We start from the raw sequence: 57,671 nt of genomic DNA, 5'->3' as shown, positions 1-57,671 counted from the left end.
GCCGCAGGACGAGCAGCGCCGTTCGTCTGTCAAAGAGGTCAGGCAATCTCGGCAAAGACCGGGCATCTGCGTTCTCACACGTTCCGCGGATAGTTCTGGCAGTTCCTTATACCACTGATTTCCAGTGATCAAAGGTCCTGCAAATCTGCCAAACTGCTCAGAAAGAAAACCCCCCGCAAGTAGGCGGGGGGAAAGTAACGAACCTCAGGAAGAAACGGTTCGTTGGGGAGTGTCTCGCTCCTAGAATCCCGTAATTCTCTATATTTAGATAGGTTCAAGCGGCGCGACCTTAAAACTTGGGATTCTCATGTGTATTTTGGGGCACAGGGGAAATCCCGCATGAATTGCTTGAAATTGACGTAACGTCAAGATTTCGTGGATGTTTCCCGGTCTTTTGGCCCGGTGATTCCCAGACGCGTTCAGTGCCGTGTCAAAGAATTTAGCTCATTAAGAACCGCCTGTGCCGCCGCTCTGGGGTCGTCCGCCTGATAGATCGGGCGCCCGACAACGATGTGATCTGCCCCGTCTCCGATGGCACTGGCAGGGGTTGCCACGCGTTTCTGGTCACCCAAAGCCGCGCCTGTCGGCCGCACGCCAGGGGTGACAATCAGGCGACCCTCGGCCTGCGGAAGGGCGCGGATCAAAGCGGCCTCTTGCGGGCTGGCAATCACGCCATCTGCCCCGGCCTTGAGCGCTTTGGCCGCACGTTCGACAACAAGATCCTGAACGTCGCCCGGTTTCAACAGGCTGGCATCCAGATCATCGCGGTTCAGCGACGTCAGGATGGTGACTGCCAGTATTTTCAGGTCCTTGCCCGAGGCGCCCTCTTTTGCTGCGCGCACCACGTGCGGGTCGCCATGTACGGTCAGGAAATCCAGATCAAACTGCGCCAACCCGCGCACGGCGTTTTCGACGGTGTTGCCAATGTCGAACAGTTTCATGTCCAGAAAGATGCGCTTGCCGTGATCCTGTTTCAGTTCATTGGCCAACGCCAAGCCCCCGCCGGTCAGCATGCCCAGCCCGATCTTGTAGAACGATACGGTGTCACCCAACCGTTCGGCCATGGCCAGCCCTTGCAGGGCGTTGGGAACATCAAGGGCAACGATCAGACGGTCATCGGACATGGGGCACGCTCCTTTTTGGCAAACGTCTGCGTCCTAGCGGGTTCAGGCGCTTGTGTCCATGCGGGTTGGTTGCCGCCACGGATTTGAAACTGTGCTATGGTGGTGCCAATTCAAAGCAAAAAGCTTAAAAGGGACAGGATATGAAGATACTGGTTTTGCTGGGTGCAGTGCTGGCATTGGCTGCTTGTGACGAAACGCCAACCGGCACGTCGGACACAGGCGCTGCCCCCGCACCTACAAACGACGACCTGCGCCTTGTAGGTGGTTATCGGTCCGAGGATGATTGGTGCCAGCTGACGGGCGAGACAGCAATTACAGGCAATTTCCTTGATCACACCGCAGATCTTGTCTCGTGCCCAACAGGCAGCGCTGCGGCGCAATCGTTGGTGGATGCACAGGGTGCGGTGCAGGTGGCTGAAACCGGTGGCTACACGGTCTATACGATACAGCGCGAATAGGGCCGGATTCTGTGTCCTAGCCTCTTGAACCGGCCAAGATATTTCCCAGATTGAATGTGAGGCCCAGACAGAAGCGCGCTGCCAAGCGGGCGCTTCGCACATAGGGCGCTTTGAAAAGGAGAATAGCTATGGACTTAAACAAGTTCACCGAGCGGGCACGGGGATTCGTGCAGGCGGCGCAAACGATTGCGCTGCGCGAAGGGCACCAGAGACTGGCACCCGAGCATATTTTGAAAGCATTGATGGATGATGATCAGGGGCTGGCCAGCAACCTGATCACCCGCGCTGGTGGCGCGCCCAGCCGGGTGGTCGAGGCGCTGGATGCGGCGATGAGCAAAATCCCAAAGGTCAGCGGCGATGCCAGCCAGATCTACATGGACGGCCAGACCGCCAAAGTTCTGGACGAGGCCACGAAAATCGCCACCAAGGCGGGTGACAGCTTTGTGCCGGTCGAACGGGTGTTGATGGCGCTGTGCATGGTGAAATCCAAAGCCAAAGAGGCGCTGGATGCTGGTGCGGTCTCTGCCCAGAAACTCAATGAGGCGATCAATGACATCCGCAAGGGTCGCACTGCGGATACCGCGTCGGCGGAAGAAGGCTATGACGCGCTCAAGAAATACGCGCGCGATCTGACCGAGGCTGCGGCTGAGGGTAAAATCGATCCGATCATCGGGCGGGATGAAGAAATTCGCCGCTCGATGCAGGTCCTGTCGCGCCGCACCAAGAACAATCCGGTTCTGATCGGCGAGCCCGGCGTCGGTAAAACCGCGATTGCCGAGGGCATGGCCCTGCGCATCATAAACGGTGACGTGCCGGAATCGCTGAAGGACAAGAAGCTGCTCGCGCTGGACATGGGTGCGCTGATTGCCGGTGCGAAGTATCGCGGTGAGTTCGAGGAACGCCTCAAGGCGGTTCTGACCGAAGTCACCGAGGCCGCCGGTGAGATCATCCTGTTCATTGATGAAATGCACACGCTGGTCGGCGCCGGTAAATCCGATGGTGCGATGGACGCCGCCAACCTGATCAAGCCCGCGCTTGCCCGGGGTGAGCTGCATTGTATCGGCGCGACCACGCTGGATGAGTACCGTAAATACGTCGAAAAAGACGCGGCCCTTGCACGCCGGTTCCAACCCGTTGTGGTGCAGGAACCGACAGTTGAGGACACGATCAGCATCCTGCGCGGCATCAAGGAAAAGTACGAGCTACACCATGGTGTGCGCATCTCGGACTCGGCTTTGGTGTCGGCGGCGACCTTGTCGCATCGCTACATCACCGACCGCTTCCTTCCCGACAAAGCCATCGACCTTGTCGATGAGGCATCGGCCCGCCTGCGGATGGAAGTGGACAGTAAGCCCGAAGAGCTCGATCAACTGGATCGCCAGATTCTACAGATGCAGATCGAGGAAGAAGCGTTAAAGCTGGAAGATGACGCGGCCTCGAAGGATCGACTGGAAACCTTGCAAAAGGATCTGGCCGATCTGCAGGAGAAATCTGCTGAGATGACTGCGCAATGGCAGGCCGAACGCGACAAACTTGCCGGCGCCCGCGATCTGAAGGAACAACTCGACAAGGCGCGCGCTGATCTTGAGATCGCCAAGCGTGAAGGCAACCTCGCCAAAGCAGGGGAGCTGTCATATGGCGTCATCCCCGAGCTTGAGAAAAAGCTGACCGAGGCCGAAAACGCCGAAAGCAGCCAGATGATGGCCGAGGAAACGGTGCGTCCGGAACAGATCGCCAGCGTTGTGGAACGCTGGACGGGTATTCCGACCTCGAAAATGCTGGAAGGCGAACGCGAGAAACTGCTGCGGATGGAAGACGATCTGCATGGGCGCGTCATCGGTCAGGATGCGGCGGTCACTGCCGTTTCCAACGCCGTACGCCGTGCGCGCGCCGGTCTGAACGACGAAGGCCGTCCGCTGGGGTCGTTCCTGTTCCTCGGGCCCACTGGCGTGGGTAAGACCGAGCTGACCAAGGCCGTGGCGAATTTCCTGTTTGATGACGACAACGCGATGGTGCGCATCGATATGTCCGAGTTCATGGAGAAACACGCAGTCGCCCGTCTGATCGGTGCTCCTCCGGGTTATGTCGGATATGACGAAGGCGGTGTTTTGACCGAAGCCGTGCGGCGCAGGCCCTATCAGGTGGTGCTGTTCGATGAGGTCGAAAAAGCGCACCCGGATGTGTTCAACGTACTTTTGCAGGTCTTGGATGATGGCGTTCTGACCGATGGTCAGGGCCGCACTGTAGACTTCAAACAGACGCTGATCATCTTGACGTCGAACCTTGGCTCACAGGCGCTCAGCCAGTTGCCCGAGGGCGCCGACAGCGCGCAGGCGCGGCGGGATGTGATGGACGCAGTCCGAGCGCATTTCCGGCCCGAGTTCCTGAACCGTCTGGATGAGACGATCATCTTCGACCGGCTCAAGCGGGGCGATATGGATGGCATTGTCGATATCCAGATGGCGCGTTTGCAGAAACGCCTGGCCGCTCGCAAGATCGAGCTGGTCCTGGATGGCGCTGCCAAAGAATGGCTGGCCGACGAAGGCTATGACCCGGTCTTCGGTGCGCGACCGCTGAAACGCGTGATCCAGCGCGCCTTGCAAAACCCGCTGGCCGAGGCGCTGCTGGCTGGTGAGATCAAGGATGGCGAGACGGTGCCAGTCACAGCCGGACCCGAAGGTCTGATCATCGGCGATCGATTGGGCACATCCGAGCGACCGCGTCCGGACGATGCTGTCGTGCATTGATCACAGCCTGAATTCTAAAAGACCCGTCCACCAGGCGGGTCTTTTATGTGGGCGACTATCAAGGGTGACGGCTAACTGAGGTGCCCCTAGATTTGTAGACGCTTTGCCTGGTAACTTTGGAAGCAAAGGAAGACACGGATGTCGGGCCAAATTCGCTAGTCAGATGAGTTCAAGACCGACGCGGGCGCGCAGGTCACGGAGCGGGGTTATTCGGTCAAAGATGTGGCCGAACGGCTCGGGATGAGCACCAAATCTCTGTACACTTGGATGGCCCAGTTTGCGACGCCACGGAGGTATACGGACCAAGATGCCGAGGTCAGAAGGCTTAAGAGAGAACTGGCCCGCGTCACCGAGCAGCGTGACACCTTAAGAAAGGCCACCGCGTACTTCGCCAGAGGTGCAAAGTGAGGTACGTGTTCATCCTAGCGGCTTCTATCCATGGGTTAACACCAAAACCAGAATTGAGGTTCGCTCGGATGCCGCGGACGCTCTAAACTAGGCTTTGATCGACAGGGCGTACAGCCGCGCCGGGGACATCATTTTGGATCATACAAGTACCCGATCCCACGCACTGTTCGGATGATTTCCGGCTTTTCTGGATTGGGCTCAAGTTTCCGGCGCAATCGAGAAATTCTGATATCAATGCTGCGATCGAACGGATCCCAGGTTCGATCATGCGCCTGTTCCAAAAGCTGATCTCTGTTCAGAACACGCCCCCTATTTTCCGCAAAGACCTTGAGCAAGCTATACTCCATAGCAGTTAACTGGACTTCTGAGCCATCGGGCGCAAGAAGCTTTGCTGCCTCTTTATCCAAGATAAAGTCCCCAAAAGGAGCCCCATTCCCGTCAGTGTTCCCTGTGGTCGACTTTAGGTTTATCGATTCACGCCGATGTATCGCCTTTATCCGGGCCTCGAGTTCTCGCAGATCTACAGGTTTGCCAAGATAGTCATCTGCCCCCATTTCCAAACCGATTACGCGATCAATCACGTCGCCGGCTGCGGTCAGCATTATGACAGGTGTTGTATCATCCGGTCGAAGAGATCTCAGAATTGAAAGACCATCTTCCTTGGGCATATTGATATCCATAACGATGACATCCACGGTGTTTACAGAAAGTATGCCCCTGAGCTCTTCGCCGCCCGAGGCTGCTGTAACCTTGTACCCACGCTTACTAAGATACTCCTGAAGCATTTCACGTACGTCAATTTCATCATCGCAAACCAGGATGTGGGTTTTCTGATTATCCATCTGATGCTTCCTTCTGGTCGGCAAGCAGCTTTCCGACGAGGATTCTAAGTTCTGAAGGGGAAACGGGTTTCTCAAGATATGGCAAACCGGATTCTCCTAATAACTCCTGTGAGCTCTGCCCCATCGTGTCACCTGTGACATAGGCTGTTCGTTTCAACATATTTGGGGAATGGGTCACCAAGGCATCGTAGATTTTGCGCCCATCGACACCCGGCATATTCAAATCGCTCAGGAATATATCGTATTTTTCCGTGCGAAGCCGGTTGATAGCCTCTTCACCTGACGAAACGACATCAACTTCGAACCCTTCTTTTCTGAGTATTTCAGCATTCAACTCGCCCACCTCAACCTCATCATCCACCACCAACGCTTTGAGGTTTTCTGTGGTCAGAATCGGTTCAACTGGCTCGTCCACCTCTGATCTCGGGCCATGAGCGATGGGCAATGTGATGCGGAAACAGGCGCCGGAATTCTCGGTCTGTTCGAACCTGATCTGGCCGCCATGAGAAAGAATGACCCTGTGGCAGAATGCCAGGCCGATCCCCGTTCCCTCACCGACTTCCTTGGTTGTGAAGAACGGCTCAAAAATTCGTGCGCGAATGGATTTGGGAATACCGGGGCCATTGTCTTTGACCGTCACTTCTACCACGCCTGCCTCAGGCTTTGCATCGGCCGATAATTCAATAAGGTCACCACGACCAGATGACGTCATGGCCTGTTCAGCGTTGATGATGAGATTTATGATGACCTGCGTAATCTGGTCAGCATCTGCGGCAATTGGTTGTAAATCTGACGGGAGATTTTGCCTGATACTGATGTTACCTGATTTGCTGCCATAACCAACGACATCAGCGGCCGTTTCAATGACACCAACAACATCTACTGGCTCAATCTTGCTTGGTTGCTGACGCGCCATCGCAAGGAATGTCTTGATGATCTTGGCACAGCGTTCTGCAGACTTGCTGATCTTCTCAATCCGGACGGTCAAATCCGGGTCCGTGATTTCCTCTTTCAGCATTAGCGAGTGGCCCACAACCACAGAAAGAGGGTTGTTGAGTTCGTGTGCGACGCCGGCGAGCAACTCTCCAAGTGCGGACATCTTTTCGTTCTGAAAAAGCATCTCTCTTTGCCTGGAAAGCTCTTCTTCGATCGCCAAGTCGTCTGTTAAATCACGGATGTTGGAAACGATGACTTCTTCGCCATTAAACTCGATAAGACGCGACGAATCCGCGACCCAGAACTTTCGACCGTTCGCATCGACGAACTCCATCCGCCGATCTTTGAGTGAACCTGCTTTTCGAAGATCCTCAAGGTAAAGCTGCCGCTCGGTCGGATCTGCATAATATGATTTGGAGCTGCGGGTTGGGCCAAAGAGTGCCTTGATATCCGGCGTCGCAAAAAGAATTTCCCCTGTTTCAGCATTCGTCATGTTAATGGCCGCCGGATAAGCTTCCAAGACTTGCCTGATCAAAGCGTCAGCTTCTTTTTGGATAGTTAAGTCAATGATACTGGTGACAATGACCTCTTCACCTTTATAATCAATGAGTTGCGAAGAAATTGTAGCTGGGAATATGTTGCCGTTGGCACCTAACAAATCAAGCTTGAAATCATCAACCCGCCCGTCCGCCAATAGCAGCGTAACAAAATCTGCACGTTCGTCTGGATTGACGTAATGTTCCCTTGCAAACTTGGAAGGTCCGAACATCTGAAGGGCTGCAGGCGTACGGTACAATATCTGGCCGTCACCAATTCGTGCCATGGTCACCACAGCCGAGCTGGCGTCCAACACCTTCCTAATAAGAAGATCGCCGTCGCGTTCTTCGACCTCTGCCTGTTTTCTTTCGGTGATATCCTCACGCGTTACAACAAAGCCGCCTAAACGGGTGGGATGAACGGACACCAGATAGGTTCGTCCGTCTGTTTCTGTCAGTTCATAATCTTGAATAAACTCAATGCCATTGGCCAGCCTGGCTGAAACCCACTGTTCTTCGTTGCCAATGGCATCGGCGTAGATACCTCTGCGCGCTGTCTCACGCATCAGTATTTCCCAATCCAGACCGGGTTCAAGTAAATCGGAGACCCCCCTGTTCATCTCAGCATACCGCTGGTTGAACATCACAAGGCGACGGTCGTCATCATATAGGGCGAACCCTTCCTTGAGAGACTCGATTGCATCGCGCAGAAGATCTCTCGCCCTCTCGATTTCTTTAAAATCGTCCGCCATGCCCATCGTCATCCTGATCTTCTAAGATATCATTGTTTCAGTGCCATTTCAAAATCGACCTCTAGTGTTTCAATTGTTTCACAAGGATCGGTTTGGCACTAGGGCAAGCTGCAAATCCCCATGTTTTGGAAGCATATAGCTGACTGTGTGAAGTGCTTCACACAGCTACAACTGAAACACTTTGCCTGCCGTTCAGACATTACATTGAAACAATGGGACGCCAGTTATTGCTCATCACAAACGCAAGTGGATTAAGAGTAATGACTATTTCATTCCAACCAAAAGAACATATCAATGCGCCAATTGTTGCATTGCATTCTTCTGCATCGAACAGCGGTCAATGGACCCAGCTGGAAGCCGATCTCGACGGCAGGTTCACTGTTATTGCGTTCGACCTTCCCGGCTATGGCCGCACACCTCTGGCCGGTGACCTGTCTCAGAAAGGGGCTGCAATTTCTGCAGCAGCCGTCATCCAGGAAATTGCAGACATTGGAGGCCCGGTTCACCTGGTCGGTCATTCAAACGGTGGCGGTGTCGCGATCAAAGTTGCACTGATGCGTCCCGATCTGGTCAAAAGCCTGACGCTCTATGAACCGGCGGCCTTTCACTTTCTCAAGCACACCAACCGCACGGGCCAGCGCCTGCTCCAGCAAATACAATTAATATCCGGGCTGGTGACAGCCGCAGCTGCCGGAGATGATGCAGCAGCTGGGATGGGGCGGTTTCTGGATTTCTGGAACGGCGACGGATTTTGGACCAATCTGCCCACTTCAGCCAAGCAGCGATTTGCAGGCATGATCTCGTCGGTGATGACTGACTTTGCCAACGGATTCGCGGAAACCTGGGCGCTAAGGGATCTGTCCGAGCTGGAGATACCGACCTTGGTGATGACAGGTTTGGAATCCCCCGAGGTTGCGCAGTACGTGTCCGTGGCCATTGCCAAGGCGCTTCCACAGTCGCGTATCGCGCTGCTGCCGGAGCTTGGACATATGGCACCGGTTTTCCAGCCTGAGTGGGTCAATTCCAGGATCTTCGAACACGTAGCCAGCGTTGAACGGCCAATCGTGAATTGCAGCTGGCCAACCCGCAAAGCGGCCTGACCTGCGCGCATTCAAAGACTGCGACTTTTTCCGAAACTGCTGGGAACGATCCAGCGCAACACCCAAAGGATATGAAAAATGGGCATCCAAACATCCATCAGTCAAACCGCCGACTACACCGCCATCAAAGCGAAACAAAACGTCGCCTGGGGGGCCGGGGATTACGCTAAAGTTGGCGTAACCCTGCAGATCACCGGCGAAGAGCTTGCCGAAGCGATGGACATGATACCGGACGCTAAGGTTCTGGACGTGGCGGCCGGGAATGGCAACGCGACCTTGGCCTTTGCCAGACGCTTTTGCGACGTCACCTCGACCGACTACGTCGAGGCCCTTCTGAAGTCCAGCGGTCAGCGTGCTGACGCGGAAGGTCTGTTCGTGACCTACAAACTTGCCGACGCAGAGGATCTGCCTTTTGAGGATCAGTCGTTTGACGCGGTTGTATCCACCTTCGGGGTGATGTTCACGCCAAATCAACAGCAATCTGCCGCCGAACTTCAGCGCGTGGTGAAGCCCGGCGGCAAGATCGGCATGGCCAACTGGACCCCAGAAAGCTTCATTGGTCAGCTCTTCAAAACTATCGGAAAGCATGTCCCGCCGCCTGCTGGCGTCAACTCCCCGGCATTGTGGGGAAGCCGGGCGTGGGTTGATGAAACCTTTAGTGCCAATTGCGAAGTTTCGTCGTTCCGGCGCAAGAACTTCATGTTCCGCTATCGGTCTGCAAAACACTTCCTGGAGTATTTCCGCACCTTCTATGGCCCGATGCAAAAGGCGTTCGACGCGCTTGACACCGACGGACAGGCGGTACTGCGAGACGATATTCTGGCGCTTGTCGAGAAGTTCGATATCTCGACCAATGACTCTCTGTGCATCTCTTCTGAGTATGCGGAAATCATTGCCAAGCGCTCATAAGATGGTGTGATATGTCTAACGCCCTCCGGCATAGGGTCCAGAGGGCGTTGGACAATTGAGTTGGCGGCAGGCAAGCTTGAACTGATCCAAGGAGAGTTTGTAGTCTTGGCAGAGGGGACGTCTCTGTGATCTTGCATTGTTTGAAAGGGTTTTTCGATGGCTGAACGCACACTTTATGAGAAGTACGGAGGCTTTTCCAACGTCAGCAAGATCGTGCTGTCCTTTTATAACACGCTGCTGGACAATGACGAGATCGGCCCGTTTTTTGACGACGTGGATATGTCTCGGATCGTCGATCACCAGACCAAGTTTATCGCGTCCCTGCTGGGCGGCCCCGCGTCTTACACAGACAAGCAGCTGCGCCAACTGCATTCACATCTTGAGATCAACAACGCCCATTTCGACGAGCTCGAGGTAGTGCTTCGCGGTACGCTTTTGGAACACGACATGGCCGCCGACGATGTTGAGGTGGTTGTTGCAGAATTCGGCAAACGCCGCCCTTTGATTGTCAGGTGACCCATGACCATAGAAGCCATCAATGAACAGCTACTGCGCGCGATTGGAGTTGGTGTTGCGCTACTCGACAGGCAAACATTCCTGTTCGGTTTTCGCAATGACACCTTCGACGAATGGTTCAGTCACGAAAATCAGCCGGGTCAACTGCAGCAACTTTTCCCGGATTTAGATGTCAACGCCATGCAGAACGGTTTGACAGAAACTGGACGATACACCTCGGAAATCAAGTTTAAAAAGAAACGCAGAACACTGGTCATTGCACTGGACTTCACCGCTGCGAATGACGACGTTCTTGTTCTTGTCTGTCAGAACATCACCCGCATTAAAGAACTGGAATCCATGATCGATTCCTATTCGATGATGGTCGAGCGGAACACACGTGAGATCAAACGGGAAAAAGAGCAGGTGGAAAAACTGCTGCTCAACATCATGCCCCGTTCGGTTTACGAAGAGTACAAGACCTTCGGCGTCGTCACGCCGCAACTGTATAATCCCGTGTCTGTTCTCATGCTCGACTTTGTCGGGTTTACCGAAATGGTCGCCTCGCAGGATCCAAGCGTTACCGTTACTGAACTGAACGATATCTACAGCGCTTTTGACCGTATTGGCGAACAATTCGGCTGTGAGCGTATCAAGACAATTGGGGACGCCTATATTACCGTTGCAGGCTTGCCGGACCCGACGCCGGATCACGCAAAGGCGATCGCCAATACAGCCATTCGATTTGTGCGGTACCTGACGCGTCGAAACCTGAGTCACCCTCATCAGTGGCAATGCCGTATCGGCCTGTCTACCGGCTCTGTTGTTGGCTCTGTCGTCGGTATCCAGAAGTATGTTTACGACATATTTGGACCTGCCGTTAACCTTGCGTCCCGACTTCAGGAATTTTCTGAACCCATGGAGATCACCGTTCAGGACGAGGTTGCAAATGTTCTGAAAGACCAGTTCGATCTTGAGAACATAGGCCCAAGGACCATCCGCGGATTTAGTGAACAGGACGTCTGGCGGCTTTCCGATGACAATTGAGTTTGCCGGCCGTAAAGCCGTCGCCAGATAGGCTCGTTTCGTTAGCCGACTTCGTTAGCTTTCATCGAGCCAGACCCAACGGTTTTGAAGCGCCTGCACTCAATCCAAAGTCCATTTTGAGTTGCAAAGTCCCACCCATACCCGACGGATTAGCTCGGTCCTGAGCGTGTGGTCAATGGCAGGCGAAAATGGCATCCTGGTTTTCTGGAAAGCGATGAGATCTGACATATTGGTTCAACCGTAACGGGCGTAAGTAGGTGTTCGTCTGACTAAACCCAATAGACGCCCGAATTTCGGCGGCAGTCATTATTTGCCGTGTTAAAAGCGGGCATGCTTTTTGACCTTCCTGACCATACCACGCTTTACCAAGCGCTTCTGGACCGTGATCCTACCTATGATGGACATGTATATGTCTGTGTCTCAAGTACCGGCGTCTTTTGCCGTTTGACTTGCCCGGCGCGCAAGCCAAAGGCTGAAAACTGTACCTTCTATGGAACTGTCAGTGAATGCATAGAGTCGGGTTATCGCGCATGCAAACGATGTCACCCACTCAAGCCTATGGCTTCTGCTGATCCTGCGATTGGTGCGCTTCTTGTGGCGTTGGATGAACGTCCCGAGTATCCTTGGCGCGAGGCAGATGTCGAGAAGATGGGGCTTGATCCGTCTACCATCCGGCGCAGTTTCAAACGCCAATTTGGAATGACATTTCTTGAGATGGCCCGACAACGCCGGTTGCGCGAAGGGTTTGAAACAATCGCCGACGGTGGAAAAGTAATCGATGCGCAACTGGATGCGGGATTTGAGTCTGCCAGTGCGTTTCGGGCAGCCTTCGCCAAGCTAGTTGGTAGAGCGCCGGGTAGAATGGATTCCGATCCAATTCTATTTGCGGACTGGATAACAACAACATTGGGCGACATGATTGCGGTGACGAGCCGATCTGAACTGCATCTGCTGGAGTTCTTTGATCGAAAGGCCCTCCGAACACAGCTCACAAGATTGGACAAGTTCGCAAAAGGTCGGATTGGCATCGGTAGAACCGACATCTCCGAGCAAATTAAAGCTGAGTTGCAGGCCTTCTTTGCCGGAACCTCAGCGCGTTTTCAAACACCGCTGGTTCAACATGGACCCGAATTTACCCGTACTGTTTGGCAAGAGCTTCAGACCATACCTGCCGGACAAACCCGCAGCTATTCAGATATCGCCAGAGCGATAGGTCGCCCCACAGCGACACGGGCCGTAGCGCGCGCCAACGGTGCCAATCAAATTGCACTGGTCATTCCCTGTCACCGTGTCATCGGTGCCGATGGATCCCTGACAGGATACGGTGGGGGACTGTGGCGCAAGCAAAAACTTCTTGAGATCGAGCGGCAATACTTGCCCGGCAAGCTGGAAACACTTTCATGAATCAGATCGCAAAGGCAACGCGCTTCAAAGCGTTACACAAAAAGAGTGCCCCATTGGTGCTATATAATATCTGGGACGCGGGAGGCGCTAAGACTCTGGCCGATGCCGGGGCAAGGGCCGTCGCAACCGGAAGCTGGTCGGTCGCCGCAGCCCATGGGTTTGCTGACGGTGAAGCGATTCCGTTGGAATTTCTCCTACGAATAGTCGAACGCATAGTTCAGACCGTCGATCTACCCGTCACCGTCGACTTTGAGGGCGGATACGCAACCGAGCCTGATGACGTCGCAGCCAACGTTCGAAAGGTTATTCAGGCCGGAGCCATTGGAATAAACTTTGAGGATCAGCTTGTTCAAGGCGAAGGCCTTTATCCGATTTCTGTTCAGGCAGAACGGATCAAAGCAATCAGAGAAATGGCAATAGCCGAAAAGCTACCGCTGTTCGTCAACGCAAGAACTGACCTGTTTCTTGGGTCAGACCCCCTCGCGCACGCGGACATGTTGACCGAAGCCCTGGAAAGGGCTGCCGCTTATGCCAAGGCTGGCGCAGATGGGTTTTTCGTTCCTGGGTTGACGAATGCGTCATTGATTCAACAGATCACTGAAGCTGTTTGTTTGCCGGTCAATGTTATGATGATCGGCGAACTAAACTCGGTCGAAACTACGGCAAAACTCGGAGTTTCGCGCGCAAGCTTTGGCCCTGGCCCCTATTTCGAAACCATGGACCATCTAACGAAACGATTTACATCAATCAGATCAGCAGCGGGTTGAACCCCTTCTCATTTGACGACTGGTGCATGGTTCGAATCTTGCGCGTTGCAACGACGCGTTCCTTCACTGGCAAGTCGCGGGGATTTTTTGAAATTGGGCTTGTCGAACTGCTGGTCCAATGCGGGACTCCCATTTTCGTCCCTACCATCAATGACGTACTGGCCGCCATTTTCGCCAGTGTTGATTTCTCCTTTACAAACCGGCGGTCTACATATGCCGACTATCAGTCTGTTCTTGACTATGACCAGACTGCGTTCTCATCTTCTGGGGCAGTCGAAACAAAACTCCCACCCACGTCGCGAAGTCAGGCTACGTCCATGGGCCGCCCGCTCAATGCGTCAACTTGGTTGACGCATATCAACTCGACGCATATATGCCAGTTGAAAACTGGTCTTGGAAGGAAGACCCATGATGTCGCGTTCCCTGAGCAAGAAGCCCGTCAAAAATCCCGCAAATCGAGGTAAGCTGCGTGAGCCTGCAACGTGTCAGACCTGAAACAATGTGAGAATGCCATATAATGCCTATGTGGTACCAGATAGTGATGCTGGATCGGAATATACCCAGATGAATTCAACAGACCTCGGATTTGCATTCAAGCAATCCAAAAATGGCGACGTATCGATAACTCACAATGGCAAGCAGGCCGCGACGCTCAGGAAAGAAAAGGCCGAGTGGTTTCTTGAGGACATGAGCAATCAGAGCTTTGAGGGTCAGCAACAAGAAATGGCTCGTCTGACCGGGAACTACCGGCGGGGGAACGAGCGTACTGCCAAGCAGCATCCGCGCAACCGATAGCACGTTTGTGGCCCTGTCTTTGATCATTGGTCCCACCATATTTATTGCGTCTCCATGACATCCCATAGGCCAGTCACTCAATGAAAAAGCTTGCAACTCGAATATCTGCTTCGTTGTTGATCCTGGGGGTCATTTCTGCTGCGGCATCCTGGTCGATCAATATGCCATCAAAAGAAATTTTGGGCACGTGGAGTGCTCCGGACTATGGCCAGGTCATGCGCATTAACAGGTTGCGCGCAGAAGTGTATAGAAAAACAGCCGCAAGTTGCTTTCGCGAATATGTCTTTCCCGCGCATTTGGGTTTGGTGAAAATAATGGCGGGCGCCTCTATTAAGCACCGTGATGACATATTGGAAGTTAGCGTCGATGGGGCCGTAGAGCCAATCCGGCACACTCGCTCAGAATTCCCAACCGAGTGTGTAGACACTGATCACAAAGAGCGTGGAGCGAGACATACATTTGACGTCTTTTGGTCTGCAATGGCTGAACATTATCCGTTTTTTGATCTTCACAACGTTGACTGGGACACACGCAAAGAACTGGCCCCCTTGTCTGATGACATCAGCGAAGTCCAACTTGCCTCTCTGCTTAAGCAGGCCATGCATGGCCTCAATGATGGACATGTTCAGTTATCGATGGGGGATCAGGGGTACTTTTCGCCAGAGGAAGACCCGAGTTGGCTGAGACCCAATCCATCGCTGACCCGCAAGCTGCTCTGGCAGACCGCACTGAACCAGGCCGAAATCCCAATTCAAGGCTTGGAAGGATTCTCAGTCCGCTACGGTTTGCGCTCTGATGGCTTAGGTTATGTCGCGATCAAGGAAATGGAAGTGCGGACGCCTTTCGGTCAATCGTCACACGAGGCCGCATCCAGAGCATTCCAGCAAGTCGCATTAGACCTTCAGGATGCTAAAGGGATTGTTGTTGATGTGCGCTATAATCCTGGTGGTTCAGACAGCGTAGCGGTGGCGCTTGCAGAGTATTTTCTACTAACTCCGGTAACCGCATTCAGTAAGAGTTCCTGGCAACGGGAAAGTTTCTCCGAACCTTTTCAGGTCACAGTTCACCCAGCTGATGGCCCCAATCTGGCGCAACCAGTTGTTGTTCTGATCAGCGACATGACGGGAAGTGCTGCCGAGATATTCACATTAATCATGCGAGAGCGGCCAGAAACCACGATCATGGGGACAAGATCCTCTGGCGGATTATCCGATGTGCTGGAATTCACGCTACCGAACGGTTGGTTACTTGGACTGTCCTTCCAGAAATATCTATCAACTCAGGGTGAGATGTTTGAGGGTATCGGCATCCCACCGGATATTTTCGTTGAATTTGACGCCGACAGTATAATTGGTGGCACGGACAGTTTGGTTGAAGCGGCGGTGCACCTTTTGGGATCGAACTAGCGTGTTTGACGGGTTGGATTTAGGCATATCGCATTTTGATTGATCACGGCGCTAACGGTCGGACAACGCGCAAAACTAATCGGCCCGGTCGTTGAACCTAGCCGTCCTCGGCACCATCGATCCGTTACTGGCGCTTGTTCTTGATAGCATCAGCGATCCGCGCAAGGCCTGAATAGATTGCTCCACCCAATATGCAGGCGCTGACAATGATCCCGGAAAACAGAATGACCGAACTTGGCTCCACAGGGAAATTCCTTCAGACCGCGAAAATTGCGCTTGTATTGCCGGCTACCGGCTAGAGGCAGGATAACCCGCAACGGAACGATCTCCATTGCAGGCACCCGACTCAAGGCTGGTTTAGGCCGCAACGACCCAAACAGGGTCTCGTCTAGAACTGATAAGACACACCAAGTAGGAGCGTGGTTACATCTACGTCAGCGCCAGATGACTTAATATCAAAACTGTCGCGAAGAAGCTCAGCGTTGAGAATGATATTCTCTGTGGCTTTATACCCGACGCCTAGACCATATGTGGCCCCGCTTTCACTCTCGCTATCGAGATCGATGCTTGCGTAACCCAGAACACCATAGAACATCGCAGCTCCGACGCCGTAACCTGCTTTGAGTTTCAGCCGCGTCGTGCCCATGTCTTTTGACGGACCAAATGCAGAAAACTCAGCAGTGCTATAGCTAAGCTCACCCCCGACAATCCAATTGCTTGCCAGACTATGGTTGTAGCCAAGTTGCAGCCCGTAGACCGCCGAATGGTCACTTATCTTGGCTGAGCCGTTCGAAAGGTCACCATCAGCAGCACCAAAATGAATGCCCGCATATACCCCGGTCCAATCATCATCCGCCGTCGCGATATTGGGCGCGATCAGCGCCGTAGTGGCCATAGCGATTAGTGCCATATTGTGTCTCATGTCGTCTCTTTCTTGTCTTTGCGCTAGGTGTGGATGCGCACTTTTTGGTGGTCAAAATGATTGTGTGAGTTGTGGGCGCACGCGCCGTTTCGTTGGCCAAGCTTCAGGCAATACTGATCTGTTGCGAGCCGAGACCCGCAAGCATGCAGCACCAATTCTGCGTTGCGAAATTGGAGTTCTAGTACCTGATTTGAGCTGTAGTGATTTCTACTCTAGAACCCTATCTTTGTTGCACCTTGCCAAAGCAGGAACATCGCCCTGTTCGATCAAATGTAGGTTTTCTGCGATCTTCTCAGGGGCCCATAGCCACCAGGCGATCTCGAGAAGTTCGGTAATTTCCATAGGCTCAAACCGCATGCGAATGATCTTTGCTGGGTTTCCGGCAACAATTGCAAAGTCTGGTACTTTCCCGCGAACCACTGCCCTTGCAGCAACAATCACTCCGCATCCAAGCTCTGCACCGGGCATCAGCACAGCTTCCCTGCCAATCCAACAATCATGTCCGACTTTGGTGTCCCGACCTCTTGGCAATGAATCCCGGTAGCCTCCTATCCGTTCACGATCAAAGACAGCGAACGGAAATGTTGAGATACCCGTCATCGGATGATTGGCAGTTGCAGTTACGAATTGCACACCCTGAGCAATTTGGCAGAAACGACCAATACTCAACCTCTCTGGTGCTCCGGGATATAGGTAAGGCGCTAGGGTTTCTGCGTAGTCATCCGGCAGAGTGCGATCATTGTAGTAGGTCCAATCACCAATTTCGATATTTGGATGGTCGACAACCTCTGACAAAAACACTGTTGCGGGATCTTGAGAGCCATCCGGAAACACAAGTGGGTTCCGGGATCTTGGATCTGGCAGTGTTAAATGCATATCATCAGACATCAGTTTGTTCCGCCGCTGGAGTTTTGGGGCCGTGTCGGGTACATAGGTCGCCAGAAAAATAATGTCAACTCAGTTGACAAATAACCTAAAGGACGCCGACGCATGGCTACCGACACCGACAAAATGTCGCCTGCTGAGATGCTGTATGCCGGGATACAGTTGACGCGACCTCTGCTGCGCAACATCACCGCACGCGTCGAAGCGGACCTGGATGGCACAGGTATCAGTGTCGGAGAACGCGCCGTTCTTGAGGTTTTGTTGGCGGTTCAACAGGCAACGGCCCCTGAAATTACTCAAATCTTGCAGGTGAAACGACAACTTGTCGGGCGGCTCCTCAAGGATCTTGTTGCGCGGGGACTTCTGAAAAGCCTTCCAAACCCTAAGCACCGGACCTCTACTTTCTATCGGCTCACAGAGGAAAGCAAAGCGGTGATCGAAGGGATACGCTCGACCGAGATGGCGCGGATGAAGCAGTTTGTCGAACGTTTCACAGATGAGGAAATCCGTGCCTACTTCGTTGTCCAAAGTACGATCAACGACGTCATGATCTCAGGTTATGACAATGACGACGATGCAGTTGATCCCTAAAGGGCGCTATCAAAAGTCACTGAAAAGAAAAAATTTATTTCGATCTGCGTCAGGGTCCGCGATATAGACAGATCCTTACTGGTGATGTTCTCAGCCAATATGCGCGCCCCGTTCTTAGCTAGTGAAAGTCTGAGGAAGCTGAGATTCCGATGAACGCTTTCACCAATCGCAGCCTTGCCCGGTCTTTTGGCGCCACCACTGCGATTTCATGCACTTTCGCCAGTTCAGAGACCGGTACTTCGACCAATCCCCGGGAAATAATCCCACTATTGCCCAGGAAGACGGCAATCCCGGCCCCTTGGAGCACTGCCTCGCACATCAGCGGAAAGGTCGTCATCTTGATGATGCGCTGGAAGGAAACTCCGTGTTTGAGCTGCGCTTCGCGGACCACGCGTTCGGTAAGCGATCCGCTTTCCGGAAGAATAACCGTTTCCCGTTCCAGATCCTTCAAACAAAGCATGCTACGATCTGCAAGAGGTGACGATGGCGGAACATAGGCGACATAGCGTGCCCTTTGCACGGTTACCCGTTCCCAGTCGTCTGTCTTTGGTGGATCCGTGATCAAGCCAACATCTGCGCGCCGCTCCAAAAGCAACCGGGTCGCCGTACTCCAGGAATGGAGCCCAAATTCGATCTCCACATCCGGAAAGGACTTCCGGAACTGGCTGATGGCCCGCAGAGCAGGCAGCGGGGCATTGGCGATGATTTTTATGTGGCCGCGCGCCATGGCCTCAAACCCTTTGAGCCGTTCGCTGATTTCAGAGTCCAGCGCAGCCAGCCGGTCAGCAACGTCATAGAACTCCTGCCCCGTCCGGGTAAGAGAAATACCGTCCCGGCTGCGCAACAGCAGCTGTGAGCCGACCTGTTTTTCCAATTTGCTTACGTGTTGGGTGACAGCTGACTGCGTTACCCCCATCCGTTTGGCAGCAGCGGAAAAGCTGCCCTCGCGGACGACATAGGCAAAGGCAACAAATTGGTGATGGTTCGCGCGCATGTTTTGTCTCCGATATGCGCAAAGCCATAACGGCAATAAGTCTCACTAATATGACGTCACAAAAATGAGAGCTCTGCTGCATAAAACAGCCCCGTCAAATGGAGGAATCAGATGGCAGGGTTGAGCGTCGAGAATGTAACCAAACGCTTTGGTGAGACCGAGGTGCTCAAAGGAGTGTCCCTGGTCATTGCTGATGGTGAATTTGTCTCCCTCGTGGGGCCGTCGGGATGCGGCAAGTCCACACTTCTGCGGATCATTGCGGGGCTGGAGGAACAAAGCTCGGGCGACATTCAAATTGGCGGGCAATCGGTTGCGGGTCAGAGAGCGGCGGACCGGAACCTGTCGATGGTTTTTCAGTCTTACGCGCTTTATCCACACCTGAGCGTGGGCGAAAACATTTCTGTGCCGCTCAAAATGCGCCGCATGAACGGGTTGCAGCAGCTGCCTTTGGTCGGAGGCTTCATGCCCGGCGCCCGCAACGTGGCCAGCGATATCGGGAGCGTGGTCAATCAGGCTGCCGGGATGCTTGAGATCGGGCACTTATTGGACCGCAAGCCCGGACAACTATCTGGCGGTCAGCGGCAGCGTGTGGCCTTAGGACGGGCGCTGGTCAGGGATCCAGCGGCATTTCTCCTGGACGAACCCCTGTCCAATCTTGATGCCAAATTGCGGGTGCAGACCCGGGCCGAGATCGCGCAGTTGCACCGGCGGCTTGACGCGACGTTCATCTATGTGACGCACGATCAGGTCGAAGCGATGACCATGTCCGACCGGATTGCGGTGATGATGGGGGGGCGCATTTTGCAATGCGCAGCACCTGAAATCGCTTACGAAGACCCTGACCGGATCGAAGTAGCTGAGTTCATCGGCTCGCCAAAGATCAACATATTGCCGCTTGAAATCTCAAGCGAAGGGCGGTTGAGCTTTCACGATCAGCCCCTGGATCTTGCAATTGCCGGGGGATCCCGAGGTGTTGCATCGCTCGGTCTGCGCCCGGAAACACTTTGGCTGTCGGGTGGAGAAGCCCCTATTCGCGGCCGTGTCGCACATAGCGAGAACCTCGGTTCAGAGATGTTTGTGCAGGTCGACGTGCCCGGTCTGGAAGAGCGGGTGACCCTGCGCGCCATGCCTGAGCTGCGCGCATCCCTGACGCTTGGGACGCCGGTAGCCTTGGATTTCGATACTGACAAGGCGCTGGTCTTTGATGCCGATGGCGCGCGTATGCGCAAAGTCCGCCGTCTCAGCGCTGCCGCTTCCGAGGTGGCCTGATATGACTGTCATCGAACCAAGCATCGCCGGAACCGCGGCGGGCTCCTCTAGGCGGCGCGCGACGAGGGAACGCCGCGACGCCTGGATTCTGACGGTACCCGCATTGAGCCTGATGGTGGCCATCCTGCTGGCACCAGTCATCATTGCTGGGCTGCTCTCCTTTACCAACTACTCGCTTGGCAACGGCGGGTTTGACTGGGTTGGAACGCGCAACTATGAAGAACTCTTTACGCGTTCGACCTATGAAAAGATGTTCGTTGCCACGTTGACCTATGTGGTGACCGTGGTGCCAATATCCGTGGGTTTGGGGCTCGGCGTCGCGCTGCTGATCAATTCGCTGGGCCGGTTCCGCGAAATCTACAAGACGATCTACTTCCTGCCGGTCATGGCGACGCTTCTGGCAATGGCCATAGCCTGGGAGTTCATGCTGCACCCGTCCATTGGCATGATCAACCGGATGTTAGAGATGGGCTGCGGCACATTTCTGGAGAATGTCTGGCCATTCATGGCCCATGGCTGCGCCGAACGGTTCCCGGTGTGGCTGGGCGACAAGCGCTATGCGATCTGGGTGGTCTGCTTCATCGGCATCTGGCAGGGCTTCGGCTTTAACATGGTGCTTTATCTTGCCGGGCTGACGAGTGTTCACCGGGAACTGTATCACGCCGCCGAGATGGACGGGGCAAAATCAGCCTGGGAACGCTTCCGGCTGGTGACATGGCCCGCGCTGGGGCCGACCACGGTCTTTGTGGTCACCATCACCTGCATCCGCGCTTTTCAGGTCTTTGACACGATCGAAGCCTTCTGGCCACAGGGCGGCGGGCCGAATAAATCCACCTACGTCATGATGTTCGCCATCTTTGAAAAAGGCGTGCAACAGAACCTCATCGGTATCGGCTCCGCCATTACCATGCTGTTTCTGCTCTTCGTCGTGGTCCTCACCCTGATCCAGCGTTGGCTGGTAGAACAAAAGGTCCATTACTGATGACCCGAGACTGGTGGAAGCATTTGCTCCTGATCCTAGGTGTGATCATCGTCCTTGTACCGTTTTACATGATGGTAAGCTATTCGTTCAAATCCCCGGGCGAGATCGATCGCGGCGAGGGCGGCTTCTTCGGGCGGCAGGAGCTGATGGTCGACGAGCGATGCGTCAAGCTGCGCGACCCCAGCCGCAATGACATCGCTGCCGCTGTGCCGCAGTTTCCCGGGTTGTCCGACAGCGCGATCCGGGATGCCCTGGTGGACGAGGCTATGGCGGAGTGTTCCATGCGCCCCGTGGTTTTCAACTATACCAAGGCCTTCACCGAGGCTCCGCTGCTGCGCTACCTGATGAACGGGGTGATCGTCACCGCCTCAATCTTCCTGATCCAGGTCGTGGTTGCATTGCCTGCGGCCTATGCGTTGGCAAAGCTGAAGTTTTGGGGCCGCGACGCAGTGTTCGCTCTGGTGCTGTTCTGCCTGTTGATCCCGGTCCATGCTATAGCGCTGCCGCTGTACATCATGCTGGCCAAGTTGGGTCTGACCAATACCTATGCTGCGCTGGTTGTTCCCTGGACGATCTCGGTCTTTGGCATTTTCTTGATGCGCCAGTTCTTCATGACCGTCCCGGATGATCTGATTGATGCCGCGCGCATGGACGGGATGGGGGAGTTCACCATCGTCTGGCGGGTGATGCTGCCCACCGCGATCCCAGCCCTGCTGGCCTTTGCGATCTTTTCCGTGGTCGCCCATTGGAACGACTATTTCTGGCCGCGCATGGTGGTGACCGGCAACCGCGACCTGTTCACCCCACCGCTTGGCCTGCGCGAGTTCAAGGGGGACGGCGACGGGTCCTTCTTTGGCCCGATGATGGCCACTGCCACCGTGATTGTTACCCCGCTGATCGTCGCCTTCCTTCTGGCGCAAAAACGCTTCATCGAAGGGATCACCCTGAACGGTATGAAATGAGTTTCGGGTGCGGGTTGCCTCGCACCCTCCCCAAATCCCGACCGGGATCACACCGGAGCGTGCATCGCCAAACACAAGCGCTCCAATTCAGGACTAAGAGGAAGATTTTCATGAAAACCACCCTAACCGCAATGGCCTTGGCGCTGTCGGCCACCGCAGTTTTGGCCGAGGACACCGTAATCATTGAATTCGCGTATCCCTACAGCCACCTGTTCGACGTGACCTATGAAGCGATGATGCCTGCCTTCCAGGAAGCGCACCCGAATATCGAGGTGAAGTTCCGCGCCACTTATGAATCCTATGAGGATGGCACCAACACGATCCTGCGCGAAGCAGTTTCCGGCAACCTGCCCGATGTCACGATGCAGGGCCTGAACCGTCAGCAGATCCTGGTCGAAAAGGGCATCGCCAAATCGCTGGAACCCTTCATTGCTAAAGAAGCCGACTTTGCCAAAGACGGCTACCACGACGCCATGCTGTCACTGTCTACCTTTGACAGCAACGTCCACGGCCTGCCGTTCTCGGTGTCGCTGCCGGTGGGATATTACAACATGGACATCCTCAAAGACGCCGGTATTGAAGAGCTGCCCACCACTTGGAACGAGGTGATTGGCATGTGTGAAACCATGAAGGCCAACGGTGTGGACAACCCAATCTTCTGGGGCTGGAACATTACGGGTAACTGGTTCATGCAAGCCCTGATGTGGTCTCAGGACAAAGCGATTGTCGACAATGGCCGCGTCACTCTGGACAGTCCCGAAGCGCTGGCCGCGCTGGAGCAGATGCAGGAAATCTTCACCAAATGCGATATGCAAAACCTCGAGTGGAAGGCAGCCCTGTCCTCCTTCTCGGTTGGTGAAATCGGCATGATGTTCTGGTCCACTTCAGCTCTTGGCTCAGTGGAGCGTTCGCAGGGCGATTTTGAGCTGGTGACCAGCCCGTTCCCAGGTATGGGCGATACTCCCAAGGGCCTGCCGGCAGGTGGCAACGCGGCGATGCTGACTTCGACCGCGGATGATCCACGCGTGCAGGACGCTGCCTGGGCCTGGCTGAAATTCATCACCAGCGGCGAAGGGGCGGCCGAGGTTGCCAAGACCACCGGTTACATGCCGCCGAACAAGGCAGCAAACGAAGTGATCCTGGCCGATTTTTATGAACAGAACCCCAACAAGCAGACCGCCGTGGACCAGCTGCCGCTGCTACGTGACTGGCTGGCCTATCCGGGCGATAACGGTCTGGCGATCACCCAGGTAATCTATGACGGCATCGAACGCATTGTCACCGGCGACGCCACCGACATGAAAGAGCTGCAGCAAGAGATGGCCGAAGAAGCCGCCGACCTGCTGCCCAATGGCTAACCTCAATGGCCGGCCGCACCCAGCTGGGTGCGGCCAGTACCTTTATCGGGCAGAAGAACCATGAAGATCATTCATATTTCAGACATTCACCTGACCATCCCGGGCGAGCCGATGGGGGGGCTGGACCCTCACGCGCGCTTTGCCAGCGCTCTGGCCGATGTGACAGTCAACCACCCTGACGCGGCGCGGATCGTCATCACCGGTGATCTCACCCATTGGGGGGAGCACGCGGCCTACGAGGCGCTGCAGCAGGCCATTGCCGACTTGCCGGTCCCGGTGCGACTGATGATCGGCAACCACGACAACCGGGCGGCCTTTCTATCCGTTTTTGCGAACCATCCCGTTGACGCAAACGGCTTTGTCAACCATGCCGAGATGGTCGGGGAAGTTCGTTTCATCTATCTTGACAGTGTAGGCGAACGGACCCATGCGGGTCATTTCTGCCCCGCCCGCCGTGCATGGCTGCAGACCGAGCTTGAAACCTGCTCCCACGCGCGGATTTTCCTGCATCACAACCCGATGCTCGTGGGCCTGCCCGCAGAAGACAGAATCGCACTGGTCGAACAAGACCGCGGCCCGTTCCGTGAGCTGATTCGGACGCATGGCTCAAAGATCGATTACATCCATTTCGGCCACGTCCATGCGCCGATCCACGGGCGGTATGCCGGAGTGCAGTTCGCCTCGGCACCCTCGACCGGCAACCAGTCGATCCCGGATCTGAGCGAGGCCGAGCAGCTGAAAGGCGCCCCGATGAATCCGGCTTATTTCGTGCTGCTGATTGATGGGAGAGATACCACCATTCACCAGATACCTTTTACTTGGGACGGGCCGGTCATAACCACAGGAACCGCGTGGGAGGACTGGGCCAAACCAACCGAGGCGGCGGAATGACACTCTTTCTTCCGAGTAGCACCCCTGTGACTTAACGCGGTCTCTAGCCCTACCTCTCACGGGGTGGTTCGATGATGGCAGGGTTACCTTTCCACTGAACATTGCCCCGTCACCCGAGTAATGAGAACAGCTTCGTCCCGCGTCATTTGACTTAATACGCAGACCCCTGGTGCCCGTGCTGGGGCTACTTTCGAGGACCATGAACAGGAGTCGAAGTTGGGATGACTGTCTGCCGTGGGTTCCGTTGGCACCTCAGCGCAGCCTTGGTCGATCAGGGCTCAAATCTGCTGTTTTATGCTGAGAATCGAACGGCAGGTCTAAAGCCAGAGGCAGCAGTTCGAATTCTGTGGAAGGTCATCAAATGCGATCTGCAAGTTCGGCCGGACGTGCCGGACGTTGTCGTTTGCCTCGGTAATCTGCCCGGGGCTGAATTATGTAAGGCAATTGACCTCTGTTGATGTCCGACTCTACTCTCATGTGTTTTCAGACAGCCCATCCAAAAACATATCCCGCCGCGAGCGACCCTAAAATAGCAAGCGAGAGATAGAGAAGAAACGGCTTTAGTTTGAGAACTGGCGCAATCGCCATCGCCCCCCAAATGCTGACCACGCCGCCCGAGATCAAGAAAGCCATGGCAGCGCCCTCGGACATACCGTTATCAATCAACCCACGTGTCAGAGGGAGCGCGGCGTAACCGTCGATATAGGCTGGGGCGCCCACAAAGACGACAGCAGGGATGGCCCACCATTGCCCCTCGCCAACATAAGCTGCAAGCACCCCTGGTGTTAGTGCAGAATTCAGGGCGTATTCGGCTGCGAAGGCAGGGATCAGGCAGATCAGGATCAGCCGAGCTGTTGCCCAGAACTGAGTAGCAAAAGACCGCCGACGCGCCTCGGTTTTCCAAACCCATGGATCGAACGTCTGGTCTGTACCGCATCGTGCAGCGCTCAGTCGGCGCGACAGGCCGTTGTCACGAAGCGCATTCAATGCCCAAGGAGACTTAGCAAACAGGCTGGTGACCGCCCCCCCGAATACACCCAACCCGAACGCTGCGAGCGTTTTGCCTATCGCAAAGCTCAGTCCGAGCGTAGCAGCCGTCGTTGCGAGCATTGCAGGGTCTGTGATAGGGGACGACAACCAAAACGCCATGATCGGGGCGAGCGGCACGCCCGCCGCCAACAGTCCCGCCATTAACGGCAGAACGGTGACACCGCAGACCGGCGTGATAGCCCCGATCAATGATGCGGCCATCACTGTTCGAAGCGTCCTGCCCTCGAACACGCCAGCAATGTGTGTATCTGCTCCGCTGGCGATGATCCACGCGGCAAGAAGGATGCCCGGAATAACAATCGGGGCAACCACAACAAGGCCCCGCAAGACGAACTTAGAGGCATCTGCGATGTGTTCCGGCCAAGCAAGACCGATGCTGGCCAACAGCAAAAGGCACACGCCCCATACCAGGTAAACCTTACCTGATTGTCGACGGGTAATTGTCTGATCGGTCATGGAATGCTCCTCTGACCTTGATAAGTAGTGGTATACAATTCATGTGTGAAACGAATAGTATCAATTTCTGATATTGGAGAAACGAATGGAAAATCTGGACAGTGATTTATTGCGGACCTTTGTCGCTGTCGCCGAAGCAGGAAGCGTCACGGATGGCGCGGCGCGTATCCACAGATCCCAATCCGCTACCAGTCTCCAGATCAAACGTCTCGAAGCCATCCTCGGCCAACCCGTTTTTGAACGGCATGGGCGCGGGGTTGTTCTGAGCGATACCGGCCGCCACCTGTTGCCCGTTGCACAGGACGTGACCGCTCGCCTCGACACAGCGCTGAGGGACATTTCCCAAACTGCCGTGACCGGCAAGCTGCGCGTTGGCATTCCAGATGATCACGGTCGGGCAAAGCTGGCACAGATTATCGCAACATTCACCCGTCACCATCCACGGGTCGAACTGGATGTGACCTGTGCGTTGAGCACAGGATACCCCGATGCACTCGACAAGGGATTGCTGGACCTTGCGGTCTATGAAGTGGAGAGTCGGGAAAAACATGAAGAACTACTATTTGAGGATCCAACATGCTGGGTATCATCGGCGCATCGGGATTTCCAAAGTGATGAAAGCTTGCCAGTTGCCTTGTTCGATCATGCCTGTTGGTGGCGCGATGTAGCAATCGCATCACTGGAGGACCGAGGAAAACCATTTCGCATGGTCTATTCCAGCCAAAGTGTCTCTGGCGTCATCGCCGCAGTAGAGGCTGGGATGGCAGTCGGTCTGCTGGGCCGTTCCTCGCTTCATCCGGACCTGACAGTTGTGGGTGAAGCTCTTGGCTTCAGAAACACACCCGCCTCGAAGTTGGTGATGGCGGCAAGTGGCTCGCCGGAAGCTGGGCCGCAGGATGCCATGAAAACAGCCATCCGGACTGCCTTTCTAACCAGGGCTTAAGAGAGCGGCTCTGGGGCAGGTTTCAGCGAATGAGTAAGTTGGGCTCGATGCTGACACTCCCTGAATCCCGGCAAGCGTTTGCTCTGCAGGATTTGCCGGCTTTCGCTGCACGCAAATCAATGGCTGCATTTGTATATGTTGTACCAGCAGCTATCACGTTTCTATCGGCTGTATTTCAATTGTCTTGGATGGAAAAAGGGAGAAGGCGTCATTTTGTGATAGCGTCAGTCAACGCACAATAATTTGACTGAACCGAACAGCCGAAAGCGAATTTTCATGTCTGAGCCTACGCATGACCCAGAAGAGATATCCAGTTTTTGCGCGCTTTGTGTATCACGGTGCGGTGCGATAGCGACCGTTGAAGATGGGCGGCTGACATCGTTGTCGGCGGATCCTTCACATCCGACAGGACATGCGCTCTGTATCAAGGGCAAGGTTGCCCCTGAATTGGTTTATCATCCGGACAGGCTTGAATACCCGATGAAGCGCACACAGCCAAAAGGCGCGGCTGATCCTGGGTGGCAACGGATCAGTTGGGACGAAGCATTGTGCACAATCTCTGACAACCTAAAGCGCCTGTCCGGTCAACATGGCCCCGAGACTGTGGCCTTCAATACTGCGTCCCCGTCGACCTCTGCCATGTCTGATTCCGTAGAATGGGTCAGACGGTTACGGCGAGCTTTCGGCAGCCCGAACCAATCAATCTCAATGGAACTGTGCGGTTGGGGCCGGTATTTAGCCAATCTTTACTCCTTTGGGTCGGCTTTACCTGCCGGAGTGATGCCGGATCTGGAAAATGCCGGTTGCATCCTGTTCTGGGGTTACAATCCAACGGTCTCGCGGATTGCCCATGCTACGGCAACCAGTGCAGCCAAAAAGCGTGGTGCGCAATTGATCGTTGTAGACCCGCGCAACGCAGGATTGGCGCGGCAGGCCGACGCTTGGTTGCAGGTTCGTCCGGGAACCGACGGAGCATTGGCGTTGGGCCTGTCGAATATCATGATCCAAGAGCGTTGGTGCGATCACGAGTTTTTGCGCAGCTGGTCAAATGCACCGATGCTGGTTCGAGATGATACCAAACGGTTGTTACGCGCTTCTGATTTATCGGTTGGCAAATCATCTGACAGTTACATGGTCTGGTCTGAAGCAACCAAGGAACCAGTGATCTGCGAACACGGCGCCGATACCGGCAGATATGCCCTCTCGGGTTCCTTCGAAGTAACAACTTTGGATGGGCCTGTGACCTGCCGCCCGGTCTTTGAGATATGGTCGCAAATCTGTGCCCGCTATACCCCCGATACCGTAGAGGAAATCACAGGCGTCGCCGCATCGGATATCACGCGGACAGCCAAGATGATGCGGCAATCGCGACCTGTTGCCTACATGACCTGGTCAGGACTTGAGCAGCAATCCAATGCGACCCAGAGCGCCCGGTCCATTGGGCTGCTGTACGCGCTGACAGGCAACTACGACACCAAAGGGGGAAACGTAGAATTTCCCGCCGTTCCGACCAACAATATCCAAGGGGATGAGTTTCTGTCGGCGGCGCAACGGGAGAAGACTTTGGGACGGACCAAAAGGCCGCTCGGCCCGGCAAAATATGATTTTGTCGCCTCGGCTGATGTCTACGACGCCATTCTGGACGAGAAACCCTACAAAGTACGGGCGATGATCAACTTTGGCTCGAACCTGCTACTGGCCCATGCGGACGGCGCGCGTGGCTACGAGGCGCTGAAAGCGCTTGAGTTGAATGTCCATATCGATCTGTTCATGAACCCCAGTGCCGAGCTTGCTGATATCGTGCTGCCTACGACGAGCCCGTTCGAGTCCGAAGGGTTGAAAATTGGATTTGAGGTCAGCGAAGACGCATGTTCCCTTGTTCAGTTACGCCAGCAACTGGTCGAGGCACGAGGCGAGGCACGGCCGGATATCCAGATTGTTTTTGACCTGGCCTGCCAGCTTGGGTTGGGAGATCTGTTCTGGGACGGTGATGTCGATGCTGCCTACCGCCATCAGCTGTCGCCCAGCGGATTAACACCAGAGGCCTTGCGCGCAGCACCCGAGGGCATTCGTGTGCCGTTGCAGACGACCTACCAAAAGTACCAAGCCCTCAAAGACAACGCGCCGCGCGGATTTAATACACCTTCGGGGAAAGTAGAATTCTATTCCGAAACCTTGATGGATCACGGATATCCGCCATTACCTGACTATGAGGAACCACAGGTGGGGCATAACGCTCAGCCGAAACTGGCGGCGAGGTTCCCATTGATCCTGACCTGCACCAAAGATTCACTCTATTGCGAGAGCCAGCATCGCGGATTGCCAAGCCTGCGCCGTCGCGCACCCGAGCCCCAGGTCGACATGCATCCAGAAGCGGCTGAAGCGCGAAACATCAGCGCTGGAGATTGGGTACGTATAATAACACCAAAGGGCCATGCCCGCGCGCGGGCACGGCTGGACAAAAGCCTTGATCCGAAGGTGATCTGTGGTCAGCACGGATGGTGGCAAGCTTGCCCTGAACTTGACGCACCAGGCTATGACGTACTGGGAGAAAACACAGCGAACTTCAATCAGATGATCGGTCAGGATGCGGTGGACCCAGTTAGTGGATCAGTTCCATTGCGCGCATATGTCTGTGAGATTGAAGCGCTTTAGTGAAACTAGCATAACCGACAAGGGATTCCGTTCAATGCCAGAGTCCGCCCCGCGGGTCGGCTTCTTCGAGATGGCGCCATGTTGATGGTTTGGATTGGGTAGCCGTAAATGACGTCAATGTTTGATCTGTTTGATCCGTTTTCATACACCCGCATTGCAGCATCTGTAGGTTAGGCGTTTCCAAAGACCCTGGAAACACATGACACGGACGGCGGGTCTGGCCAGGACTCGTTCTTGTTTCATAGTCAGCGCAACCTATTGCGGTTTATGAAGATAATCCCACTCAGCACACGTCGATCATCGCCGCGAGGCCTGCCGCGGGACTTCGGGAAGAACTGCTCAAGCCGTGCCATCTGCGCATCCGCCAACCAAAAAATTAGACACTTCACCGCTCTGTTTTCCAGCGGTGAATCACGACGCCCCATGGAAATCAATCGGTTCTGAGCCTAACGCAACTCAAGACGGTTGTTACTTCCAGGCACAGCGTGAACGCCTTCTCAGACTTCGTCTTGAATCCAGTCAGAAAAAACTCTCGCCGTTTCTGATGCTGGTGTTCGATGCGGTCGGACGAGGAAATAGCCATAGTCAGAGAGTTCAACTTCAGACAAGCGAAACAGCTTGGTGTCGTCCAATTCGTCTTTGAGAAGATCATCCATCAAAGCAATCCCCTGACCGTCGATCACTGCTTGCACCCGGACGTTAGGATCCGGAACAATCAACACGTCTCGTCGACTTTGCTGTGGCAAACCTGCAGCGCTGAGCCAAGCTGACCAAGCGTTACTATCATCGCGATCCCGTAACAATGTGAAGCGCGAAATCGCCCTGTTCATTCCCAACCTATCCACCTGACGGGCGGCTTCTGAATTTCCTACAGGATAGGTTGGCATGGGCATGAAGGGCGTAACAGCGCCGTCATCCCAATTCCCATTGCCCCATCTGATAGCCAGATCAACGTCATGCATTTCACGGTCTGAAAACTGTATCATCGGCTGGATGCGCAGCTGCACGTTCGGGTAGCGCTGCATGAACGACATCAGTCGCGGTGACAGCCATCGCGCGGCGAAATAGGTCGAAACCCCAACCGTCAGGGTTTGGGATGACATGCCCCGGAGCGCCCGAAGATCGGCTTCGATTTCCTCATATCGGGTCTGACAGGCGGCCAGCGGCTTCAGTCCTTCACCGGTGAGTGTGACGCCACGCGTCGTGCGTCTGAACAGGGCAATGCCCAAATCCGCCTCAAGGGTTTTGATCTGATAGCTGGTCGCGCCTTTAGTCATGTTCATTGCCTCAGCCGCCTCCGAGAAACTCGGATGGCGAGCGATCTCTACAAAGAGCCTAAGCAAATCGTGGTGGCGAAAGTGGGTGCGCATATTTCTTGTGTACAAATATTTTGTACGCGGAGGAAAGAAAAACTCGACTTTCAATCCAGCCGCAATACGCAGAGTGGGCTTCGAGCATATGAATCGGAGAGATGACGTTGGGCAGCTTGAACGTAGGGGCAGACACAGACGCGCCGACAGCTCGCTGCAGTAGAACGCGTCGTGGCCGCTTGTTGCGGCACAATGCGTCGACTGAGAGCAGACCGTTCACGGGCCGTAAGATAATGGCGATTGCATTCATGCGATTAGCTGATCGATAAACCGCAGAAAGAGCGCGTGTGCAACCCAACATGTTTATCTCCAGAGAGTTTGAATCAATTGGTGGAAAGCTGTCTTGCGAACGACTCATTCCAGCGGATTCGAGCTGAAGCTCGCTGAACGTCACATTTGTACAGACAATTGGTGATCAGAATCCCGAGCAATTCGCGAATACCCATCAAACGCGACGTTCTACGCAACTCGGATGGTGGAATGTATCCACAGATAAGAGCATTCATGGCATTCAGTCCTGTGTAGTGCGCGCAACTCAACCGGGCCCGCGAAGCGTCATGGCTCGCGGAAATGGGCTGCGTTGGCGCATCGTCTAATTCGGGTTGGCAGGTGAATTACATTGCCCTGCGAAGTGAGTCGGAGTATAAACCAACCATGGGTCTGTATTTGCAGACCGCCGGTCGGTTTTCAAGAGGAAAATGAATGAAATCTACGAAGCGGAAGAACATGCGCCCCGAAGAACGTCGCGCTCAGTTATTGGGATGTGCTCAAATATTGTTCTTTTCCAAAGGGTTCGAAGACACGACCGTACAGGATGTGTTGGATCTGGCCGGTGTCTCGAAAGGTGGATTTTATCATCACTTCAAATCCAAGGACGAATTGTTGTTTGGGGTATTGGATGGAATGGCAGAGAGTGTCTTTTCGCAGATGGCCGTTGTCGCCTCTGACGAGACATCCTCTGCGCTTGATCTGTTGCGCAGCTTTACACACTTGCGGGCAAACTACCTACGCGAACATGACTACCCTGGTCAGGTCGAATTCTTCAGAGTCATGAACCAGGATAAGAATCTGGTCCTGCTGGAACAATTCAAGCGCAGAGTCAGAACCGGTGCCATTCCCGTTCTGACCAAGATCATTCAGAAAGGCCGTGATGAGGGCGCGTTTATTGTTGCGGATGTTGATACAGCCGCAGAGCTCATTTTGTTCCTGAGCACTTTCATAGACCTCGCTCTGTTGCGCGCGATTGAGGCACGAGGAACTGATGCAGCGGACCACGCCGCTCATAAATTGCAGGCCGCAATCGACATGCAATTTTTAACAATCGACCGCATTCTGGGATTGCCAGATGGGACGACAGATTTCGGTTGGCCAGAAGCCGTAGACGTTACGATGGCAACGGAACCTCCGCCGCCGCCTTCGACCAATTAATGCGGTTCGGAATTCGACCAGACAGGCACGAGACCCGTGGCAACAGTAATTCTTCTGAATGGTGTTGGGAGCGTTGGAAAAAGCTCCCTTGCAAAGGCGCTTCAGAATATCGCTGCGCAACCATTTTTACACACTGAAATGGATACATTCCTCGCAATGCTGCCAGAGCGGCTTGAGGGCCACCCAGACGGGTTGAACTTTGAACAGCGCATCGAGGACGGGAACGTGACCACATTTGCGAGTACCGGACCCATTGCAAAGCGCGCGCTGTCCGGAATGCGCCGGTCGGTCGCCGCTATGGCAGGCGCCGGGAACAACCTGATCGTTGACGAGGTGCTGTTTGGAAATACGGCAACCGGCTCAGCAAAAGCTGTATCTGAGTATCGGACCCTATTAGAGCCGTACGAGTGTCACATCGTCGGTGTCTTTGCTTCGCTGGAGGTCCTGGAGGAACGGGAGCGAAGGCGCGGAGACCGAAACATCAGGCTATCCAGATGGCAATACAAGCGTGTCCACGAAGGGATGACTTGTGATCTGTCGGTCAATACTAAAAATAGGTCCCCACTTGCATGCGCCGAGTTGATGAACACGAGCCTGAACTTGTAACTCCTTATGCAGTCAATCCGTGTATAACCCTTCATGTCCGAGATGAGGGTCGCCTGCGGCGCATTCCATGGGTTCGCGGTGGATGCAAAAAGCAATTTGGTTACTCGGCAACTTTCGGATATATGAACCCGTTCACCGGGTAGAAGCTGCCATACCGTCCCGGATGGCTTTCGACCCGAACCAGTGTCCAATCATTGTGTTTGGATACGTCCCTGACGCCCATTTTCAATGATACCTTGTTGCGATGCCAGTTGGCATGATTCACGATGACTTCACGGTCGGTGACAACATCGGAGACGACAGCCACATGGCCCAAAGGCATACCACCGGTTGCTCGAAAAGACATTACCGCACCGACGACCGGTTCGTTGCCCCGACCAAAAGCACTACGCGCCTTACCCCACCAGTCCTTGGCATTGCCGCGAATTTCGATGCCGCTGAGGTTTCGTGCGTAGGGCACGCACCATACTCTTTGCCCCCGAGCCTGCTTTCTCGAGACCTCCTGCAGCGCCATTGACTGACGTTCTGGATCGAGATCCGCGTCGTTTGGATTAATAGTACAGGCAGTGGCAAGAGCAATAAGCCCCATCGCAATCACAGCGCGGGCGGTGCCGGTCAGGCGCGGCCAAATTGTATTCGTGTTGCTGTTGCAGTTTTGCAAGAAACTTCATTGCCGATCTGAGTGGTCACGATGTTTTACAGCGGTTTTGAGGGCTTGAAAAGAGACCAGCCATTCCACGGCAGGAATTTGCCAGTCCCAACCCGGCTCCGCAGACAGGGGTGTCCAGGCGTCTTACAGAATTCCCGGCCGCCGTCCTCATTGCACAACTCAATTCCACCGGCAATAACCGCCGTTCTTCGCGACAATAAATGCAGTCGAACCGTTCTCCGGACGCCATTTGTGTTCGACACTGAACCCGAACGCCTGCATTCGCTCGACAAGGACTTCTTGAGTAAGAACGCGGATCTTGGGCAATAGGCCGATGGCCCCAAGGGCTGGAATAGCGTATTTTTCCATACCCTCCAGGCAGACCGTCGAGCTGAAGAGCAGGCCACCTTCTTTAAGTGAATTTCGAATTCGATCCAATGTTTCGTCAAGATCAAGGACTAGGTGCAGTACCGACATAGCCAATATTGCATCATACTGCTGATCCTTAGCGGGAATGGGCCAGTTGTCGAACGCGCTTACTTCGAAGTTCACGTTCTCGACACCCTGCTGATTGGCTTTCTCCCGAGCGATTGAGATCATTTCTGAAGAGTAATCGATGGCGTCGATATGAGCGACATTTGGGGCGTGAATGAGTGCCGTCGTTCCCGTGCCGCAGCCAATTTCCAGGAGGCAATCCTGAGGAGAAAGATGTCTCGCAGTAAAGTCGAGCTTGTATTCGTAGGCAGCTTGGTTTTGGACGGGGCGTCGCGCATACGAACGCGCCATCATGTTCCAAAATCGCGGCGGATGGATGAGCATATCTGTTCCTTGGACAATAAGGTGCAATCGCGAAGACTTAACTGGCGTCCTGGATATCGAAGACTTTTTCGAGGGGCTTATTGAATACACGGGCGATTAAGATCGCCAGCTCGAGCGTTGGTGAGTACTTCGCATTTTCAATGGCAACAATTGTTTGTCGGGTGACACCTACTCTTTCGGCGAGCTCTTTCTGAGTCATTTCGTCGGCGTCAAACCGCAGACGTCTGATGTTGTTGGTGATCTTGAGCTTACCCATGGTTCAGTACCCACGCCGATAGCTAGCAAATTTGACGATATCAGCCGCAAAAGACCCGAATGCCATTCCGAAATAGATGATATTAAACCCAATCAGCGCAGACGCATTCAAGGCCATGGCCAGGACGGCAGAGACAAAGCCTGCGCCTGCGAAGACAATGATCGCGAGGCTGCCACGGCGTTCGAACATTTTGTCACGTTCATCGACGACGAAACTGGGTTTGGGTTCGCGTGTCACTATTGCAAAACCAATATTGAACAGAATAGTGCCAATTATGGTAACGACAATCCCCATAGGGATTAACCAGATCACCATTCGGGCCCAGTTGTTCACGGCATCAGGCCCATCGAACATCCCAGAGGCATTCATGTCCAGAAGTCGAAAAACGATGAAGGCACTGACAGCAAGATTCACAAAGATCGAGACGACAGTGTTGCGATCCTGGTAGGTCATTTCCGGGGCCTCCGTGGTGCGGCATGCGGTTGATTTGTGTCCAGTATTTTGTACGATAAGTATGATATACTATACCTGGTGTCAAATATTATAGACTCTATGTGTTATCGAACTAATGGAGTTAGCGTTGGTGATAGAACATTTAGTGAGTTATCAATTCAGACATTCGTAGGCTCATAGCCCGCACGATTTGGACAGCAATCAAGCCGGGCGGACGTTGCTGCTGGCATCCCGGCTGTGCGGGAAGTCACTGACATGGAGAGTCCGGCCCTGTTTGCCTTTGGATCCCGCCCAGTCTCTATGCCAAACATTGCTCCGGGCGACGCCGCAATGATCCAGTACACCAGCGGAACCACCGGTTTCCCTAAAGGGGCCGTGCTCAGCCACCGCGGACTGGTCAACAATGCACGTTTCTACGCCACCCGGTGCGGAGCGACCGAAAAAACATCCTGGGTCAATGTCATGCCGATGTTCCATACGTCTGGCTGTGGAATGGTCACGCTGGGATGCCTTCAGGCAGGCTGCCGGATGGTATTGATCAGCTTGTTCGACCCGGAAGTGGTTCTGGATCAGCTTGAAGCGTGCCGCGCTAACATCATCCTTGGCGTACCAACCATGGTGGTGGCGCTTCTGGACGCGCAGGAAATACGCCCGCGGGACCTGTCTGCGCTGAAGGTGGTCAGTTGCGGCGGCTCCATGGTAGCACCGGAACTGGTCCGCAGGGTGCAAAACCTGATGGGGGCCGGGTTCTCGACACTCTACGGGCAGACTGAACACTGCCCGGTGATCACACAGCACCATCTGTCTGATGGCATTGAAGACATTTGCAACACAGCAGGACAACCGGTTGCGCAAACCGAGGTTTCGATCCGCAGTGTCGATGATAACCGTGCAGTCGCCATAGGGGAGGTCGGAGAGATCTGCGCCCGCGGCCCCTGTGTGTTGCTGGAATTTAACGACAATCCCAAGGCCACATCCGAGACGGTGCATGCGGATGGCTGGCTGCATACCGGTGATCTGGGCCGGATGGACGCGCGCGGATATGTGAGCGTCACCGGCCGTGTCAAAGAGATGATCATCCGGGGCGGCGAGAACCACTTCCCTGCGGAGATCGAGAACTGTCTGCTGGAGCACCCTGACGTTGCCGAGGTTGCAGTCGTCGGCTTGCCGGACCCTAAGTGGGGTGAACTGATCGGCGCGTTCATCCGCCGCAGCAAACCGCTCGCAAAGGCAGAACTTCACGCGCATTGCCGCGCAAACATGTCGCCGCAGAAAACACCGAATGTCTGGGTGCAGGTGGATGAGTTTCCCCTGACCGGTTCCGGCAAGATCCAGAAATTTATTCTCCGCGACCGCTTTGCCGCTGGAGATTTCCATGAACTCTGACCGAAAGGGAACGCCATGAACATCATGACAAAACACTACATCAATGGACATTGGGTTGCCTCGGTTGACGGGCGCGAGATGGCCGTGGAGAACCCCTCGACCGAGGAACGGATCGCCATAATCTCGCTGGGCGGTCCTGCTGATACCGATGCGGCCGTTGCAGCGGCCAAGTCTGCCTTCCCGGTCTGGGCGGCGACTGAGCCCCAGGAGCGTATCGCTGCGTTGGAACGACTGATGGAAACCTACAAAGGGCGCGCAAAGGAAATGGCGCAAGCGATCAGCCAGGAGATGGGCGCACCCATTGCATTGGCAAGTACGGCACAGGTGGGCGCCGGCGCCGGGCATCTCAAGAACACCATCCGTGCCGCTAGGTCATTTGCTTTCGAGCACCCCTTGGGAGATCACGCACCGGGTGACATGATCTTCCATGAACCGGTCGGGGTCTGCGCTCTGATCACACCTTGGAACTGGCCGATGAACCAGGTGATGCTCAAAGTCGCGCCTGCATTGGCAGCGGGTTGCACGATGGTTTTGAAGCCCGCCGAGCAGGCACCGCTCAGCGTCATGCTGCTGGCCGAAGTGATTGACGAAGCAGGTTTTCCGCCAGGTGTCTTCAATCTGGTCAATGGAGATGGCGCAGGCGTGGGCAGCGCCCTCACCGCACATCCGGACGTGGATATGGTCAGCTTCACCGGCTCGACCCGTGCAGGCATAGCGATCAGCAAATCCGCGGCAGACACTGTCAAACGCGTAAGCCTTGAGCTGGGCGGCAAAGGCGCCAACATCATCTTTGCTGATGCAGACGAAAAAGCAGTCGCGCGCGGTTTGCGCCATTGCTTCAACAATTCCGGCCAGTCCTGCAACGCACCAACCCGGATGCTTGTGGAACGCTCCATCTATGATCAGGCTGTCGAAACTGCGCGTGCCATTGCTGAGAAGACCGAGATCGGTCCGGCGGACGTTGAAGGCCGGCAAATTGGGCCAGTTGTCTCCGATACGCAATTCAACAAGATTCAGTACCTGATCAAACGCGGGTTCGACGAAAGAGCGACGCTGGTTGCTGGTGGATTAGGGCGGCCCGAAGGGCTGGAGCGTGGTTACTTTATCAGGCCCACCGTCTTCGCGGACGTCACCTCGGACATGACACTTTGGAAAGAGGAAGTCTTTGGCCCGGTTCTGGTCATGGCTCCGTTTGATACCGAAGAAGAGGCCATCGCATTGGCAAACGATACCCCCTATGGCCTGACCAACTATGTCCAGACCGCTGATAAGGCCCGCGCACGCCGGGTGGCGAGGCAACTCCGTTCAGGCATGGTTGAAATGAACGGCAAATTCGGCGGCGCCGGATCCCCCTTTGGCGGAATGAAGCAGTCCGGAAATGGCCGTGAAGGCGGCGTCTGGGGATTGGAAGAGTTCCTTGAAGTCAAAGCCGTCAGCGATTGGCAGTGAACATGACCTAAGTTCTCTATGAAAAAGATGGCCGCATTGGGCGGATCACCTTGAACCGCCCGGACGTGATGAACGCGATTGACGATGATCTGCCGCGCGAACTTGCCGCCGCTGTAGGGCGGGCAGACGCAGACCCAGGCATTCATGTGATGGTTCTGGCCGGAGCGGGCAAGGCGTTTTGTTCAGGCTATGATCTGGCGCACTATGCCGAAGGCAACGGCCCCAACACGGTAGTGCAGGAGATGCCCTGGGATCCGATGCAGGACTTCCAGTTCATGTGGGCGAACACTCAGAACTTCATGTCGCTGTTCCGGGCGATGAAGCCGGTCGTGTGCAAAGTCCATGGTTTCGCCGTCGCTGGCGGGTCGGATATTGCCCTCTGCGCAGATCTGACAATCATGGGAGATACCGCACAGATTGGTTACATGCCGACCCGGGTCTGGGGATGCCCGACCACAGCGATGTGGGTGCATCGGCTGGGCCCGGAGAAGGCGAAGCGGATGATGTTCACCGGTGACAAAATTTCAGGCGTTGAGGCCGCTGAGATGGGGTTGATACTGAAATCGGTTCCGGATGATCAGTTGGACGATGCTGTCGAGGCCCTGGCCGGGCGTATGGCAACTGTGCCGGTCAACCAGCTGGCCATGCAGAAGATGGTGATCAATTCCGCCGTCGAGGAGAGGATCAACCAGACTCAACGTCTGGCGACTGTATTCGACGGCATCACGCGCCATTCCCCGGAGGGTATGAACTTCAAGGCCCGTGTCGAAAAGGTCGGCTGGAAACAAGCGGTAGAGGAAAGGGATCAGGGTTCGTTCGACTGGACGGGAAACCAGCCATTTGATTCCGACAAGTGAAGGTTCGCTAACTCTTTGGACAAAAAATTGTTTTCTGCACTGCGGATACCCACTCGGCTGAGTATCCGCAGTGCTATGGGGATCCCTACAGCAGGTGTATCGGATCAGATCCAACGCGAAACGCACTTTTGTCCCCAAGGACAGCTTCTCGCCCTATACTGACGAGTGCTGCGCCCGCTACGTCCTCTAATTTAGGGCTTGCCACGACCCATTTTTCCCCAGGCGTTCACGCCGGAGTGCAAAGTTATGCTCTAAGTGCAAAGTTATACCTGAACCTACAACAACTTAGAAGTCCAGGTTCTCGACACTCAAAGCGTTCTGCTGAATGAATTCACGACGAGGTTCGACTACGTCGCCCATCAACTTGGTGAACAGGTCATCCGCTTCGACCATATCGTTCACCCGCACTTGCAAAAGCGTCCGCGCGTCGGGATCCAGCGTGGTTTCCCAGAGTTGATCGGGGTTCATCTCGCCCAGACCTTTGTAGCGCTGTAGGGACAGGCCCTTTTCGCCCTCTTCCAGGATGGCGCGCAACAGGTCCAACGGGCCGTGGATCGCCTGTGAGCGGTCACGGCGGATCAAGCTGGCCGGAGTGTTGTAAATCTCTTGCAGGCTTTGGGTGAAACTACCGGTCTTGCGGGCCTCTCCCGAACGCAACATCGGGCCGTCCAGAGTGCGCACTTCTTCAACACCGCGCAGAATGCGGGCCAGACGGATGCCGTGATCTTGCGTAATGCGGCCTTGCCAGCCGCGTTCATATTCCAACGCGATCAGGTCCAGACGCGCGGCCACCTTGTCGGCGACACCTTGAAGATCGGCATCCACCGCGCCGGGTACAAAGGCGCCCGCAACGGCCGCCTGTTCCAGAATGTGACGCGGATAATGGGTCGGGAAGGCGTCGAGCACGCGTTTCAACTGGCGTGCCTCGTCCACAATACGGGTCAGGTCCTGCCCGATGATTTCTTCGCCCGAGCCGAGTTTCAGTATGGCCCCATCGACGCCCTGATTGATCAGATAGTCGTCCAACGCGGCCTGATCTTTCAGATAGACCTCGGACTTGCCGCGCGAGACTTTGTAAAGCGGCGGCTGCGCGATGTAGAGATATCCACCCTCGATCAGCTCCGGCATTTGCCGGTAGAAGAAGGTCAGAAGCAGTGTCCGGATGTGCGCGCCGTCCACATCCGCATCGGTCATGATGACGATCTTGTGGTAGCGTAGCTTTTCAATGTTGAACTCATCGCGGCCAATGCCTGTGCCCAGCGCCATTACAAGGTTACCGATCTCCTGAGATGACAACATCCGGTCAAATCGAGCACGTTCGACGTTCAGGATTTTGCCACGCAAAGGCAGAACCGCCTGGGTCAACCGATCACGGCCGGTCTGGGCCGATCCCCCGGCCGAGTCCCCCTCGACCAGAAAGACTTCGGTCTTTGACGGGTCTTTTTCCGAGCAGTCTTTCAGTTTGCCGGCCAGATAATTCACATCCATCGCCGTCTTGCGGCGTGTCAACTCGCGGGCCTTACGCGCAGCTTCGCGCGCCAAAGCGGCTTCGATGATCTTGCCGACAATGATCTTGGCCTCGTTTGGATTCTCCTCGAACCATTCGGCCAATTTCTCGTTTACCATCCCTTCGACCGCTGGGCGCACCTCGGAACTGACCAGCTTGTCTTTGGTCTGAGAGGAGAATTTCGGATCCGGCACTTTGACCGACAGCACGCAGGTCAGACCTTCGCGGGCATCGTCACCGGTGAAATTGATTTTCTCTTTTTTCGCGATCCCGCTGGATTGAGCATAGTTGTTGATCGTCCGGGTCAGCGCGCCCCGGAAACCCGCAATATGGGTGCCGCCATCGCGTTGCGGGATGTTGTTGGTAAAGGGCAGCACCGATTCATGGTAGCTGTCATTCCACCACATCGCGATTTCGACGCCGATATCATCACGCTCGCCCTTGATATAGATCGGCTCGGGCATGGCGGACGACTTTGACCGGTCGAGGTATTTGACGAACTCCTTGACGCCGCCTTCATAGAACAGTTCCGTCTCCAGCCGCTCAGCGGGGCGCTCGTCGATCAGAATGATGCGCACGCCCGAGTTCAGGAAGGCCAGTTCGCGCAGGCGTTTTTCGAGCGTCTCGAATGAGTATTCAAGGTTCGAAAACGTATCAGTCGACGCCAAAAAGCGCACTTCGGTTCCTGTTCGGTCACCGCACTCACCAACCACCTTCAGATGTTCGGTAGTTTCGCCGCCTTCAAAACGTGCGACGTGTTCTTTGCCTTTGCGCCAGACGCGCAGCTCCAACCAATTGGACAGGGCGTTTACAACCGATACGCCCACACCGTGCAGACCGCCGGACACCTTGTACGAGTTGCTGTCAAACTTGCCGCCCGCATGTAGCTGAGTCATGATGACTTCGGCAGCAGAAACGCCTTCTTCGGGGTGGATATCCACCGGGATCCCGCGACCATTGTCGCTGACAGATACGCTGGAATCCGCGTGAATTTTTACCGTCACATGATCGGCATGACCGGCCAGAGCCTCATCAATTCCGTTGTCTACAACCTCGTACACCATGTGGTGCAGACCCGAGCCGTCATCAGTATCCCCGATATACATGCCGGGGCGCTTGCGAACCGCCTCTAAGCCTTTGAGAACTTTGATGGAATCAGCGCCGTATTCCTGAGGTGCCTGTGCGTCTTCGGACATGCCGTTAGTACCCATATTATTTTAGGAACTTATACGTTCTCTGGTAGGGATTGTCACGCGATCCCCCAATATTTTGTGTTGCTGCTGTATGTTTGTGTTCGACACGATCGCCCGCGGTCGTCGCGTCAAAGCCTATCAATATCTGCAGCGATATCCACGGCTATTGCCCGCGCGTCCACATCACTGCGTTCCGCCGACAATCGCAGACCCAAAAGGTCGGATTGATACCGCGTCGCCAGCCGATCAGGGTCGTGCTCAGGGCCGATCTCACCTGCAGTTTGTGCACGCCTGAACAGGTTCGCGAAACAGGCCATCATCTGACTCAAATTCGCAGCTGCCTTTTGCGCCAGATCATGATCCTTGGCCTGCAATTCGGCAAAGGTCTTTGCCAACATGCAGGCTTTTGTAGGGGCCAGTGCATCTTCGATCACGCGCTTGGGTTGCGCCATGAGCGCGGCCTTGGGCCCTAAATCGTCGGCCAGCGCCGACAGTCGCGCAATCCCATCCTGTGTGTAGCGCTCCAATGCCAAAGCATAGAGCGCGTCTTTGGAGCCGAACGCAGCATAGAAACTGCCCGGATTCAGTTTCAACTCACGCTCCAAATCTTTCAGCGATGTTCCCGCCCAGCCCTGACGCCAGAAGACATCGCGTGCCTGCGCGATCAGGGCATCACGGTCATATTCGGGTTTGCGTGGCATCAGCTTCACCAATTCTTGAACGATCACTCAAATATATACTTGAACGGTCACTCAAGAAAGCCTATTTCCACAACATCGCGCCAGAAAAGGAGTTCCGACATGGCTGACTTCCCCTCTCATGACCTCGAAACCGCCCCGAACGGGTCCAAACCACTACTCGAAAAGTCGCAGGCTGCATTCGGGCGTCTTCCAGGGTTGCACAAAGTCATGTCAGAAAGCCCTCAACACCTGGAAGGCTATCAGGTTCTGCATCACCTGTTCCTGCAGACCGATTTCGACAATGATGAGAAAACCGTTGTCTGGCAGACCATTAACGTTGAAAATGAATGCCACTACTGCGTGCCCGCCCATACCGGAATCGCCAAGATGATGAAGGTCTCGGACGACATCACCAACGCGTTGCGCGATGAGACACCTCTGCCCACCGCCAAGCTGAACGCGCTGCGCACATTTACTTTGCAGGTAATGAACCAGCGTGGAAACGTAACCGACGCAGAATTGCAAGCGTTCTTTGAGGCCGGTTATTCGCACCGCGCTGTATTGGATGTGATCCTGGGTCTCGCGCAGAAAACGATGTCGAATTACGCCAACCACATGGCGCAGACACCGGTGGACGAAGTTATGCGCGGTTTCCTTTGGGAACGTAAAGTCAGCGAACCGGCCTAGGTCGTCACGACCGAGCCGTCTCGGCCTTCGGTTACAACCAGTGACTGGGCCCGATCACCCAGTTCGGCAAACAGCTCAGGCCCGGTACCCGTCATCCAGGCCTGAGCGCCCAGCGCGCAAATCTCATCATACAATGCACCCCGGCGCGCCGCATCCAGATGCGCGGCCACCTCATCCAGCAATACAATCGGCGGCGCCCCAACCATCCCGGCCAAGGCGCGCGCGTTCGACAGGATCAGCGAGACAAGCAGCGCTTTTTGCTCCCCTGTCGAGCAATCCTTCGCGGGAACCCCCTTGGCGGAAAAGACACCATACAGATCCGACCGGTGTGGCCCGACCAAAGTCCGCCCTGCCGCCAGATCGCGAAACCGACTTTCGGCCAAAGCGTCACACAGATCACTGGCAGTCGTCGGCATTGCGCCTTCGGTTTGAACAAGCTCCAACTCGGCCGATGGAAAGGCAGTTTCAGCTTGATCCTGTGCCGCCCTCAGATGATCCAGCGCGGCCTCGCGCGTCGCGTGTATACGAAAGCCAGTGTCGGCCATCTGCCCTTCCAACGCGGCATACCAATGGGGGTCCCGCACCTGTTCCTTAAGCAGCCGATTGCGTTCACGCATGGATTTTTCATAGTTCAGTGAGGCTTCGGCGTGGGCAGGGTCAAAACTCAGGGCAATCCGGTCCAGAAACCGTCGTCGCCCTTCGGCCCCTTCGATCCATAGCCTGTCCATTGACGGAACCAGCCAGACAATCCGCGCCAGCTTGCCCAGTTCAATCTGGCTGGAGGCTTTGTCGTCAATCCGAACCTGCCGCGCCGCGCCCGACTCGGACCAGGTTTCGATTTCGGATCGCTGCCCAAGCGAATCCAGTACGCCGGACAACTTCCAGCCCAGCGCTTCGGGCCTGCGGGTCATTTCAGCCGCGCTGGCCCGACGCAGCCCGCGTCCAGGTGAAAACAAAGAGGCGGCTTCAAGGATGTTCGTCTTACCCGCGCCATTTGGCCCATGAATAACCACAGGTCGCCCGTCCAGCGACAATCGCGACAGTTTGTGCGACCGAAAATGCGAGACCGTCAGCTCGGTCAGGGCCAAAGCCATGACCCCTCCCTTCATCTTTTCAAAAATACTCGCGCCGGAGGCATCGCGCGTCAGCGCGATCAGACGCGCATCGGCATGACGACATAGACGGCGCTCTGATCATTGCCTTCGCGCATCAAAGTCGGGTCGCCCGCCGAGTTAAACATGAAAACAGCGTTCTCCCGATCCACCTGAGAGGCGATTTCCAGCAGGTACTTGGCGTTAAACCCAATCTCCAGCCGTTCATCGCCATAGGCCACAGCCAGCTCTTCTTCGGCAGCACCGCTGTCGGGTGCATTCACCGATAGGACAAGCCTGTCCGCATCAAGCTGCAGTTTGACGGCACGGGACCGTTCCGACGACACAGTCGCAACGCGGTCTACGGCCTGCGCAAACTCGGCTGCGTCAACTTCCAGCTTCCGATTGTTCCCTTGTGGAATGACACGGGTGTAGTCCGGGAAGGTGCCGTCAATCACCTTGGAGGTCAGCGTAATATCTGGCGTTGCAAAGCGAATCTTGGTTTCACTGACCGAGACGGCAATGTCCATTTCGTCATCTTCCAGCAGCTTACGCAGCTCGCCCACCGTCTTTCTGGGCACAATCACACCCGGCATATCCGCTGCACCGTCAGGCAGATCGGCATCAATACGCGCCAGTCGATGCCCATCCGTAGCCACACACCGCAGGACCTTTCCGCCGTCAAATCCATCTGAAACATGCATATAAACGCCGTTCAGGTAGTAACGGGTTTCTTCGGTCGAGATGGCGAATTTTGATTTGTCGAACAATCGACGCAGCAGGGCTGCGGACGCGGTAAAGTTCGATGCATATTCCGAGGACGCCATCACCGGAAAATCTTCTTTCGGCAAAGTTGCCAGTGAGAAATTCGATCGTCCAGCCTCGACCGTCAACCGACCCGCAGCGCTGTCAGCGGTCAGGGTCACCAAGGCGCCATCTGGCAACTTTCGTACAATCTCGTGCAATGTGGTTGCCGCAACCGTGGTGGCTCCGGCCTTTTCCACCTGTGCCGGGGCTTTGTCGACAACTTCGATGTCCAGATCGGTTGCCCGAAACTGCGCCGTGTCGCCTTCGGCCTCGATCAGCACGTTGGCCAGGATCGGAATTGTGTTGCGGCGCTCCACAACGGACTGAGCCTGCGAAACGGCCTTGAGAAGGGTGCCGCGTTCGATGCTGATCTTCATACCCTCAATTCCTCTGACTTAAGTGCCGAAATAGGCGGGACTGGCAAGTTAGCGGTTCAGCCCTGAGGCACAAGGATTTTTTATGGATTTCTGGGTCGGAAAACACAATGCGTCAAGAGTCACGTGGTGCGTCAGTCACAGTTCAGCACCGACCGTGGACAATAGCGCACAAGAAAGCGCCCCAGACATCAAGTCCAGGGCGTTCCTGAATGGTTTGGGGATTTAACTCAGGCTTCGAGCGAACGACGCAACATTTCCACATCTTCGGCAATCTGGCCGTCGGTCACTTTCAGCTCTTCGATACGCCTGACGCCATGCATAACCGTGGTGTGATCACGCCCGCCAAACCGGCGGCCAATTTCGGGCAATGAGCGGCTTGTCAGCTGTTTGCACAGATACATCGCGACCTGACGCGGGCGGGCATAAGACCGCAAGCGTTTGGGGCCAATGATGTCTGACAGGCGAATATTGTAGTAGTCCGACACCTTGCGCTGGATCTCCTCGACCGAGATCTTGCGCTCGGAGGCGCGCAGCACGTCGGCCAGGCAATCCTGCGTCAGGTCCATATCGATCTCGCGACCCACGAGCGAGGCAAAAGCGAACAGGCGGGTCAACGCCCCTTCCAGCACACGCACGTTGGTCGAAATGCGCTGCGCCAGAAACTCCAGAACCCCATCCGAGATTGTCAGATCAGGGTAGGTGCTGCTGTATTGCTGAACCTTGTTCTGCAGGATGCCCAGACGCAGTTCGTAGTCAGTGGGGTGCAGATCAACAACCAGACCACATTGCAGGCGTGACTTCACACGATCCTCAAGGTCCTTGATCTCACCCGGCGCGCGGTCGGCCGAGATGATGATCTGCTTGTTCTGATCCACCAGCGCATTGAAAGTGTGAAAAAACTCTTCCTGCGTTGAATCTTTGCCAGCAATGAACTGTACGTCATCCACCATCAGCACATCGACGGAACGGAACAGGTGTTTGAAATCCATCATCCGACGCTCGCGCAGGGCCTGCACAAAGCGGTACATGAACTGTTCGGCGGACAGGTACAGCACGTTCAGCTCGGGATGTTTGGTTTTGAGCTCCCACGCTATGGCATGCATCAGGTGTGTTTTGCCCAGTCCAACACCGCCATACAGAACCAGCGGATTGAAGGTGACAGGTCCGCCTTCCGAGACGCGGCGTGCGGCGGCATGGGCCAGCTCGTTGGGTTTACCAACGACAAAACTGTCGAAGGTAAAACGGGAATCCAGCGGCGCCGCTTGCAATGAATCCAATGGGGATTGTGGGTTATCCATTTGCGGCACAATAGCTACCTCAGGGGTCGCTCTGGGCGAAGATTCGGTCACGTGTGTGGGTCGAACCGGTGAGTTGGCGGCGACGCGAAAGGCAAGGCGCTGCACAGTTTCACCCGAGGTGTTGAGTTCGTATAAAATGAGGTCTGCAAAATTCTGACTGACATAGTTGCCCATGAAATTGGTCGGCACCGAAAAAACCGCCACACCATCCTGCAACTCCTGAAACTCCAGAGGTTCAATCCAGGTGGTGAAGTTGTTCCGACCAATAGCCTTCAGCAACTTGTTTCGAAGTAGTCCCCATTTCTCTTGTGTCATTCAGCGCCTCACGCATCCCGTTCTTATTGACCTGTCGGCCTTATCAATACGATCCGGTTCCCCGGTTTATGTACTCACACGCACAAAGGTATACTGTCGCGAAACCAAGGGTTCCGCGGATCAATCTTTGAAAGCTTGATGCTTCCCTATTCGGAACACCCCACACAGCGGGAGCGCCCCGAAAAACCGGGTTGCACGTCGCAATCTCATTTTTTCGACAGGGCCAAAATCAGCGGTTGTCCCGTGATCATTAGCAGATCGGCAGCCCGGCCTTGGCCGGTCGACGACTAACGTTCCACAATCTTCCTGATGCCCGTCAATCCGAAAGTGGAAACAGCCTGTCCCCCCAAGCGAGTGAATCGCTGGAACAGTGGTAGCAAGACCAGCCCGGTCGCGGCAACGAAACTCTGATATTGACTCGGGTCTTTGGCCGAAAGAATCTCTTGGTTTTGAGAAGGCGCGGTATTCTGGCAACACGAAAAAAAGCGCCGCAGGCAGCGACGCTTTTCAAAATAGTTCAGCCTTGCTTACGTGACCCTAGGTCACCCTCAAAGCTTAACCCAGAGCCTTAACGCGCGACGACAGGCGCGACATTTTACGGGCTGCGGTGTTCTTGTGGAAGACGCCTTTGGTGACGCCGCGCATCAGCTCGGGCTGAGCTGCACGCAGAGCTGCGGTTGCAGCGTCCCTGTCGCCAGATGCGATCGCTTCTTCAACTTTGCGCAGATATGTGCGGATACGCGAACGGCGCGCTTTGTTTACTGCGAAACGCTTTTCGTTCTGACGAGCGCGCTTCTTTGCCTGGGGCGAATTTGCCATGTGTGTCTCTGACCTTTGTTCGGTACGGTTATCTGGGTTGCGCGTCACGGACTTGTCCGCACCGGATCAGGAATCACGAGTGTGAGTCGGGCCAAGCGGGCCGCACGCGCATGTATAGCGGCGCTAGTTATCCAAGTTTGCGGGGTTTGCCAAGCCGATTCTTGCACTGTGCATATCAGCTATGAAAAAGGCGGGGTTACCCGCCTGTTCCGATCAGGTTGTGACGCAGCTTACTTGTCGCGGAACTGAGCCGCGCGCTTTTCAAGGAATGCCGCCATGCCTTCTTTCTGATCTTCGGTCGCGAACATCGAATGGAACACGCGACGCTCGAACAGCATGCCTTCACTCAGCGGTAATTCATAGCTGCGGTTAACCGCTTCTTTCGCGGCCATTGCAGACAGCTGAGATTTCTCGGCAATTTTCTGAGCGGCCCCGATCGCTTCATCCATCAGCTTCTTCGCTGGCACGACCCTGCTGACCAAACCAGATCGGTCAGCTTCTTCAGCGTCCATAAACCGGCCAGTCAGGTTCATATCCATCGATTTGGATTTTCCGACAAACCGGGTCAGTCGCTGGCTGCCGCCCAAACCGGCAATAACGCCCAGATTGATTTCAGGCTGGCCGAACTTGGCCGTATCCGCAGCAATAATGAAATCGCACAGCATGGCCAGTTCACACCCACCGCCCAGTGCGTAACCTGCCACGGCTGCGATGATCGGCTTGCGAATTGCGCTGATACGATCATTGACGTCACCGAACAGGTTTTGCCCGTATACGTCGACAAAGCTCATATCGGACATCTCTTTGATATCCGCCCCAGCGGCAAACGCCTTGTCCGAGCCGGTGATGACGATGCAGCGCACCTTATCGTTGCCATCCGCGTCTTCCAGCGCGGTGCATACCTCACCCATCAACTGGGTGTTCAGCGCATTCATCGCGTCAGGTCTGTTGAGCTTGATAAGGGCAACGTGGTCTTCGATTTCGACGATGATCGTCTCAAAAGCCATGAGGTGTAAGCTTTCAGTTGTTCCGTTCAGATACGATTCCTTATCACGCAAAAACGCTGGATCAAGCTATCTTTGGCATTGCGCACAATAGAAAGATGAGCGACCAGACTGGGTGATTCTCTTGATTTGGCCTCCACAGCCATCGGTCTGACAGACCTCTCCCTCACGGCCATAAACATCAAAGCTGTGCTGAAAATATCCAAGTTCTCCATCGGCTTGACGGAAGTCCCGCAAGGATGACCCGCCCGCTTCGATCGCGTCCCGCAGCACTTTCCGGATGATCGGAACCAGCGCCGCTACGCGTTGTGAAGAAATTTGACCTGCTTTGCGACGTGGCGACACACCGGCGCGAAAAAGCGCTTCGCAAACATAGATGTTACCCAGCCCCGCAACGATTCCCTGATCAAGAAGCGCCGATTTGACAGGAGTGTTCTTGTCCCGAAACACATCAATCAAATGCTGTTCGTGGAAATCATTGCCCAATGGTTCGGGCCCAAGCACAGAGAGCAGTTTGTGACTTTCCGCAGTCGCGGTCTGCAACAAATCCATCGCTCCGAACCGGCGTGGGTCATTGAAGGTGACGCGCGCGCCGTTTTCCATGTGAAACACCACATGGTCATGTTTTTCGGGCGTCGGATGGGTGTGCGCAAACTGCCCAAGCGGATCGCCAGAAACCGTCATGCGCCCAGACATCCCAAGATGAACCAGCAAGGTTTCCCCACTGCTGAGATCCGCCAGAATGTATTTCGACCTACGCCGCAGACGATCGACTCGCTGCCCCGTCAGCCGTTCGGCCATCCGTTCGGGAAAAGGCCAGCGCAAATCCGGGCGATTCACATCCGCCTTTTCGATCGCCACCCCCTCCATAGCAGGGGTCAGGCCGCGTCTTACTGTCTCGACCTCGGGCAATTCGGGCATTTCACGGCTCCTATTCCAAAGGGCCGCATTGTGCCCCGGTTCCAGAGCCCTATAACAGAGGCGAAATTCGACAAACGGCAAGGCTTATGTCCGACAATAGCGACAAGACCACTCATTTCGGGTTCGAAACCGTGCGCGAGGCTGAAAAGGCCGGGCGCGTACAGGGCGTGTTTAACTCGGTCGCCTCAAAATATGATGTGATGAACGATGTCATGTCGATGGGCATCCATCGGGTCTGGAAAGACGCGATGATGGATTGGCTTGCGCCCCGCCCCGGCCAGCGTCTGCTGGATGTGGCGGGCGGCACTGGCGATATCTCGTTCCGGTTCCTGAAACGCGCAGGCCAGGGTCACGCCACCGTTCTGGACCTGACCGAGCCGATGTTGATCGAAGGCCGTCAGCGCGCTGAAGCGGACCAGATGTCCGACAGTCTGAACTGGGTGGTGGGCGACGCGATGGCCTTGCCTTTCGAGGACAACACCTTTGACGTCTACACAATCTCGTTTGGTATCCGCAACGTGACCCACCCGCAGAATGCTCTGAACGAAGCCTATCGCGTATTGAAACCCGGTGGCCGTCTGATGGTGTTGGAGTTTAGCCAATTGCCCAATGACGGGCTGCAGAAGCTCTATGATTTGTACAGTTTCAACGTGATCCCCCGCATGGGCCAACTGATCGCCAATGACCGTGATAGCTATCAGTATCTTGTGGAATCGATTCGCAATTTCCCGGATCAGAACACATTTCTAAGCATGATCCGCACCGCCGGGTTCGAAAACGCCAAATACCGCAACCTCAGCATGGGCATCGCCGCGCTGCATTCCGGCTGGAAGATCTGACACATGCGCGGACCCCACAACATCATTCGCCTGATCCGCACAGGCGCCACCCTAGAGCGCACGGGAGCGATGAATGTCGTTCTCGACGCGTTCGAAGCACCGCGCTCGCTGCGTTTTGTGGCGCATACACTAGGCAAACCCTTCCAATGGTTAGGCTACAAAGGCGACCCAGCAATGCCGCCTGCCACCCGTGCCCTGACGGCGCTGGGTCCTGCCTACATCAAGTTCGGTCAGGTACTCTCAACGCGCCCGGATGTGGTCGGCAACGAGCTGGCCGAACAATTGCGCGTGCTACAGGATAAGCTGCCCCCGTTCTCCAAAGCCGAAGCCATCGCCGAGGTGGAAAAAGAACTGGGTCAACCCGTGGCCGAGATTTTCAGCGAATTCAGCGAACCCATCGCTGCTGCATCGATCGCACAGGTCCACAAAGCCAAACTGGTCAGCACCAGCGAGGATGTCGCCGTCAAGGTCCTACGCCCGGGTATCGAGCGTGCGTTCCGCAAAGACGTCGACGCATTCTACTTCGCCGCCCGGATCGTTCAACTTTTCGCTCCTGGCGCGCGGCGCCTGCGACCAATGGAAGTGATTGAGCATTTCGACGGCGTGGTCCGGGGTGAACTTGACTTGCGCCTGGAAAGCTCTGCCGCGTCGGAATACGCCGCCAACACAAAAAACGATGCCGGGTTCTGGCTGCCACCGGTGGTCTGGTCCTTGTCCGCCCGCCGCGTGATGACGCTCAGTTGGGCGGATGGTGTGCCGCTGGGTGAAAACGATGCGCTGGACGCCGCGGGCCACGATCGCAATGATCTGGCTGAACGGGTCTTGCGCCTGTTTCTGCTGCACGCGCTACGTGACGGTTTTTTTCACGCCGATATGCATCAGGGCAACCTGAAGGTCGCCGCCAACGGCGATATCATCGCCTATGACTACGGGATCATGGGCCATATCGACGAATACACCCGCCGCGTCTATGCCGAGATTCTCTTCGGTTTCATCCGCCGCGACTACAAACGCGTGGCCGAGGTGCATTTCGAAGCAGGCTACGTCCCCGCCAACCAGGATGTAGACGAATTCGCCCGCGCCCTGCGCGCAGTGGGCGAGCCGATCTTTGGCATGAATGCCACCCATATTTCGATGGGCCGGTTGCTGAGCTACCTGTTCGAAGTGACCGAACGGTTCGGCATGGAGACCCGAACGGAACTGATCCTGCTACAGCGCACGATGGTCGTGGTCGAAGGCGTCGCGCGCTCGCTGGACCATCACATGAACATTTGGGAGGTCGCCCGCCCGGTGGTCGAGGATTACATCAAGCAATCCATCGGTCCACGTGCAGCCCTCAGGGATCTTGGCAAAACCGCAATGGTGTTGGCCCGTTTTGGCCCGCGCCTGCCTGCCTTGGTGGAAAGCGTACTGATCGCTCAGACGCAAAAAGACGAACCGCAAAACTCCGGCCTTCGATCAAAGCTCCTTCCGGCTATTCTCGGTGTCGCAATCGGTGCCGCGCTTGTTTTGGTAGTCCTTGCGCTCGGTTAACACCGACCGGATTACATCATCTGACCAGAAATATCCTCTGGGGGAATCGTGCCGCGGCGCAATGGGGGGCAGACAGCCCCCCTATCACCGATCAAAGCCGCTCGATGGCAATGGCAATCCCCTGACCACCGCCAATACACATGGTGATCAACCCTTTGGACCCGCCTGTGCGCTCCAACTCATACAAGGCTTTCAACGTGATGATCGCCCCGGTGGCCCCAACCGGATGCCCCAGTGCGATGGCCCCACCATTCGGGTTCACCTTGGCGGCATCCAGTCCCAGTTCCTGATTGACGGCCAAGGCCTGCGCCGCAAAAGCCTCATTGCTTTCAACGACGTCGAAATCGCCCGCGGACAAACCAGTCTTCTTCAGCAGATTCTGCACTGCCGGAATCGGGCCAATCCCCATCACCTCGGGGCGGACACCCGCATGGGCATACCCCAGAACGCGCGCCTTGGGCTTCAAACCCGCCTTCTCGGCCGCATCTGCAGTGGCCAGAACCATTGCCGCCGCGCCGTCATTGATACCGGATGCATTTCCCGCCGTTACCCGACCATCCTTTTTGAACACTGCCCGTAATCCTGCCAGCGCCTCTGCCGTGGTGGCCTTGGGGTGTTCGTCGACCTTGAAATCAACCATGTCCCGCTTGACCTTGACCTGCACCGGCGTGATCTGGCTTTCAAAATACCCTGCCTCGATCGCAGCGGCCGCACGGGTCTGGCTGGTCAATGCAAATTCATCCATCTGCCCGCGGCTGATCTGATGCTCATCCGCGACATTCTCAGCCGTAACACCCATGTGCCCGGTTCCAAACGGACAGTTCAATGCGCCCAGCATCATGTCCATCGAAGTTACATCGCCCATCTTCGCGCCCCACCGGGCCTGAGGCACAATGTAAGGGCTGCGCGACATGCTCTCGGCGCCACCAGCCACTGCAAAGTCAGCGTCACCCAGCATCAGGGATTGGACGGCCGAGACAATCGCCTGCGCACCCGAACCGCACAGGCGGTTGACGTTCATCGCCGGTGTTCCATTGGGAATACCGGCCTGCATTGCCGCCACTCGCGAAAGATACATGTCACGGGGTTCCGTGTTGATCACATGGCCAAATACCACATGCCCGATCTGCGCGCCCTCCACACCCGAACGCTCAAGCGCTGCTTCGGTTGCAACGGTCGCCAGATCAATGGGTGCAGTCGATGCCAAGGCACCGCCGAATGTTCCGATTGCGGTGCGGGCACCGTCCAGCAATACGATATCGGTCATATCTTTCTCCTCCTGGGTTTGGCGGCAGTATGCACCCGCAGCATGGGCCTGTCCTATAGGACGTCCCGTCACGGCCAAGATTGACATTGCTTCGGGCTGCGCGCATGAATTTCCGTCATGACGGAAGACACAGACGATATCCTGACACGCCTGCCCGCCCGCCTGAAAGAGGCGCGGCGTGCCAAGGGGCTATCCCTCGAAGCCGTGGCAAACCTGAGCGGTGTTTCCCGGTCCATGGTCAGCCAGATCGAACGAGGCGAAAGCAGCCCGACAATCTCGACTCTGTGGAACCTGACCCGCGCATTGCAGGTAGATTTTGCGGGGCTTCTGGAAGAGGGCAACATCGCCGACCAGATTGAGGTTCTTAGAAGGACGGAGGTGCCCAGCATCGACAATATGGGCCAGAATTGCCGCATACGCATCTTATCACCGCCCGAAGAGGCCGGCGGTCATGAGGTTTACGACATCCAGTTTGACGAAGATGGTGGGCTGAACAGCCAGCCACATGCGCGGGGCGCGCAAGAGCAATTGACGGTATTGGAAGGCGCTGTTCGCGTGACATCAGGCGCGGCGGTGTCTGAATTGCAGCAGGGTGACACGGCTCGGTATGCAGCAGACGTTGTGCACGCCATTTCGGCGAAGGGACCGGCCCGAGTCTTTCTGATCGTCAAAAACGCCTGATCTCGGCGGCGTTCCGCCTTCACGGAAATTTTTCCGTAATCCTGTATTTCCCCTATTTGGGAAATCCATCCGCTATGTTAGAAGTGCGACTCAAAGCAAGGAGATCGCCATGGCAGACGCATTCCTGTCCCACATCACGGACACCCTGACGCAGATCGAATCCGAGGGTCTGTATAAACGGGAACGAATGATCACCTCGCCTCAGGGCGGTGAGATTACGGTAGGCGGCAAGCAGGTGATCAACCTGTGCGCCAACAACTACCTGGGACTTGCGGATCACCCTGCCCTGATCGACGCAGCAAAGAACGCGATGGAGCCCAAAGGGTTCGGCATGGCCTCGGTTCGGTTCATCTGCGGAACGCAAGACATTCACCGAGAGCTGGAACAGCGCCTGGCCAAGTTCCTGAACAAGGATGATGCAATCCTGTTTGCCGCCTGCTTTGATGCCAACGGCGGATTGTTCGAGCCGCTGTTAGGACCAGAAGACGCCATCATTTCGGACAGTCTGAACCACGCCTCGATCATCGATGGCGTGCGGCTATGTAAAGCCAAGCGCTATCGCTACCTGAACAATGACATGAATGATCTCGAAGCCTGGTTGAAACAGGCGCGCGAGGACGGGGCGCGGCATATCATGATCGCCACCGATGGCGTGTTTTCGATGGATGGCTATCTGGCCAACCTGCCGAAAGTCCGGGAGTTGGCGGACAAATACGACGCCATTGTCATGGTCGACGACTGCCACGCGACCGGCTTTATGGGGCCGAACGGCGCCGGCACACCGGATCATTTCGGTGTTGATGTGGACATTCTGACAGGAACTTTGGGCAAGGCACTTGGGGGGGCAATCGGCGGTTACATCGCCGGGCCGCAGCCAGTGATCGACCTGCTGCGGCAGCGGGCGCGGCCCTATCTGTTTTCCAATTCGCTGCCGCCCTCTATCGTTGCTGCTGGCCTCGAGGCGATCCGTCTGGTCGAAGAAGGCGACATGCTGCGCGCCCAGCTGTTCGGCAACGCCAAATACTGGCGCGCGGGGCTTGAGAAACTAGGGTTTGACCTGCTGCCCGGCGAACACCCGATCATCCCTGTCATGCTGGGTGAGGCCCAATTGGCACAGGACATGGCATCACGGCTGTTTGACGAAGGCGTCTATGTCTCGGGATTCTTCTTTCCCGTAGTTCCGCGCGGGCAGGCAAGGATCAGAACACAGATGAATGCGGCCCTAACCAAAGACGAATTGGACCGTGCGCTGGCTGCCTTTGGTAAGGTCGGTAAAGAGCTAGGGGTGATCTGATGCGACCCAACACCATGAAAGCGCTGGAAAAATCCAACCCCGAAGAAGGTCTGTGGATGGTGCAGGCCCCGGTTCCTGAAATCGGCCCCGATGAGGTTCTGATCCGGATCAACAAAACGGGGATATGCGGCACCGATATCCATATCTGGAACTGGGATGATTGGGCCGCTGCCACTGTGCCGGTTCCGATGATCACCGGCCATGAATTCGCGGGTGAAATTGTCGAGCTTGGGCGCAATGTAACGGGTCTTGAGATCGGTCAAAGGTGCTCGGGCGAGGGGCATCTGATCGGAACCGACAGTCGCCAAAGCCGGGCAGGTAAATTCCATCTCGATCCCGGCACCCAGGGAATCGGGGTGAACGAACAGGGCGCGTTTGCTGAATACCTGAAACTGCCTGCCTTCAACGTAGTTCCATTGCCAGACGACATCCCGGATGAGATCGGCGCGATTCTGGATCCTTTGGGCAATGCGGTGCACACAGCGCTTAGCTTTGATTTGCTGGGCGAAGACGTGCTGATTACAGGGGCTGGCCCCATCGGCATCATGGCCGCAGCGGTTGCCCGCCATGCCGGCGCACGCAATGTGGTGATCACCGACATCAACGCAGATCGTCTGAAACTGGCACAACACGTTGTCCCCACAGTTCGCACCGTGGACGTCACAGCAGAAGACCTGCAAGACGTCATCACCGAGCTGGGCTTGAAAGAAGGCTTTGACGTTGGCCTCGAAATGTCGGGCTCACAAGCCGCATTGGATCAGATGATCGAAGCATTGGTCATGGGCGGCAAGATCGCTCTGCTGGGCATTCCTCCGGGCAAATCGCCTGTAGATTGGAGCCGTATCGTCTTCAAGGCCATCACCATCAAAGGCGTGTATGGGCGCGAGATGTTCGAAACGTGGTACAAGATGATCGCCATGCTGCAAAACGGGCTGGATGTCAGCCGCGTCGTCACCCATCGCTTCACGGTCGACGACTTCACCAAAGGATTTGCAGCGATGAAATCCGGTTTATCAGGCAAAGTGGTTCTAGACTGGACGTAACCCGCTGGAAAGTCACAAACTTAACCCCTAAACAGGTGCAAACCAACACTGCGGAGAGGCAAATGAGCGACGAGAGTACAGAAGATCGCTTTGTGGAACGTGGCATCGAGGAGTCGCTGGTCACCGATTTCGCCGAAACCCATCGCCAAAGCTACGGCGACTTCTTGCAGCTAAAGACCCTCCTGGACCTGCAAAAAACCTTTCAAGACCCTGCCCAACCGGATGAGATGCTATTCATCATCATTCATCAGGTCAGCGAGTTGTGGTTGAAGCTGATGCATCACCAATTGGTCGAGGTTCGCCGCTTTCTGCAGCATGACGAGTTTGGCCCGGCGATGAAAAATCTAGACCGGATCAAAGCGATCCAGCGCCAGCTGATCGCCGCATGGGAAACCCTGCTGACCATTACGCCCGCCGACTACATGACGTTCCGCGAGGCATTGGGCAGCTCTTCGGGGTTTCAAAGTTATGGCTACCGACAGATTGAATTCATTCTGGGCAACAAGGATGCCTCGACCCTGAAAGTGCATCAGCATGACCCAGAGGTTATGGAGATGCTGAGTGCCGCCCTGACCAAACCATCGCTCTATGACGAAGTATTGCACATGTTGGCGCGGCAGGGTTTTGATGTCCCGCAGGATTTGATCGAACGAGACTACGCCGTGCCCTACTCGGGGGACCCACGCGTCGTAAAAATTTGGGCTCAGGTGTTTCGAGACACGCAAAAACATTGGGATCTGTATGCTTTGGCCGAAAAGCTGATGGATGTGGAAAGCCTGTTTCAACGCTGGCGTTTTGATCACGCAACTGCGGTTGAAAGGGTCATTGGTATGCAGCCCGGTACCGGCGGATCCAGCGGCGTCGCGTTCCTGCGCAAGGCGCTGGACCTGCGATTCTTCCACGACTTGTATGATATGCGGTCCGAACTAATGTACAGCGGGCAGGACTAGGACATGTTGTATCGCGGGTTCTCGCAAGAGGAGTTGGAGCAGGAATACTCTCCAAGTTCAATGATCGGTGGCGATCTGTCTCCCTATCTGGCCAGTTGTGACGCATTGAGCGCGCAGGCGCGGGCAAGGTTGCAGGTGAAGGAAAACCTGTCTTATGGCGAAAGCCCAACGCAGGTTCTGGATTTCTTCCCCGCGAAAGGGGCGGGCGCACCGCTGCATGTCTTCGTTCACGGCGGCTATTGGCAAGCACTTAGCCAGCGCGAGTCGTCCATGATGGCCCCGGCGCTGGTCGATGCCGAACAGTCCTTTGCCACGCTGAACTACACTCTCGCCCCGGATGCGCGGTTGGATCAGATGATCTCCGAATGCCGCGATGCGCTGCTGTGGCTGGCCTCAAATGCTTTTTCG

52 protein-coding genes and 2 pseudogenes (2 of these 54 running past the window's edge) are annotated in these 57,671 nt (G+C 55.5%); 32 read left to right on the top strand and 22 right to left on the bottom strand.

Going from position 1 to position 57,671, the window contains the following annotated elements; genetic code table 11:
• On the bottom strand, nt 1-66 hold the beginning of the coding sequence (locus tag D9K61_RS03050; protein ID WP_120631765.1) for a DNA polymerase IV. Its footprint begins 1,188 nt before the window's first position; 66 of the gene's 1,254 nt are visible here — the first part of the coding sequence; its start codon is at nt 64-66; the stop codon falls past the left edge of the window.
• Nucleotides 67-419: 353 nt separating this feature from the next.
• Entirely contained in the window at nt 420-1,124 is a 705-nt protein-coding gene (gene pyrF / locus D9K61_RS03045) for an orotidine-5'-phosphate decarboxylase (protein ID WP_120631764.1), read from the bottom strand.
• Nucleotides 1,125-1,264: 140 nt separating this feature from the next.
• On the opposite strand from pyrF, the gene D9K61_RS03040 reads away from it, so the two are divergent.
• From D9K61_RS03040 to D9K61_RS03030, 3 genes and pseudogenes are all read left to right on the top strand, one after another.
• Nucleotides 1,265-1,582: a hypothetical protein gene (locus D9K61_RS03040; protein WP_120631763.1), complete on the top strand. Its 318-nt coding sequence runs from the start codon at nt 1,265-1,267 to the stop codon at nt 1,580-1,582.
• A 128-nt stretch (nt 1,583-1,710) separates the two neighbouring features.
• On the top strand, nt 1,711-4,329 hold the full coding sequence (gene clpB / locus D9K61_RS03035) for an ATP-dependent chaperone ClpB (RefSeq protein ID WP_120631762.1): 2,619 nt from the start codon (nt 1,711-1,713) through the stop codon (nt 4,327-4,329).
• Nucleotides 4,330-4,488: 159 nt separating this feature from the next.
• Nucleotides 4,489-4,751 (top strand): annotated as a pseudogene (locus tag D9K61_RS03030) (transposase); the annotation flags it as partial.
• A gap of 114 nt (nt 4,752-4,865) precedes the next feature.
• Here D9K61_RS03030 and D9K61_RS03025 read toward each other — a convergent pair.
• Together D9K61_RS03025 and D9K61_RS03020 are read right to left on the bottom strand one after the other, a co-directional pair.
• A complete protein-coding gene (locus D9K61_RS03025) occupies nt 4,866-5,579 on the bottom strand; it encodes a response regulator (RefSeq protein WP_120631760.1) in 714 nt (237 codons plus the stop codon).
• Nucleotides 5,572-7,809, bottom strand: a complete 2,238-nt coding sequence (locus D9K61_RS03020; RefSeq protein ID WP_254055656.1) for an ATP-binding protein — start codon at nt 7,807-7,809, stop codon at nt 5,572-5,574. The genes D9K61_RS03025 and D9K61_RS03020 overlap by 8 nt, the downstream gene beginning before the upstream one ends.
• A 254-nt stretch (nt 7,810-8,063) precedes the next feature.
• Here D9K61_RS03020 and D9K61_RS03015 point away from each other — a divergent pair, with 254 nt between their 5' ends.
• The 8 genes from D9K61_RS03015 (at nt 8,064) to D9K61_RS02975 (ending at nt 15,726) form a co-directional block, all read left to right on the top strand.
• The gene (locus D9K61_RS03015) at nt 8,064-8,903 is read left to right on the top strand and encodes an alpha/beta fold hydrolase (protein ID WP_120631758.1); all 840 of its coding nucleotides are present in this window, start codon (nt 8,064-8,066) and stop codon (nt 8,901-8,903) included.
• Between the two features lie 78 nt (nt 8,904-8,981).
• Nucleotides 8,982-9,812, top strand: coding sequence for a class I SAM-dependent methyltransferase (locus D9K61_RS03010; protein ID WP_120631757.1), 831 nt, complete (start codon nt 8,982-8,984; stop codon nt 9,810-9,812).
• Nucleotides 9,813-9,968: 156 nt separating this feature from the next.
• On the top strand, nt 9,969-10,328 hold the full coding sequence (locus D9K61_RS03005) for a group 1 truncated hemoglobin (protein WP_120631756.1): 360 nt from the start codon (nt 9,969-9,971) through the stop codon (nt 10,326-10,328).
• Between the two features lie 3 nt (nt 10,329-10,331).
• Nucleotides 10,332-11,354: an adenylate/guanylate cyclase domain-containing protein gene (locus tag D9K61_RS03000; protein ID WP_120631755.1), complete on the top strand. Its 1,023-nt coding sequence runs from the start codon at nt 10,332-10,334 to the stop codon at nt 11,352-11,354.
• Nucleotides 11,355-11,684: 330 nt separating this feature from the next.
• The gene (locus D9K61_RS02995; RefSeq protein ID WP_120631754.1) at nt 11,685-12,758 is read left to right on the top strand and encodes a bifunctional transcriptional activator/DNA repair enzyme AdaA; all 1,074 of its coding nucleotides are present in this window, start codon (nt 11,685-11,687) and stop codon (nt 12,756-12,758) included.
• Nucleotides 12,755-13,525 (top strand): isocitrate lyase/phosphoenolpyruvate mutase family protein, encoded by a 771-nt coding sequence (locus tag D9K61_RS02990; protein WP_120631753.1) that lies wholly within the window; start codon nt 12,755-12,757, stop codon nt 13,523-13,525. Before D9K61_RS02995 ends, D9K61_RS02990 begins: the two co-directional genes overlap by 4 nt.
• 507 nt (nt 13,526-14,032) lie before the next feature.
• Complete coding sequence (locus D9K61_RS02980; protein WP_216825739.1) at nt 14,033-14,320, top strand: hypothetical protein; 288 nt, start codon at nt 14,033-14,035, stop codon at nt 14,318-14,320.
• A gap of 80 nt (nt 14,321-14,400) precedes the next feature.
• Nucleotides 14,401-15,726, top strand: coding sequence for a S41 family peptidase (locus D9K61_RS02975; RefSeq protein WP_120631751.1), 1,326 nt, complete (start codon nt 14,401-14,403; stop codon nt 15,724-15,726).
• Between the two features lie 388 nt (nt 15,727-16,114).
• On the opposite strand, the gene D9K61_RS02970 is transcribed toward D9K61_RS02975, so the two are convergent.
• Both D9K61_RS02970 and D9K61_RS02965 read right to left on the bottom strand, forming a co-directional pair.
• Complete coding sequence (locus tag D9K61_RS02970; RefSeq protein WP_162946713.1) at nt 16,115-16,636, bottom strand: outer membrane protein; 522 nt, start codon at nt 16,634-16,636, stop codon at nt 16,115-16,117.
• Between the two features lie 219 nt (nt 16,637-16,855).
• The gene (locus D9K61_RS02965) at nt 16,856-17,536 is read right to left on the bottom strand and encodes a CatB-related O-acetyltransferase (RefSeq protein ID WP_254055655.1); all 681 of its coding nucleotides are present in this window, start codon (nt 17,534-17,536) and stop codon (nt 16,856-16,858) included.
• Between the two features lie 102 nt (nt 17,537-17,638).
• Here D9K61_RS02965 and D9K61_RS02960 point away from each other — a divergent pair, with 102 nt between their 5' ends.
• On the top strand, nt 17,639-18,124 hold the full coding sequence (locus D9K61_RS02960; protein WP_120631749.1) for a MarR family winged helix-turn-helix transcriptional regulator: 486 nt from the start codon (nt 17,639-17,641) through the stop codon (nt 18,122-18,124).
• A 118-nt stretch (nt 18,125-18,242) separates the two neighbouring features.
• On the opposite strand, the gene D9K61_RS02955 is transcribed toward D9K61_RS02960, so the two are convergent.
• Nucleotides 18,243-19,118, bottom strand: coding sequence for a LysR family transcriptional regulator (locus D9K61_RS02955; RefSeq protein ID WP_120631748.1), 876 nt, complete (start codon nt 19,116-19,118; stop codon nt 18,243-18,245).
• A gap of 111 nt (nt 19,119-19,229) precedes the next feature.
• Here D9K61_RS02955 and D9K61_RS02950 point away from each other — a divergent pair, with 111 nt between their 5' ends.
• The 5 genes from D9K61_RS02950 to D9K61_RS02930 all read left to right on the top strand — a co-directional run bounded on the left by D9K61_RS02950 (nt 19,230) and on the right by D9K61_RS02930 (nt 24,580).
• Nucleotides 19,230-20,387 (top strand): ABC transporter ATP-binding protein, encoded by a 1,158-nt coding sequence (locus D9K61_RS02950; protein ID WP_120631747.1) that lies wholly within the window; start codon nt 19,230-19,232, stop codon nt 20,385-20,387.
• A 1-nt stretch (nt 20,388) separates the two neighbouring features.
• Nucleotides 20,389-21,369, top strand: a complete 981-nt coding sequence (locus tag D9K61_RS02945; protein ID WP_120631746.1) for a carbohydrate ABC transporter permease — start codon at nt 20,389-20,391, stop codon at nt 21,367-21,369.
• Nucleotides 21,369-22,331, top strand: a complete 963-nt coding sequence (locus tag D9K61_RS02940) for a carbohydrate ABC transporter permease (RefSeq protein ID WP_120631745.1) — start codon at nt 21,369-21,371, stop codon at nt 22,329-22,331. Before D9K61_RS02945 ends, D9K61_RS02940 begins: the two co-directional genes overlap by 1 nt.
• A gap of 110 nt (nt 22,332-22,441) precedes the next feature.
• Nucleotides 22,442-23,689: an ABC transporter substrate-binding protein gene (locus D9K61_RS02935; protein WP_120631744.1), complete on the top strand. Its 1,248-nt coding sequence runs from the start codon at nt 22,442-22,444 to the stop codon at nt 23,687-23,689.
• Between the two features lie 60 nt (nt 23,690-23,749).
• On the top strand, nt 23,750-24,580 hold the full coding sequence (locus D9K61_RS02930) for a metallophosphoesterase (RefSeq protein ID WP_120631743.1): 831 nt from the start codon (nt 23,750-23,752) through the stop codon (nt 24,578-24,580).
• A 483-nt stretch (nt 24,581-25,063) separates the two neighbouring features.
• Here D9K61_RS02930 and D9K61_RS02920 read toward each other — a convergent pair whose 3' ends face one another.
• Nucleotides 25,064-26,086 (bottom strand): permease, encoded by a 1,023-nt coding sequence (locus D9K61_RS02920; protein WP_120631741.1) that lies wholly within the window; start codon nt 26,084-26,086, stop codon nt 25,064-25,066.
• Nucleotides 26,087-26,171: 85 nt separating this feature from the next.
• Here D9K61_RS02920 and D9K61_RS02915 point away from each other — a divergent pair, with 85 nt between their 5' ends.
• Together D9K61_RS02915 and D9K61_RS02905 are read left to right on the top strand one after the other, a co-directional pair.
• Complete coding sequence (locus D9K61_RS02915; RefSeq protein ID WP_120631740.1) at nt 26,172-27,029, top strand: LysR substrate-binding domain-containing protein; 858 nt, start codon at nt 26,172-26,174, stop codon at nt 27,027-27,029.
• 276 nt (nt 27,030-27,305) lie between these two features.
• The gene (locus D9K61_RS02905) at nt 27,306-29,684 is read left to right on the top strand and encodes a molybdopterin-dependent oxidoreductase (protein ID WP_120631738.1); all 2,379 of its coding nucleotides are present in this window, start codon (nt 27,306-27,308) and stop codon (nt 29,682-29,684) included.
• Between the two features lie 497 nt (nt 29,685-30,181).
• Here D9K61_RS02905 and D9K61_RS02895 read toward each other — a convergent pair whose 3' ends face one another.
• Nucleotides 30,182-31,054: a LysR substrate-binding domain-containing protein gene (locus tag D9K61_RS02895; RefSeq protein ID WP_120631737.1), complete on the bottom strand. Its 873-nt coding sequence runs from the start codon at nt 31,052-31,054 to the stop codon at nt 30,182-30,184.
• Nucleotides 31,055-31,756: 702 nt separating this feature from the next.
• On the opposite strand from D9K61_RS02895, the gene D9K61_RS02890 reads away from it, so the two are divergent.
• Complete coding sequence (locus tag D9K61_RS02890; RefSeq protein WP_120631736.1) at nt 31,757-32,482, top strand: TetR/AcrR family transcriptional regulator; 726 nt, start codon at nt 31,757-31,759, stop codon at nt 32,480-32,482.
• Nucleotides 32,483-32,518: 36 nt separating this feature from the next.
• Entirely contained in the window at nt 32,519-33,088 is a 570-nt protein-coding gene (locus tag D9K61_RS02885; protein ID WP_120631735.1) for a chloramphenicol phosphotransferase CPT family protein, read from the top strand.
• Between the two features lie 100 nt (nt 33,089-33,188).
• Here the strand turns inward: D9K61_RS02885 and D9K61_RS02880 are convergent, their stop codons facing one another.
• From D9K61_RS02880 to D9K61_RS02865, 4 genes are all read right to left on the bottom strand, one after another.
• On the bottom strand, nt 33,189-33,548 hold the full coding sequence (locus tag D9K61_RS02880; RefSeq protein ID WP_371688446.1) for a CHAP domain-containing protein: 360 nt from the start codon (nt 33,546-33,548) through the stop codon (nt 33,189-33,191).
• 369 nt (nt 33,549-33,917) lie between these two features.
• The gene (locus D9K61_RS02875) at nt 33,918-34,556 is read right to left on the bottom strand and encodes a bifunctional 2-polyprenyl-6-hydroxyphenol methylase/3-demethylubiquinol 3-O-methyltransferase UbiG (RefSeq protein ID WP_120631734.1); all 639 of its coding nucleotides are present in this window, start codon (nt 34,554-34,556) and stop codon (nt 33,918-33,920) included.
• Between the two features lie 37 nt (nt 34,557-34,593).
• Entirely contained in the window at nt 34,594-34,812 is a 219-nt protein-coding gene (locus tag D9K61_RS02870; protein WP_120631733.1) for a helix-turn-helix transcriptional regulator, read from the bottom strand.
• 3 nt (nt 34,813-34,815) lie between these two features.
• On the bottom strand, nt 34,816-35,265 hold the full coding sequence (locus D9K61_RS02865) for a hypothetical protein (protein ID WP_120631732.1): 450 nt from the start codon (nt 35,263-35,265) through the stop codon (nt 34,816-34,818).
• A gap of 300 nt (nt 35,266-35,565) precedes the next feature.
• Here D9K61_RS02865 and D9K61_RS02860 point away from each other — a divergent pair, with 300 nt between their 5' ends.
• The 3 genes and pseudogenes from D9K61_RS02860 to D9K61_RS02850 all read left to right on the top strand — a co-directional run.
• Nucleotides 35,566-36,651 carry a class I adenylate-forming enzyme family protein gene (locus D9K61_RS02860; RefSeq protein WP_254055654.1) on the top strand — a complete coding sequence of 362 codons (1,086 nt, stop codon included), beginning with the start codon at nt 35,566-35,568 and terminating at the stop codon, nt 36,649-36,651.
• Between the two features lie 15 nt (nt 36,652-36,666).
• Nucleotides 36,667-38,100 (top strand): aldehyde dehydrogenase family protein, encoded by a 1,434-nt coding sequence (locus D9K61_RS02855; RefSeq protein ID WP_120631731.1) that lies wholly within the window; start codon nt 36,667-36,669, stop codon nt 38,098-38,100.
• Nucleotides 38,101-38,126: 26 nt separating this feature from the next.
• A pseudogene (locus tag D9K61_RS02850) lies at nt 38,127-38,957 on the top strand (crotonase/enoyl-CoA hydratase family protein); the annotation flags it as partial.
• A gap of 285 nt (nt 38,958-39,242) precedes the next feature.
• Here D9K61_RS02850 and gyrB read toward each other — a convergent pair.
• Nucleotides 39,243-41,660 carry a DNA topoisomerase (ATP-hydrolyzing) subunit B gene (gene gyrB, locus D9K61_RS02845; protein WP_120631730.1) on the bottom strand — a complete coding sequence of 806 codons (2,418 nt, stop codon included), beginning with the start codon at nt 41,658-41,660 and terminating at the stop codon, nt 39,243-39,245.
• Nucleotides 41,661-41,785: 125 nt separating this feature from the next.
• On the bottom strand, nt 41,786-42,358 hold the full coding sequence (locus D9K61_RS02840; protein WP_120631814.1) for a TetR/AcrR family transcriptional regulator: 573 nt from the start codon (nt 42,356-42,358) through the stop codon (nt 41,786-41,788).
• Between the two features lie 99 nt (nt 42,359-42,457).
• On the opposite strand from D9K61_RS02840, the gene D9K61_RS02835 reads away from it, so the two are divergent.
• Nucleotides 42,458-43,024, top strand: coding sequence for a carboxymuconolactone decarboxylase family protein (locus D9K61_RS02835; RefSeq protein ID WP_120631729.1), 567 nt, complete (start codon nt 42,458-42,460; stop codon nt 43,022-43,024).
• Here the strand turns inward: D9K61_RS02835 and recF are convergent.
• From recF to mutM, 6 genes are all read right to left on the bottom strand, one after another.
• Nucleotides 43,021-44,118: a DNA replication/repair protein RecF gene (gene recF / locus D9K61_RS02830; RefSeq protein ID WP_120631728.1), complete on the bottom strand. Its 1,098-nt coding sequence runs from the start codon at nt 44,116-44,118 to the stop codon at nt 43,021-43,023. The two genes, D9K61_RS02835 and recF, sit on opposite strands and share 4 nt — an antisense overlap.
• Before the next feature lie 59 nt (nt 44,119-44,177).
• The gene (gene dnaN, locus D9K61_RS02825) at nt 44,178-45,299 is read right to left on the bottom strand and encodes a DNA polymerase III subunit beta (RefSeq protein ID WP_120631727.1); all 1,122 of its coding nucleotides are present in this window, start codon (nt 45,297-45,299) and stop codon (nt 44,178-44,180) included.
• A 227-nt stretch (nt 45,300-45,526) separates the two neighbouring features.
• The gene (dnaA, locus tag D9K61_RS02820; protein ID WP_120631726.1) at nt 45,527-46,912 is read right to left on the bottom strand and encodes a chromosomal replication initiator protein DnaA; all 1,386 of its coding nucleotides are present in this window, start codon (nt 46,910-46,912) and stop codon (nt 45,527-45,529) included.
• Between the two features lie 555 nt (nt 46,913-47,467).
• Nucleotides 47,468-47,731 carry a 30S ribosomal protein S20 gene (gene rpsT, locus D9K61_RS02815; RefSeq protein ID WP_120631813.1) on the bottom strand — a complete coding sequence of 88 codons (264 nt, stop codon included), beginning with the start codon at nt 47,729-47,731 and terminating at the stop codon, nt 47,468-47,470.
• Nucleotides 47,732-47,961: 230 nt separating this feature from the next.
• On the bottom strand, nt 47,962-48,738 hold the full coding sequence (locus tag D9K61_RS02810; protein ID WP_120631725.1) for an enoyl-CoA hydratase: 777 nt from the start codon (nt 48,736-48,738) through the stop codon (nt 47,962-47,964).
• Between the two features lie 66 nt (nt 48,739-48,804).
• A complete protein-coding gene (mutM, locus tag D9K61_RS02805; RefSeq protein ID WP_120631724.1) occupies nt 48,805-49,656 on the bottom strand; it encodes a bifunctional DNA-formamidopyrimidine glycosylase/DNA-(apurinic or apyrimidinic site) lyase in 852 nt (283 codons plus the stop codon).
• Nucleotides 49,657-49,742: 86 nt separating this feature from the next.
• Here mutM and ubiE point away from each other — a divergent pair, with 86 nt between their 5' ends.
• Nucleotides 49,743-50,495 carry a bifunctional demethylmenaquinone methyltransferase/2-methoxy-6-polyprenyl-1,4-benzoquinol methylase UbiE gene (gene ubiE / locus D9K61_RS02800; protein WP_120631723.1) on the top strand — a complete coding sequence of 251 codons (753 nt, stop codon included), beginning with the start codon at nt 49,743-49,745 and terminating at the stop codon, nt 50,493-50,495.
• 3 nt (nt 50,496-50,498) lie between these two features.
• Complete coding sequence (gene ubiB / locus D9K61_RS02795; RefSeq protein ID WP_120631722.1) at nt 50,499-52,028, top strand: 2-polyprenylphenol 6-hydroxylase; 1,530 nt, start codon at nt 50,499-50,501, stop codon at nt 52,026-52,028.
• A 91-nt stretch (nt 52,029-52,119) separates the two neighbouring features.
• Here ubiB and D9K61_RS02790 read toward each other — a convergent pair whose 3' ends face one another.
• Complete coding sequence (locus D9K61_RS02790) at nt 52,120-53,295, bottom strand: acetyl-CoA C-acyltransferase family protein (RefSeq protein ID WP_120631812.1); 1,176 nt, start codon at nt 53,293-53,295, stop codon at nt 52,120-52,122.
• A 117-nt stretch (nt 53,296-53,412) separates the two neighbouring features.
• On the opposite strand from D9K61_RS02790, the gene D9K61_RS02785 reads away from it, so the two are divergent.
• The 5 genes from D9K61_RS02785 to D9K61_RS02765 form a co-directional block, all read left to right on the top strand.
• On the top strand, nt 53,413-53,976 hold the full coding sequence (locus D9K61_RS02785) for a helix-turn-helix domain-containing protein (RefSeq protein ID WP_120631721.1): 564 nt from the start codon (nt 53,413-53,415) through the stop codon (nt 53,974-53,976).
• A 109-nt stretch (nt 53,977-54,085) separates the two neighbouring features.
• Nucleotides 54,086-55,270 carry a glycine C-acetyltransferase gene (locus D9K61_RS02780; protein WP_120631720.1) on the top strand — a complete coding sequence of 395 codons (1,185 nt, stop codon included), beginning with the start codon at nt 54,086-54,088 and terminating at the stop codon, nt 55,268-55,270.
• 14 nt (nt 55,271-55,284) lie between these two features.
• Nucleotides 55,285-56,313 carry an L-threonine 3-dehydrogenase gene (gene tdh / locus D9K61_RS02775; protein WP_120631811.1) on the top strand — a complete coding sequence of 343 codons (1,029 nt, stop codon included), beginning with the start codon at nt 55,285-55,287 and terminating at the stop codon, nt 56,311-56,313.
• A 62-nt stretch (nt 56,314-56,375) separates the two neighbouring features.
• On the top strand, nt 56,376-57,263 hold the full coding sequence (locus D9K61_RS02770; RefSeq protein WP_120631719.1) for a tryptophan 2,3-dioxygenase: 888 nt from the start codon (nt 56,376-56,378) through the stop codon (nt 57,261-57,263).
• Between the two features lie 3 nt (nt 57,264-57,266).
• Nucleotides 57,267-57,671 carry the 5' end (the start) of an alpha/beta hydrolase gene (locus D9K61_RS02765; RefSeq protein WP_120631718.1) on the top strand. The gene runs 423 nt beyond the window's last position, so the window shows 405 of its 828 coding nt (coding positions 1-405); the start codon lies at nt 57,267-57,269; the stop codon falls past the right edge of the window.

The sequence above is a fragment of the Ruegeria sp. EL01 genome (assembly GCF_900313035.1).
Taxonomy (GTDB): domain Bacteria; phylum Pseudomonadota; class Alphaproteobacteria; order Rhodobacterales; family Rhodobacteraceae; genus Ruegeria.
This window is presented reverse-complemented; position numbering and strand designations above follow the sequence as displayed.

Coding starts and splice junctions, on each gene's coding strand:
- pyrF (WP_120631764.1), bottom strand. CDS start 1,124: ATGTCCGATGACCGTCTGATCGTTGCCCTTGATGTTCCCAACGCCCTG.
- D9K61_RS03040 (WP_120631763.1), top strand. CDS start 1,265: ATGAAGATACTGGTTTTGCTGGGTGCAGTGCTGGCATTGGCTGCTTGT.
- clpB (WP_120631762.1), top strand. CDS start 1,711: ATGGACTTAAACAAGTTCACCGAGCGGGCACGGGGATTCGTGCAGGCG.
- D9K61_RS03025 (WP_120631760.1), bottom strand. CDS start 5,579: ATGGATAATCAGAAAACCCACATCCTGGTTTGCGATGATGAAATTGAC.
- D9K61_RS03020 (WP_254055656.1), bottom strand. CDS start 7,809: ATGGGCATGGCGGACGATTTTAAAGAAATCGAGAGGGCGAGAGATCTT.
- D9K61_RS03015 (WP_120631758.1), top strand. CDS start 8,064: ATGACTATTTCATTCCAACCAAAAGAACATATCAATGCGCCAATTGTT.
- D9K61_RS03010 (WP_120631757.1), top strand. CDS start 8,982: ATGGGCATCCAAACATCCATCAGTCAAACCGCCGACTACACCGCCATC.
- D9K61_RS03005 (WP_120631756.1), top strand. CDS start 9,969: ATGGCTGAACGCACACTTTATGAGAAGTACGGAGGCTTTTCCAACGTC.
- D9K61_RS03000 (WP_120631755.1), top strand. CDS start 10,332: ATGACCATAGAAGCCATCAATGAACAGCTACTGCGCGCGATTGGAGTT.
- D9K61_RS02995 (WP_120631754.1), top strand. CDS start 11,685: ATGCTTTTTGACCTTCCTGACCATACCACGCTTTACCAAGCGCTTCTG.
- D9K61_RS02990 (WP_120631753.1), top strand. CDS start 12,755: ATGAATCAGATCGCAAAGGCAACGCGCTTCAAAGCGTTACACAAAAAG.
- D9K61_RS02980 (WP_216825739.1), top strand. CDS start 14,033: ATGCCATATAATGCCTATGTGGTACCAGATAGTGATGCTGGATCGGAA.
- D9K61_RS02975 (WP_120631751.1), top strand. CDS start 14,401: ATGAAAAAGCTTGCAACTCGAATATCTGCTTCGTTGTTGATCCTGGGG.
- D9K61_RS02970 (WP_162946713.1), bottom strand. CDS start 16,636: ATGGCACTAATCGCTATGGCCACTACGGCGCTGATCGCGCCCAATATC.
- D9K61_RS02965 (WP_254055655.1), bottom strand. CDS start 17,536: ATGTCTGATGATATGCATTTAACACTGCCAGATCCAAGATCCCGGAAC.
- D9K61_RS02960 (WP_120631749.1), top strand. CDS start 17,639: ATGGCTACCGACACCGACAAAATGTCGCCTGCTGAGATGCTGTATGCC.
- D9K61_RS02955 (WP_120631748.1), bottom strand. CDS start 19,118: ATGCGCGCGAACCATCACCAATTTGTTGCCTTTGCCTATGTCGTCCGC.
- D9K61_RS02950 (WP_120631747.1), top strand. CDS start 19,230: ATGGCAGGGTTGAGCGTCGAGAATGTAACCAAACGCTTTGGTGAGACC.
- D9K61_RS02945 (WP_120631746.1), top strand. CDS start 20,389: ATGACTGTCATCGAACCAAGCATCGCCGGAACCGCGGCGGGCTCCTCT.
- D9K61_RS02940 (WP_120631745.1), top strand. CDS start 21,369: ATGACCCGAGACTGGTGGAAGCATTTGCTCCTGATCCTAGGTGTGATC.
- D9K61_RS02935 (WP_120631744.1), top strand. CDS start 22,442: ATGAAAACCACCCTAACCGCAATGGCCTTGGCGCTGTCGGCCACCGCA.
- D9K61_RS02930 (WP_120631743.1), top strand. CDS start 23,750: ATGAAGATCATTCATATTTCAGACATTCACCTGACCATCCCGGGCGAG.
- D9K61_RS02920 (WP_120631741.1), bottom strand. CDS start 26,086: ATGACCGATCAGACAATTACCCGTCGACAATCAGGTAAGGTTTACCTG.
- D9K61_RS02915 (WP_120631740.1), top strand. CDS start 26,172: ATGGAAAATCTGGACAGTGATTTATTGCGGACCTTTGTCGCTGTCGCC.
- D9K61_RS02905 (WP_120631738.1), top strand. CDS start 27,306: ATGTCTGAGCCTACGCATGACCCAGAAGAGATATCCAGTTTTTGCGCG.
- D9K61_RS02895 (WP_120631737.1), bottom strand. CDS start 31,054: ATGCGCACCCACTTTCGCCACCACGATTTGCTTAGGCTCTTTGTAGAG.
- D9K61_RS02890 (WP_120631736.1), top strand. CDS start 31,757: ATGAAATCTACGAAGCGGAAGAACATGCGCCCCGAAGAACGTCGCGCT.
- D9K61_RS02875 (WP_120631734.1), bottom strand. CDS start 34,556: ATGCTCATCCATCCGCCGCGATTTTGGAACATGATGGCGCGTTCGTAT.
- D9K61_RS02870 (WP_120631733.1), bottom strand. CDS start 34,812: ATGGGTAAGCTCAAGATCACCAACAACATCAGACGTCTGCGGTTTGAC.
- D9K61_RS02865 (WP_120631732.1), bottom strand. CDS start 35,265: ATGACCTACCAGGATCGCAACACTGTCGTCTCGATCTTTGTGAATCTT.
- D9K61_RS02860 (WP_254055654.1), top strand. CDS start 35,566: ATGCCAAACATTGCTCCGGGCGACGCCGCAATGATCCAGTACACCAGC.
- D9K61_RS02855 (WP_120631731.1), top strand. CDS start 36,667: ATGAACATCATGACAAAACACTACATCAATGGACATTGGGTTGCCTCG.
- gyrB (WP_120631730.1), bottom strand. CDS start 41,660: ATGTCCGAAGACGCACAGGCACCTCAGGAATACGGCGCTGATTCCATC.
- D9K61_RS02840 (WP_120631814.1), bottom strand. CDS start 42,358: ATGCCACGCAAACCCGAATATGACCGTGATGCCCTGATCGCGCAGGCA.
- D9K61_RS02835 (WP_120631729.1), top strand. CDS start 42,458: ATGGCTGACTTCCCCTCTCATGACCTCGAAACCGCCCCGAACGGGTCC.
- recF (WP_120631728.1), bottom strand. CDS start 44,118: ATGGCTTTGGCCCTGACCGAGCTGACGGTCTCGCATTTTCGGTCGCAC.
- dnaN (WP_120631727.1), bottom strand. CDS start 45,299: ATGAAGATCAGCATCGAACGCGGCACCCTTCTCAAGGCCGTTTCGCAG.
- dnaA (WP_120631726.1), bottom strand. CDS start 46,912: ATGACACAAGAGAAATGGGGACTACTTCGAAACAAGTTGCTGAAGGCT.
- rpsT (WP_120631813.1), bottom strand. CDS start 47,731: ATGGCAAATTCGCCCCAGGCAAAGAAGCGCGCTCGTCAGAACGAAAAG.
- D9K61_RS02810 (WP_120631725.1), bottom strand. CDS start 48,738: ATGGCTTTTGAGACGATCATCGTCGAAATCGAAGACCACGTTGCCCTT.
- mutM (WP_120631724.1), bottom strand. CDS start 49,656: ATGCCCGAATTGCCCGAGGTCGAGACAGTAAGACGCGGCCTGACCCCT.
- ubiE (WP_120631723.1), top strand. CDS start 49,743: ATGTCCGACAATAGCGACAAGACCACTCATTTCGGGTTCGAAACCGTG.
- ubiB (WP_120631722.1), top strand. CDS start 50,499: ATGCGCGGACCCCACAACATCATTCGCCTGATCCGCACAGGCGCCACC.
- D9K61_RS02790 (WP_120631812.1), bottom strand. CDS start 53,295: ATGACCGATATCGTATTGCTGGACGGTGCCCGCACCGCAATCGGAACA.
- D9K61_RS02785 (WP_120631721.1), top strand. CDS start 53,413: ATGACGGAAGACACAGACGATATCCTGACACGCCTGCCCGCCCGCCTG.
- D9K61_RS02780 (WP_120631720.1), top strand. CDS start 54,086: ATGGCAGACGCATTCCTGTCCCACATCACGGACACCCTGACGCAGATC.
- tdh (WP_120631811.1), top strand. CDS start 55,285: ATGAAAGCGCTGGAAAAATCCAACCCCGAAGAAGGTCTGTGGATGGTG.
- D9K61_RS02770 (WP_120631719.1), top strand. CDS start 56,376: ATGAGCGACGAGAGTACAGAAGATCGCTTTGTGGAACGTGGCATCGAG.